General features: G+C 47.4%; 48 protein-coding genes and 1 pseudogene (2 of these 49 only partly in view). 46 read left to right on the top strand and 3 right to left on the bottom strand.

Translation table 11 applies throughout. The features are described 5' to 3' along the window. From dnaG to BM184_RS03855, 6 genes are all read left to right on the top strand, one after another. Nucleotides 1-829, top strand: the end of a protein-coding gene (gene dnaG, locus BM184_RS03880) for a DNA primase (protein WP_086941539.1). Its footprint begins 1,049 nt before the window's first position; only the last 829 of its 1,878 coding nucleotides appear in the window; the start codon falls outside the window, past its left edge; it ends in the stop codon at nucleotides 827-829. Between the two features lie 26 nt (nucleotides 830-855). Beyond that, complete coding sequence (rpoD, locus tag BM184_RS03875) at nucleotides 856-1,992, top strand: RNA polymerase sigma factor RpoD (RefSeq protein ID WP_086941538.1); 1,137 nt, start codon at nucleotides 856-858, stop codon at nucleotides 1,990-1,992. Between the two features lie 137 nt (nucleotides 1,993-2,129). After that, nucleotides 2,130-2,831, top strand: a complete 702-nt coding sequence (locus tag BM184_RS03870; protein ID WP_086941537.1) for a tRNA (adenine(22)-N(1))-methyltransferase — start codon at nucleotides 2,130-2,132, stop codon at nucleotides 2,829-2,831. Then, nucleotides 2,828-3,961 carry a Nif3-like dinuclear metal center hexameric protein gene (locus BM184_RS03865; protein ID WP_086941536.1) on the top strand — a complete coding sequence of 378 codons (1,134 nt, stop codon included), beginning with the start codon at nucleotides 2,828-2,830 and terminating at the stop codon, nucleotides 3,959-3,961. Before BM184_RS03870 ends, BM184_RS03865 begins: the two co-directional genes overlap by 4 nt. Nucleotides 3,962-3,975: 14 nt before the next feature. Next, on the top strand, nucleotides 3,976-5,217 hold the full coding sequence (pepT, locus tag BM184_RS03860) for a peptidase T (protein ID WP_086941535.1): 1,242 nt from the start codon (nucleotides 3,976-3,978) through the stop codon (nucleotides 5,215-5,217). Then, complete coding sequence (locus BM184_RS03855; RefSeq protein WP_086941534.1) at nucleotides 5,214-5,477, top strand: DUF1294 domain-containing protein; 264 nt, start codon at nucleotides 5,214-5,216, stop codon at nucleotides 5,475-5,477. Before pepT ends, BM184_RS03855 begins: the two co-directional genes overlap by 4 nt. Before the next feature lie 314 nt (nucleotides 5,478-5,791). On the opposite strand, the gene BM184_RS03850 is transcribed toward BM184_RS03855, so the two are convergent. Further along, nucleotides 5,792-6,643, bottom strand: coding sequence for a DegV family protein (locus tag BM184_RS03850; RefSeq protein WP_086941533.1), 852 nt, complete (start codon nucleotides 6,641-6,643; stop codon nucleotides 5,792-5,794). A gap of 172 nt (nucleotides 6,644-6,815) precedes the next feature. Here BM184_RS03850 and truB point away from each other — a divergent pair, with 172 nt between their 5' ends. The 15 genes from truB (at nucleotide 6,816) to BM184_RS03775 (ending at nucleotide 26,517) form a co-directional block, all read left to right on the top strand. Next, nucleotides 6,816-7,727: a tRNA pseudouridine(55) synthase TruB gene (gene truB, locus BM184_RS03845; RefSeq protein WP_086941532.1), complete on the top strand. Its 912-nt coding sequence runs from the start codon at nucleotides 6,816-6,818 to the stop codon at nucleotides 7,725-7,727. A gap of 22 nt (nucleotides 7,728-7,749) precedes the next feature. Then, nucleotides 7,750-8,712, top strand: coding sequence for a riboflavin biosynthesis protein RibF (gene ribF, locus BM184_RS03840; protein ID WP_086941531.1), 963 nt, complete (start codon nucleotides 7,750-7,752; stop codon nucleotides 8,710-8,712). Then, nucleotides 8,713-9,843: a radical SAM family heme chaperone HemW gene (gene hemW, locus BM184_RS03835; protein WP_086941530.1), complete on the top strand. Its 1,131-nt coding sequence runs from the start codon at nucleotides 8,713-8,715 to the stop codon at nucleotides 9,841-9,843. Nucleotides 9,844-9,978: 135 nt separating this feature from the next. Further along, entirely contained in the window at nucleotides 9,979-11,013 is a 1,035-nt protein-coding gene (gene hrcA, locus BM184_RS03830; protein ID WP_086941825.1) for a heat-inducible transcriptional repressor HrcA, read from the top strand. Nucleotides 11,014-11,035: 22 nt separating this feature from the next. After that, the gene (gene grpE, locus BM184_RS03825) at nucleotides 11,036-11,572 is read left to right on the top strand and encodes a nucleotide exchange factor GrpE (protein WP_086941529.1); all 537 of its coding nucleotides are present in this window, start codon (nucleotides 11,036-11,038) and stop codon (nucleotides 11,570-11,572) included. A gap of 45 nt (nucleotides 11,573-11,617) precedes the next feature. Next, complete coding sequence (gene dnaK, locus BM184_RS03820; protein ID WP_086941528.1) at nucleotides 11,618-13,438, top strand: molecular chaperone DnaK; 1,821 nt, start codon at nucleotides 11,618-11,620, stop codon at nucleotides 13,436-13,438. 99 nt (nucleotides 13,439-13,537) lie between these two features. After that, nucleotides 13,538-14,686: a molecular chaperone DnaJ gene (dnaJ, locus tag BM184_RS03815; protein ID WP_086941527.1), complete on the top strand. Its 1,149-nt coding sequence runs from the start codon at nucleotides 13,538-13,540 to the stop codon at nucleotides 14,684-14,686. A 213-nt stretch (nucleotides 14,687-14,899) separates the two neighbouring features. Next, nucleotides 14,900-16,546 carry a phosphoenolpyruvate carboxykinase (ATP) gene (locus tag BM184_RS03810; RefSeq protein ID WP_086941526.1) on the top strand — a complete coding sequence of 549 codons (1,647 nt, stop codon included), beginning with the start codon at nucleotides 14,900-14,902 and terminating at the stop codon, nucleotides 16,544-16,546. Between the two features lie 169 nt (nucleotides 16,547-16,715). Beyond that, entirely contained in the window at nucleotides 16,716-18,539 is a 1,824-nt protein-coding gene (gene lepA / locus BM184_RS03805; protein WP_086941525.1) for a translation elongation factor 4, read from the top strand. Nucleotides 18,540-18,929: 390 nt separating this feature from the next. Next, the gene (ahpC, locus tag BM184_RS03800) at nucleotides 18,930-19,490 is read left to right on the top strand and encodes an alkyl hydroperoxide reductase subunit C (RefSeq protein WP_086941524.1); all 561 of its coding nucleotides are present in this window, start codon (nucleotides 18,930-18,932) and stop codon (nucleotides 19,488-19,490) included. Nucleotides 19,491-19,501: 11 nt separating this feature from the next. Continuing rightward, nucleotides 19,502-21,034: an alkyl hydroperoxide reductase subunit F gene (gene ahpF / locus BM184_RS03795; protein WP_086941523.1), complete on the top strand. Its 1,533-nt coding sequence runs from the start codon at nucleotides 19,502-19,504 to the stop codon at nucleotides 21,032-21,034. A 161-nt stretch (nucleotides 21,035-21,195) separates the two neighbouring features. Further along, nucleotides 21,196-22,872: a formate--tetrahydrofolate ligase gene (locus BM184_RS03790; protein ID WP_086941824.1), complete on the top strand. Its 1,677-nt coding sequence runs from the start codon at nucleotides 21,196-21,198 to the stop codon at nucleotides 22,870-22,872. A 191-nt stretch (nucleotides 22,873-23,063) separates the two neighbouring features. Further along, nucleotides 23,064-24,959, top strand: coding sequence for an ABC-F family ATP-binding cassette domain-containing protein (locus BM184_RS03785; protein WP_086941522.1), 1,896 nt, complete (start codon nucleotides 23,064-23,066; stop codon nucleotides 24,957-24,959). A gap of 19 nt (nucleotides 24,960-24,978) precedes the next feature. Further along, the gene (locus BM184_RS03780; RefSeq protein WP_086941521.1) at nucleotides 24,979-25,926 is read left to right on the top strand and encodes a thymidylate synthase; all 948 of its coding nucleotides are present in this window, start codon (nucleotides 24,979-24,981) and stop codon (nucleotides 25,924-25,926) included. 102 nt (nucleotides 25,927-26,028) lie between these two features. Beyond that, nucleotides 26,029-26,517: a dihydrofolate reductase gene (locus BM184_RS03775; RefSeq protein ID WP_086941823.1), complete on the top strand. Its 489-nt coding sequence runs from the start codon at nucleotides 26,029-26,031 to the stop codon at nucleotides 26,515-26,517. A gap of 113 nt (nucleotides 26,518-26,630) precedes the next feature. Here BM184_RS03775 and trhA read toward each other — a convergent pair whose 3' ends face one another. Continuing rightward, entirely contained in the window at nucleotides 26,631-27,281 is a 651-nt protein-coding gene (gene trhA / locus BM184_RS03770; protein WP_245830504.1) for a PAQR family membrane homeostasis protein TrhA, read from the bottom strand. A 181-nt stretch (nucleotides 27,282-27,462) separates the two neighbouring features. On the opposite strand from trhA, the gene BM184_RS03765 reads away from it, so the two are divergent. From BM184_RS03765 to BM184_RS03690, 16 genes and pseudogenes are all read left to right on the top strand, one after another. Further along, nucleotides 27,463-28,086, top strand: a complete 624-nt coding sequence (locus BM184_RS03765) for a YpmS family protein (RefSeq protein WP_086941519.1) — start codon at nucleotides 27,463-27,465, stop codon at nucleotides 28,084-28,086. A 15-nt stretch (nucleotides 28,087-28,101) separates the two neighbouring features. Continuing rightward, nucleotides 28,102-28,326, top strand: coding sequence for a YozE family protein (locus tag BM184_RS03760; RefSeq protein ID WP_086941518.1), 225 nt, complete (start codon nucleotides 28,102-28,104; stop codon nucleotides 28,324-28,326). A gap of 21 nt (nucleotides 28,327-28,347) precedes the next feature. After that, nucleotides 28,348-29,049, top strand: coding sequence for a purine-nucleoside phosphorylase (gene deoD / locus BM184_RS03755; RefSeq protein ID WP_086941517.1), 702 nt, complete (start codon nucleotides 28,348-28,350; stop codon nucleotides 29,047-29,049). 21 nt (nucleotides 29,050-29,070) lie between these two features. Then, on the top strand, nucleotides 29,071-30,543 hold the full coding sequence (locus BM184_RS03750) for a S41 family peptidase (protein ID WP_086941516.1): 1,473 nt from the start codon (nucleotides 29,071-29,073) through the stop codon (nucleotides 30,541-30,543). Nucleotides 30,544-30,707: 164 nt separating this feature from the next. After that, on the top strand, nucleotides 30,708-31,256 hold the full coding sequence (lepB, locus tag BM184_RS03745) for a signal peptidase I (RefSeq protein WP_086941515.1): 549 nt from the start codon (nucleotides 30,708-30,710) through the stop codon (nucleotides 31,254-31,256). 33 nt (nucleotides 31,257-31,289) lie between these two features. After that, entirely contained in the window at nucleotides 31,290-31,952 is a 663-nt protein-coding gene (gene lepB / locus BM184_RS03740) for a signal peptidase I (RefSeq protein ID WP_086941514.1), read from the top strand. Between the two features lie 86 nt (nucleotides 31,953-32,038). Continuing rightward, nucleotides 32,039-32,917, top strand: a complete 879-nt coding sequence (ylqF, locus tag BM184_RS03735) for a ribosome biogenesis GTPase YlqF (RefSeq protein WP_086941513.1) — start codon at nucleotides 32,039-32,041, stop codon at nucleotides 32,915-32,917. Then, nucleotides 32,914-33,690, top strand: a complete 777-nt coding sequence (locus BM184_RS03730) for a ribonuclease HII (RefSeq protein ID WP_086941512.1) — start codon at nucleotides 32,914-32,916, stop codon at nucleotides 33,688-33,690. Before ylqF ends, BM184_RS03730 begins: the two co-directional genes overlap by 4 nt. Nucleotides 33,691-33,783: 93 nt before the next feature. Continuing rightward, a complete protein-coding gene (dprA, locus tag BM184_RS03725; protein WP_086941511.1) occupies nucleotides 33,784-34,692 on the top strand; it encodes a DNA-processing protein DprA in 909 nt (302 codons plus the stop codon). A 115-nt stretch (nucleotides 34,693-34,807) separates the two neighbouring features. Then, nucleotides 34,808-36,877 carry a type I DNA topoisomerase gene (topA, locus tag BM184_RS03720; RefSeq protein WP_086941510.1) on the top strand — a complete coding sequence of 690 codons (2,070 nt, stop codon included), beginning with the start codon at nucleotides 34,808-34,810 and terminating at the stop codon, nucleotides 36,875-36,877. A gap of 17 nt (nucleotides 36,878-36,894) precedes the next feature. Then, nucleotides 36,895-38,205: a methylenetetrahydrofolate--tRNA-(uracil(54)-C(5))-methyltransferase (FADH(2)-oxidizing) TrmFO gene (gene trmFO, locus BM184_RS03715; RefSeq protein ID WP_086941509.1), complete on the top strand. Its 1,311-nt coding sequence runs from the start codon at nucleotides 36,895-36,897 to the stop codon at nucleotides 38,203-38,205. A gap of 71 nt (nucleotides 38,206-38,276) precedes the next feature. Continuing rightward, nucleotides 38,277-39,194 (top strand): tyrosine recombinase XerC, encoded by a 918-nt coding sequence (xerC, locus tag BM184_RS03710; RefSeq protein ID WP_086941508.1) that lies wholly within the window; start codon nucleotides 38,277-38,279, stop codon nucleotides 39,192-39,194. A 12-nt stretch (nucleotides 39,195-39,206) separates the two neighbouring features. After that, nucleotides 39,207-39,731 (top strand): HslVU peptidase proteolytic subunit, encoded by a 525-nt coding sequence (gene hslV, locus BM184_RS03705; protein WP_086941507.1) that lies wholly within the window; start codon nucleotides 39,207-39,209, stop codon nucleotides 39,729-39,731. Between the two features lie 16 nt (nucleotides 39,732-39,747). After that, nucleotides 39,748-41,157, top strand: a pseudogene (hslU, locus tag BM184_RS03700) (ATP-dependent protease ATPase subunit HslU). Between the two features lie 72 nt (nucleotides 41,158-41,229). Beyond that, entirely contained in the window at nucleotides 41,230-42,048 is an 819-nt protein-coding gene (gene codY / locus BM184_RS03695; RefSeq protein ID WP_086941506.1) for a GTP-sensing pleiotropic transcriptional regulator CodY, read from the top strand. A 36-nt stretch (nucleotides 42,049-42,084) separates the two neighbouring features. After that, nucleotides 42,085-42,957, top strand: coding sequence for an aldose 1-epimerase family protein (locus BM184_RS03690; protein WP_086941505.1), 873 nt, complete (start codon nucleotides 42,085-42,087; stop codon nucleotides 42,955-42,957). Between the two features lie 97 nt (nucleotides 42,958-43,054). On the opposite strand, the gene plsY is transcribed toward BM184_RS03690, so the two are convergent. Beyond that, complete coding sequence (gene plsY / locus BM184_RS03685; protein ID WP_086941504.1) at nucleotides 43,055-43,660, bottom strand: glycerol-3-phosphate 1-O-acyltransferase PlsY; 606 nt, start codon at nucleotides 43,658-43,660, stop codon at nucleotides 43,055-43,057. A 182-nt stretch (nucleotides 43,661-43,842) separates the two neighbouring features. Here plsY and parE point away from each other — a divergent pair, with 182 nt between their 5' ends. The 9 genes from parE to BM184_RS03640 form a co-directional block, all read left to right on the top strand. Beyond that, nucleotides 43,843-45,912: a DNA topoisomerase IV subunit B gene (gene parE, locus BM184_RS03680; RefSeq protein ID WP_086941503.1), complete on the top strand. Its 2,070-nt coding sequence runs from the start codon at nucleotides 43,843-43,845 to the stop codon at nucleotides 45,910-45,912. 26 nt (nucleotides 45,913-45,938) lie between these two features. After that, nucleotides 45,939-48,374: a DNA topoisomerase IV subunit A gene (gene parC, locus BM184_RS03675; RefSeq protein ID WP_086941822.1), complete on the top strand. Its 2,436-nt coding sequence runs from the start codon at nucleotides 45,939-45,941 to the stop codon at nucleotides 48,372-48,374. Nucleotides 48,375-48,673: 299 nt separating this feature from the next. After that, nucleotides 48,674-50,902: a formate C-acetyltransferase gene (pflB, locus tag BM184_RS03670; RefSeq protein ID WP_086941502.1), complete on the top strand. Its 2,229-nt coding sequence runs from the start codon at nucleotides 48,674-48,676 to the stop codon at nucleotides 50,900-50,902. Nucleotides 50,903-51,065: 163 nt separating this feature from the next. Further along, a complete protein-coding gene (gene pflA / locus BM184_RS03665; RefSeq protein ID WP_086941501.1) occupies nucleotides 51,066-51,827 on the top strand; it encodes a pyruvate formate-lyase-activating protein in 762 nt (253 codons plus the stop codon). Between the two features lie 100 nt (nucleotides 51,828-51,927). Further along, nucleotides 51,928-52,857 carry a manganese-dependent inorganic pyrophosphatase gene (locus tag BM184_RS03660; RefSeq protein ID WP_086941500.1) on the top strand — a complete coding sequence of 310 codons (930 nt, stop codon included), beginning with the start codon at nucleotides 51,928-51,930 and terminating at the stop codon, nucleotides 52,855-52,857. A 94-nt stretch (nucleotides 52,858-52,951) separates the two neighbouring features. Continuing rightward, complete coding sequence (locus BM184_RS03655) at nucleotides 52,952-53,776, top strand: metallophosphoesterase (protein WP_086941499.1); 825 nt, start codon at nucleotides 52,952-52,954, stop codon at nucleotides 53,774-53,776. A gap of 145 nt (nucleotides 53,777-53,921) precedes the next feature. Then, complete coding sequence (locus tag BM184_RS03650; protein WP_177208523.1) at nucleotides 53,922-54,875, top strand: magnesium transporter CorA family protein; 954 nt, start codon at nucleotides 53,922-53,924, stop codon at nucleotides 54,873-54,875. Nucleotides 54,876-55,015: 140 nt separating this feature from the next. Then, nucleotides 55,016-57,019, top strand: a complete 2,004-nt coding sequence (gene pulA, locus BM184_RS03645; RefSeq protein ID WP_086941497.1) for a type I pullulanase — start codon at nucleotides 55,016-55,018, stop codon at nucleotides 57,017-57,019. 360 nt (nucleotides 57,020-57,379) lie between these two features. Next, on the top strand, nucleotides 57,380-57,671 hold the start of the coding sequence (locus BM184_RS03640; RefSeq protein WP_086941496.1) for a peptide ABC transporter substrate-binding protein. Its footprint extends 1,385 nt past the window's final position; 292 of the gene's 1,677 nt are visible here — the first part of the coding sequence; it begins with the start codon at nucleotides 57,380-57,382; its stop codon lies off the right edge, out of view.

Raw genomic sequence — 57,671 nt, 5'->3', positions numbered from 1 at the left:
AGCAGGCATGGACCCTGATGAATACATCCAGCAGAAAGGTCCGGAGGCATTCGCCAAGGCACTGAACAATAACAGGGAGACAGTCATTCAGTTCTATTCGCGCTACCTCAAGATGAATCTGAACCTGGATTCCGAAAAAAATCGCATCACCTATATCGAAACCATGCTTAAGGCATTGGCTCCCTTGGATTCATTAGTCGAAAGGGAGCTCTACATGAAGGACATCGCGGATGAATTCAGTATTCCGATCGATATCCTGCAGAAGCAATTGAAGGGTTATCAGCAAGAGGTGCTCCAGCAAAGGCCTGAGCGCGAGCCGGTCAGGAGAACCGCGCCGCATGATGCCGCTCAGCACGCCATGTATCCAAGCGCGAACAGACGCAAAGTGACCCAGGCTGAGCAAAGCGAAAAGCAGCTGCTTTACCGTCTGTTTCATTTCGAGGAAGTCTGGTCGTATCTGAATGAAATTGATGCGGATTTCAATTTCATCCATGATGACTACCAGACAATCTACATTTTGTATGAAGAGTTTTTCAGACAGAATGGGTTGGTCGGCAATATCGATCAATTCTTGGACCGCATCAATAATCCGGCTCTTCAAAACGTGATTACGGAGATTGAATGGTTCCAATTGGATTCGGAAGTCACCTATCAGGAAATTCAGGATCTCGTCCATATCATCCGGGACAAGTCGTCTTTACAGGACCAACTGACCAAGAAACAGGCAGAAATGAAGGAAGCTCGAAAGAGAAATGACAATGAGCGTCTGAAGACAATCATGTTGGAAATCGTTTCGCTCTCAAAAGAATTAAAAGCAACAAAGAAATAGCCCGCATCGAATGGAGGAATCATTTTATGGCAATCGAAAAAAATGATCAAGGTTTAACGTTAGAACAGGTAACCAAAAAGCTGATCGCAGAACATAAATTATTGGGGTCCGTCTTCTACGACGAATTGGCTGATAAGATAGCTACACCTTTCCAATTGGACGCGGATGACATGGATAAACTGATACAAAAAATGGAAGACGGCGGTGTCAGTGTCGTAGACGCAGACGGCGGCCCGACAGCTCGTCAACTTGCCAAAGAGACAGTGAAGCCTGAAAAACCAGCTGCATCCAAAAAGGATGAAGAAGAAGACTTGATGGCCGTGCCGGCCGGAGTGAAAATCAACGACCCGGTCCGCATGTACCTGAAGGAAATCGGCCGCGTGCCTTTGTTGAACGCAGAGGAAGAAGTCAATTTGGCCTTGCGCATCAAAGACGGCGATCAGGAAGCGAAACAGCAACTGGCTGAGGCCAATTTGCGTCTGGTCGTTTCCATCGCGAAACGTTATGTAGGGCGGGGCATGCAGTTCCTGGATCTGATCCAGGAAGGCAACATGGGTCTGATGAAAGCTGTCGAAAAATTTGACCATACGAAAGGTTTTAAATTCTCCACCTATGCCACTTGGTGGATTCGTCAAGCCATCACCCGTGCCATCGCCGACCAAGCCAGAACAATCCGTATCCCTGTGCACATGGTTGAAACAATCAATAAATTGGTCCGGATCCAACGGCAATTGCTGCAGGATCTTGGGCGCGAACCGACACCTGAAGAAATCGGCGCCGAGATGGACCTTCCGACTGAAAAAGTCAGAGAAATCCTGAAAATCGCCCAGGAGCCAGTTTCCTTGGAAACCCCCATCGGAGAAGAAGATGATTCCCATTTAGGCGACTTCATCGAAGACCAGGAAGTCCTGAGTCCGGCTGAGCATACTGCCCAGACGCTCCTGAAGGAACAACTCGAGGAAGTGTTGGACACTCTGACAGACCGTGAGGAAAACGTCCTGCGTCTACGCTTCGGTCTTGATGACGGGAATGTACGGACTTTGGAGCAAGTAGGGAAAGTATTCGGCGTAACCCGCGAGCGGATCCGTCAAATCGAAGCGAAAGCTTTGCGCAAACTGCGTCACCCAAGCCGCTCGAAACAATTGAAAGATTTTCTTGAGTAATAAGCACGCTGACCCGAGGTATTGTACTCGGGTTTTTCTTATGTCATTTTCTGAAAGATGTAAGGATTAATGGGATATATGAAATGGAATTATGCTAAAATAGACCTATCAGCAAAAATGGAAAGGGAGGGATGAGGTTGAATATTCAACAATTATCCGTAAGACTCGAGACAGTCGCAGGTTTTGTGCCGGAAAATGCCAGGCTGGCCGATATCGGCTCGGATCACGCCTATTTGCCTTGTGTTTTGGCAGCGCGCGATGTCATCAGTTACGCATTGGCAGGGGAAGTTGTGAAAGGCCCCTTCGAATCGGCGGCGGAACAGATCAGAACATCAGGAGTCGGCGATCGCGTCAGCGCCAGACTTGGCGATGGCATGGATGTGATCGAGCCGACGGATCATATAAACGTCGTCACTATCTGCGGGATGGGCGGGGACTTGATTTCCAAAATTCTGGAAAAAGGCAGAGTAAAAGATAAATTGGTCGGGGTGGAACGTTTGATCCTCCAGCCCAATAACGGAGAAAAGAAACTGCGTGAATGGCTGATAGGCCACCAATACAAAATTATCGACGAAACGATACTGGAAGAGAACGGAAAGATTTATGAAATCATCGTCGCCGAAAAGGCAGAGACAGCGGAAACATACTCTGAGCTCGAATACAGCTTCGGCCGTTTCCTGCTTCAGACAAAAAATGAAGTTTTCCGCAAAAAGTGGTTATCCGAAATCGACAAGTGCCAATACATATTGGACAGCATGCAAAAAGCAAGCAATAATCTGAATGAAAAAGAACAACAAGTGATCAATAAAATCAATGAAATTAAAGAGGTGCTGGGATGAGAAGCATTACTGGTTATGAATTCATCGAGTTATTCGAATCGCATGTTCCGACTTGGCTGGCAGAAGAAGGGGATCCGGTGGGACTCCATTTGGGAGATTTGAGCCGTCCGGTCCACCGTATTTTGGTGACGCTCGATGTCCGTCCGGAAGTCGTTCAGGAGGCCATCGAAAAGCAAGTCGATTTTATCTTCTCCCATCATCCGCCGATCTACCGACCGCTAAAAAATCTGGATGTTTCCGATAAGCAAACAAAAATGTATGTTGATCTGCTGAAACATGACATCAGCGTCTATGCTGCCCATACGAATCTGGACAATGCGAATAACGGGATGAACGATTGGCTCTCTGAGGCATTGGGGTTGTTGGATGTGGAAATTATGGACGTTACGAAACGCGTGCCCGTAAAAAAAATATCCGTATGCGTGCCGAATGCAGAATGCAATCGTGTCCGTCTGGCTATGACCGAAGCGGGAGCGGGGAATATTTCCGACGAATACAGTCACTGTTCCTACGAGGCGCAAGGGGTAGGCCGCTTCACGCCGCTAGAAGGCGCAAAACCAGCCATCGGCCATATCAATGAACCCGAAGCGGTGCAAGAGAAGAAAATTGAGATGATTGTGGAGGACAAGTACTTGGCGGACGTACTGGAGGCGCTGTATGAATCGCATCCTTACGAAGAGCCCATCTACGAAATCTACACGATCAATAATTTCCAGCGCGAATACGGTCTTGGAAGGGTCGGCAATTTAGCGTTGCCGATGACGTTGCGTTCCTTTATCCAGTACGTTAAGGATGTTTTTCAGATTGAAGGCATGCGCTTCCTCGCAGCGGATTTGGATCAAACGATCAGTCGCGTTGCCATCTGCGGCGGGGATGCCGGAAAATATTACCGGAAAGCAATCAAAAAGGGTGCGGATGTATACATCACTGGCGATGTCTACTACCACACGGCCCACGATATGCAGGCTGATGGGCTGACCGTCATCGACCCAGGCCATCATATCGAACAGATCTGCAAACCGAAATTATTGGGATTATTCAATGAATGGAAAAAAGAAAATGAGTGGGATCTGGAAGTCATCGCTTCCGAAATCAACACAGATCCTTTTATTTTCGATAGTCAATTGTGAGAGGATGTCAATGCATGCAAGAAAAATTAGTGGACCGCTTTTTGAAATACATAAAATTCGAGACAAGATCGGACGAAAAAAGTCTGACAGTGCCTTCCACCCAAAATCAGGTGGATTTCGCAAAAACGGTTTTGATGCCTGAGCTGGAAGCAATCGGACTTTCGGATATCCAATACAATGCTGCTAATGGATTCGTGACGGCACTTTTGCCGCGCAACTCAGAAAAAGAGTTCCCTGCAATCGGGTTCATCGCCCATATGGACACAGCTGATTTCGAGGCCGCGAATGTAAATCCGCTTATCTGGGACCACTATGCGGGCAACGATCTGATTTTGGATGCGGAAGCACAGGTGATCCTTTCGCCGAAGGATTTCCCTGCTTTGAAGAACTACATCGGCCAGACTCTGATCACCACCGACGGAAAAACGTTGTTGGGTGCGGACGACAAAGCCGGCATCGCCGAAATCATCACAGCATTGGAAGCCGTAAAAGCTGCGGATGACATCGAACATGGAGACATCAGAGTCGCTTTCGGACCGGATGAAGAAATCGGCCGCGGAGCTGATCTCTTTGATGTGGCCGGTTTCGGTTGCGATTTTGCCTACACGATGGACGGCGGCCCTTTGGGGGAACTTGAATTTGAAAGCTTCAATGCCGCTCAAGCAGTCGTAACGATCCAGGGCAAAAATGTGCATCCGGGCACTGCCAAGGACACAATGGTGAATGCAATCAAATTGGCCATCGCATACGACAGCGCTTTGCCGCAAAACGAAGTACCTGAAAAAACCGAAAAGCGTGAAGGCTTTTATCATCTGTTGGGCATTGAAGGCAATGTGGAAGAAAGCAAGATGACCTACATCATCAGGGATCATGATAAGACTCTTTTTGAGAACAAGAAAACGAATATGCTTGCGCTTGCGGAGCGCATGAACAAAGAATTGACCGAGGAGCGCATCTCTATCGAAATGCACGATCAGTACTACAACATGGGTGAAGTGCTGAAGGAAGATATGCGTCCAGTTGATCTGGCTGAAGCAGCGATGAAGTCGCTGGGTATCACCCCGATCATCGAACCGATCCGGGGCGGGACGGATGGCTCAAAGTTGTCCTTCATGGGTCTGCCCACTCCGAATATCTTTGCCGGGGGAGAAAATTTCCATGGACGCTATGAATATGTGTCTGTCCAATCAATGGAAAAAGCAGCCGCGGTCATCGTGGAAATCATCAGACAAAGCCAAGGATACGGAAAGCTATGAGAAATCCAGTGCTTGTTTATTTCATCCTGGTGAACGTAGTGCTTTTCATCATGATGGGCATCGACAAAAAGAAAGCGCGGGAGAAGGCTTGGCGCATACCGGAACGCAATCTGCTCCTGCTCGGATTTTTCGGGGGCGGACTGGGCGGACTGCTGGGGATGCATCATTTCCGCCATAAGACGAAACACCTGAGTTTCAAGGTAATCTTCGCTTTGGGAACACTCTTGGCCGGGATAACATCCTATATCGTATTTTTATGAAAAGAAAATGCCGCTATTTCCCATCCGGGAGACAGCGGCATTTTTTGGATATATAATATTGTAAATTCAAGAGTGCATCACCATTGGTGTAGTATACATTTGCAAGATGTTTCGTACATCCAAACTGATGGCTAGCTTCACGGGTAAGCCCTTCGGAAATTAGATAAATCGAGCCTATTGCGCTCTACGATGCTCAGTTGCATGGGACTTTTAGGGATTCATCCCTTAGAGTCCCAGTACAAGGTGACCGTAGGGAACGTTGCGTAGCTCGATTTCCTAAATTTCTTTCAGGGCTGAACGAACCCGTTCAGCTTTTAATTATTTTTCATCAGGAATTGGAGGGATACGGCTTCGGGGCCGGCGTGGGTCATGACGCTGGCGCTGGCATAGGACGTGTACATCTGGGCGTTAGGGAAGGCGGCCTTCAGCATGACGATGATTTGGTTTGAATATTCCGACAGGCCTACGTGCGTGATGCCGATCGCTTCAACATCCAGGTATTTCTGCTTCAGTTCTTCGATGATCTCTTCGTAGCGCTTGACGATTGCTTTTGTGCCGCGGCCTTTGATATCGGTAGTCAAAGCTCCGTCGATCATTTTCAGATTCGCTTTGATGTTCAGCAGTGTTGTGATGCGGCCCATCGTTTTTCCGATGCGGCCGCCCTTGACCATGTTTTCCAGGTTGACGATGCAGATGTACAGTAGGGTGCGATCCTTTACGGCAGTGACCCGAGGCAATGCTTCCGCCACCGTCAATCCTTCAGCGGCACATTTGGCTGCTTCCAATATTTGGAAGGCGGCGGCTCTTGCGCAGAACTTTGAATCGATGACGGTAACTTTACCATGGGCAAGTTTAGCCGCCTGATGAGCAGAATTTACGGTTCCGCTCAGCGTTTCGGTGACATGGATGGACAAAACTTCGCTGCCATCTGCTGTCAATTCATTGTATTTATCCAAAAAAGTGCCCATGGCCGGTTGGGATGATTTTGGCAATTCCTTGCTGTTCATCATTTTTTCGAGGAACTCAGGTTTGGTTATGGTGATGCCGTCATAGTACAGCACGTTATCGATCATGGATGAAAGCGGGATTACTGTGATTCCATATCTGTCAATTTCTTCTGCGGACAATTCCGTTGTGGAATCGGTCACAATTTTGAAGTTTGGCATGTTGATTCTCCTTAAGTGCAGTCTTATTTCCTTAAGCATAGCAGATTTTAAAGTAAAAGTAACGCAGATATCATTATCATTGTAAGCATATTCTTCTAATGTTGATGTTTTTTCCTGTAGAATAGATTATGCTATAATAGGTTAGTTGTAGAAGAAAGTAGGTTGCAGACATATGGATGGAATATTACCTTTATGGAAAGAACGCGGCATGACAAGTCACGACTGCGTATTCAAACTGAGAAAAATACTGAAAACTAAAAAAGTCGGGCATACCGGCACTTTGGATCCGGAAGTTGATGGCGTTTTGCCGATCTGCATCGGGAAAGCCACAAAAGTCGTCGAGTTTTTGACGGACACGGACAAAGCATACGAAGGGGAAATCACTGTCGGTGTTGCCACAACGACTGAGGACAGCCAAGGGGAGACGATCGCGAAGAAACCTGTCGATCAGGCGCTGTCTTTGGCTTCCATCGATGCAGCGATGGAAGCCATGGTTGGCGAAAGCATCCAAGTTCCGCCGATGTATTCCGCGGTCAAGGTGAACGGGAAAAGGCTGTACGAGTACGCCCGCAAAGGGTTGACCGTCGAAAGGCCGCAAAGAAACATCCACGTCATGAGTTTTGAGCGGATTTCGGAACCCGTCTATCATGCAGAAGACCAAACAATGTCCTGGCGCTTCCGGGTCACTTGCGGAAAAGGGACCTACGTGCGGACTTTGGCCGTCGATCTGGGCGCATCCTTGGGTTATCCGGCTTACATGTCAAGTTTGACGCGCACGATGAGCGGAGCCTTCACGAAGGCTGATTGCCTGACGTTGCAGCAAGTGGCTGAAGCGATGGCGAACAATGAAATTGACGCCCACCTGAAACCGATCGACTCGGTATTCGCAGCGTATCGGCAGATTGCGCTCGATGATGAGTTGTGGGATAAGGTGAAAAATGGTGCGGTATTGCCGAAGGAGGGGCCATTCGAAACTATGGAAGCTCCCGTTCTGTTCACCTATCAGGGAAAAATCGTGGCGATGTACGAACCGCATCCGACCAAAGCCGCTTGCATCAAACCCAGGAAAATGTTCCTATCATAATCAGCAAGGAGTTGCTAACGCAATGGAAATAATACATATGCATCATCCCTATGACCAAAAACTGATACCCGATGAACAAGTGGTGTTGGCATTGGGTTATTTTGACGGCGTCCACAGAGGACATCAAGAAGTGATCAAAAGAGCAAAGGAAGTTGCCGAGAAGAAGAACCTCAAACTTGCCGTCATGAGCTTCAATCATCACCCGAGCATCGTTTTCCAGAAGATGAATCCGGAAACGATGCAATATTTGTCGACCGTCAACCGCAAAGCCGAAATATTCGAACGCTTGGGCGTTGATTATTTCTTCGTCATCTCTTTCACCTCTGCGTTTGCCTCTTTAAGGCCGCAGGAATTTGTCGACCAATACATCAGCGGCTTGCATGCTGCCGCAGTCGTAGCCGGCTTCGATTACACCTATGGGCCAAGAGAAATAGCGGATATGAAACAATTAGTAAACTATGCAAAAGGCCGCTTTGAAGTCATAGAGGTCGCCGAGCTGAAGAACGAAGCCGAAAAAATCAGTTCCACGCATATCCGGGAAGCATTAGCCGAAGGGAATATGGAAAAAGCGAATGCGTATTTAGGCTATGTCTATCAGATTGAAGGCACGGTCATCCATGGCGATGCGCGAGGCAGGCTGCTGGGTTTCCCGACCGCAAATATCCAGACCGAAAAACACACACGCTTGCCAAGGAACGGCGTATACATCGTGAGCATCAGGGTGAATGGAACCTGGTACCGCGGCACGGCTTCGATCGGGCACAACATCACTTTTGAGGCCGGCCGCGACAAAACCGTGGAAGTGTACATACTGGACTTCGATAAAATGATCTACGGCGAGGATGTAGCTGTCAGATGGCACCATTTTATCCGCAGCGAGATCAAATTTTCGGGCGTCGACGAGCTGATTGCGCAGCTGAAAAGCGATGAAGCGGAAACGATCGCCTTTTTTAAGGATCACCCCTTGGATGAGGTGACCCTCTAAATGGCAGCCGCTTATTTGCACATCCCTTTCTGCGAACACATCTGCTTCTATTGCGACTTCAATAAAGTGTTTTTGGAAGGGCAACCGGTCGATGAATATGTGGATGCTCTGATAAAGGAAATGCAGTTGTCGAAGCGACTGCACCCTAAAGAAGAGATAAGCACTTTCTACATCGGCGGCGGTACACCGACGACACTGAATGAGCGCCAACTGGAAAAGCTTTTGAACGGAATCCGCAGCACCTACGCGTTGCCTAAGGGCGCCGAGTTCACGATGGAAGCCAATCCGGAAAGTGTTTCGTTCGAAAAGCTGAAGATCATGCGTGATTATGGGGTCAACCGTTTAAGCATGGGGGTCCAATCCTTCAATAACGACATCCTGAAAAAAATCGGCCGCATCCACACAGCCGAGCAAGTATACACTTCGGTGGCCGACGCACGAAGGGCCGGATTCGAAAACATGACCATCGACCTGATCTTCCGATTGCCGAACCAAACGATGGCTGATTTTGAAGAAAGCTTGAACAAAGCCCTGGAATTGGATTTGCCCCATTACTCGATCTATGCCTTGATCCTTGAGAACAAGACGGTGTTCTATAACTTGATGCGTCAGGGGAAACTGCCGTTGCCTTCAGAAGACACAGAAGCCGATATGTACGCCTTGGCTATCGAGACGATGTCAAAAAACGGCAGGAACCAATACGAAATCTCCAATTTTGCGCTTCCGGGGTATGAATCCCAACATAATCTTACCTATTGGAAAAATGAGTCCTATTTCGGGTTCGGGGCTGGAGCACACGGCTACATTGATGGGATCCGTTACCACAATCATGGGCCGATCCAGCAATATCTGGCTCCCTTGCGCGAAAACAGCTTGCCGATCATCCGTCAGCAGCAGTTGTCGAAAAATGAACAGATGGAAGAAGAGATGATTCTGGGATTGCGTACGATGGTTGGCGTCAGCCAACAACATTTTGCCGATAAATTTCAGATTTCGCTGTTGGACCAGTACGCTGCCGTCATTTCGGATTTGGTTGCGGAAGGACTGCTTGTGATCGATGGCGACAGGATCCGTTTGTCCCCAAGAGGTGTTTTCCTCGGAAACGAAGTATTCCGTTCTTTCTTGATGTGAATGCGTTCGTTGCCGTTCGGGTGCCGATAATGTTATGAAAAATGATTGTATTCCGTTGACAAAGCCTGTTACCCGTGATAAATTTATTTATGGTTAGCACTCATTGTGGTCAAGTGCTAAAGTGAGGTGAAAATCTTGTTAACAGAAAGACAGTTGCTAATTTTGGATTTAATTGTCAGGCATTACATCGAATTCGAGGAGCCGATCGGGTCAAAGACGCTTCTTAAGGAGTCTTCTTTGCCTTTAAGTTCCGCAACGATCCGCAACGAAATGATGCGGATCGAAGAATTGGGTTTCCTGGAAAAGATGCACTCTTCATCAGGCAGGATACCGTCCATCCAAGGCTACCGTTACTATGTCGATCAACTTTTAGGCAAAGAAAGCGAAGAAATCGCCGACGACGTCAAACAAACGATCAAGCATGGTTTTCAGAATCCTTACCGTGAAGTGCAGCAGGTCGTCGAAAAATCAGCTGAAATGCTGTCCTTTTTGACGAATTACACTGCTTTGGCGATCGGGCCTGAAACAAAGGACAGCCGATTGACGGGATTCCGATTGGTCGCGCTCAATGAAGGCCATGTGATGGCCATATTGGTGACTGATAAAGGACATGTGGAAAACCAAATTTTTTCTGTGTCACCAGGCTTCTCAGCCGCCGAGATAGAAAAAATCGTCAGCATCTTCAATCAGGAACTGGTCGGCCGCACGCTGCAGGAAGTATTCGTCAAACTGCAAACGGACATTCCGGTGATTATCCGGAAGTACGTCGATGCAAAAATCGATTTCACAGCGATCTTCAATGACATTGTGGCGAAGTTGGAGCATGACCGCTTCCATGTAGGCGGCAGCATGAACCTCCTGAACCATTTGGATGCAACGATGGACAAGAATAAAGTCAAAGCCATTTTAAGCATGCTGAACGGATCCCCCGATATCCATGCGCTTTTTTCAAACTCCCACGATGGCGTCGGCGTCAAGATCGGAACGGAATTGAACAATGAGCTGCTGCATAATTTTAGCCTAATTACGGCTACATATGACACGGCCGGCAACGGTAAAGGTCTGATCGCATTGCTGGGGCCCACCAACATGCCTTACCAAAAAATGATCAGCATCATGAAATTTATGCGCTATGAACTTTCTGATAGCTTGAATGATCTAAACAAATAAGCACGACAAAGGAGATTTTGAAGTGGACAATAACGAAGAATTAGTGGACCAGGAACAAGCAACCGCTGAAACAACGGTTGCCGAAGGTCAAGAAACAGTTACGGAAGCAAGTGAGGTTGAAGCCTTGAAAGCAACCTTGTCCGAAACGGAAGACCGGCTGTTGCGTCTGCAGGCAGAACTTGCCAATATCCAGAAGCGCAACGCGAAAGAAAGACAGGATGCGGCGAAATACCGTTCCCAGTCATTGGCGCAGGAATTGTTGCCGGTGATGGACAGTCTGGAGCGCGCATTAGCGATTGAAGTGGAAGATGAAAAATCATTGAACCTGAAAAAAGGGTTGGAAATGGTCATGAACTTATTCACTGAAGCTTTCGCAAAAGAAGGGATTGCTCCGATCGATCCGATCGATCAGCCTTTCGATCCAAATTTCCATCAATCCATCCAAATGCAGCCGGCTGCCGAAGGGCAAGCGCCTGATACAGTCGTCGCGGTAGTGCAAAAAGGCTATACCTTGAAAGAACGTGTGTTAAGACCAGCAATGGTCGTTGTGTCACAATAATCTTATTGATAAACATAATAATTTCATATAGAGGGGAATAACATCATGAGCAAAATTATCGGTATTGACTTAGGTACAACAAACTCAGCTGTCGCTGTATTAGAAGGCGGAGAAGCTAAAATCATTCCAAATCCAGAGGGAAATCGCACGACACCATCTGTCGTTTCATTCAAGAATGGCGAAATCCAAGTGGGCGAGGTTGCAAAACGCCAAGCAGTTACCAACCCGAACACAATCAGCTCCATCAAACGCCACATGGGCGTTGCTGGCTACAAGGTGGAAGTGGAAGGCAAGAGCTACACGCCGCAAGAAGTTTCAGCGATGATCCTTCAATATCTGAAAGGCTACGCAGAAGACTACCTAGGCGAAAAAGTTGATAAAGCCGTAATTACAGTTCCAGCTTACTTCAACGACGCACAGCGTCAAGCGACTAAAGATGCCGGAAAAATTGCCGGTCTGGAAGTAGAGCGTATCGTCAACGAGCCGACTGCTGCAGCTTTGGCATACGGTTTGGACAAAACCGATAAAGACGAAAAAATCCTTGTATTCGACTTGGGCGGCGGTACATTCGACGTTTCCATCCTTGAATTGGGCGATGGCGTATTCGATGTATTGAGTACAGCCGGCGACAACAAATTAGGTGGAGATGACTTTGACAACAAAATCATCGACTATTTGGTTGCGGAATTCAAGAAAGAAAACGGAATCGACCTTTCAAACGACAAAATGGCGAAACAACGTCTGAAAGACGCTGCTGAAAAAGCCAAAAAAGATTTGTCAGGCGTAACTTCAACGCAAATCAGCCTGCCGTTCATCACTGCCGGCGATGCAGGTCCGTTGCACCTGGAATTGACGCTTACCCGCGCGAAATTCGATGAAATCACTTATGACTTGGTTGAACGTACAAAAGGCCCTGTACGCCAAGCTTTGAAGGATGCTGGTTTATCCACTTCCGAAATCGATGAAATCATCTTGGTCGGTGGTTCCACACGTATCCCTGCAGTCATCGAAGCAGTCCGTAAAGAAGCCGGCAAAGAGCCGAACAAATCCGTTAACCCGGATGAAGTTGTCGCAATGGGTGCTGCCATCCAAGGCGGAGTCATCTCCGGAGACGTAAAAGACATCGTATTATTGGACGTTACACCTTTATCATTGGGTATCGAAACAATGGGTGGCGTGTTCACTAAATTGATCGACCGCAATACGACAATCCCGACAAGCAAATCACAAGTCTTCTCGACTGCAGCCGACAACCAGCCAGCTGTTGATGTGCATGTGTTGCAAGGTGAGCGTCCGATGGCAGCCGACAATAAAACATTGGGGCGTTTCCAATTGACGGATATTCCAGCAGCACCTCGCGGAGTTCCTCAAATCGAAGTGTCATTCGATATCGACAAAAACGGTATCGTCAACGTTCGCGCCAAAGACTTGGGCACTCAAAAAGAACAAACAATCACTATCAAGTCTTCTTCCGGTCTGACTGACGAAGAAATCGAAAAAATGGTGAAAGATGCGGAAGCGAACGCTGAAGCAGACAAATTGCGCAAAGAAGAAGTTGAATTGCGCAATGAAGTGGATCAATTGATCTTCCAGACTGACAAAACATTGAAAGAGCTTGACGGCAAAGTCGACGCTGATGAAGTGAAGAAAGCGGAAGAAGCGAGAGACGAACTGAAAGCAGCAGTCGAAGCGAATGATTTGGAACAAATGAAAACGAAGCGTGACGCTTTGAATGAACTTGTCCAAAACCTGACTGTCAAACTTTATGAGCAAGCTGCTCAAGCGCAACAACAAGAAGGCGCGCATAACTCAGCAACTGACGACGGTGTCGTTGATGCCGATTTTGAAGAAGTAGACGACAAATAGTCAACTCTAACGAGAGGAAGCCAACGCTTAACTGCATTGGCTTCTCTCACTGTATAGAGATAAAATGTTCAGATGAAGCCAATCAATGGAGGCGAAACAATGGCGAAAAGAGATTATTACGATGTCTTGGGTGTGGCGAAAGATGCCACAGACGATGAGATAAAAAAGGCTTACCGGAAACTTTCCAAGAAGTTTCACCCGGATATCAATAAAGAAGCGGGCGCGGAAGACAAATTCAAGGAGCTTGCTGAAGCTTATGAAGTCTTGAGCGACGGCAACAAACGCGCAGCCTATGACCAGTACGGACATGCCAGCACCGATCCCAACTTTGGCGCAGGCGGTGGCTATGGCGGTTACGGTGGCGGCTTCGGCGGCTTCTCGGGCGGTTTTGAAGATATCTTCGATTCCTTTTTCGGGGGCGGCGGCGGTCGCGGCAGAAATCCGAATGCCCCCCGTCAAGGTTCTGATTTACAGTACCGTATCCACCTTACATTTGAAGAAGCGATTTTCGGGAAAAAAGAAACCATCCGTTACAAACGTGATGAAGAATGCAAAACCTGCAGCGGGTCCGGCGCAAAACCCGGCACGCAACCGAAAACGTGTTCGAAGTGTCATGGGTCAGGAGCGGTCGGTGTCGAAAGGAATACACCTTTCGGCCGCGTAATGACGCAAGCAGTCTGTGATGTCTGCGGCGGAACAGGCAAAGAGATCACAGATAAATGTACAACGTGCCACGGACAAGGACATGTCGAAACTGATCACTCTGTGGCTGTCACAATCCCTCCTGGCGTCGACGATGGACAACAGATGCGCTTGAACGGACAAGGGGAAGTCGGCAGCAATGGCGGCCCGTACGGCGACCTGTATGTTGTTTTCCAAGTGGAACCAAGCGATATTTTCGATCGCGAAGGGACAGAAATCCATTACACGCTTCCGATCAGCTTCGCTCAAGCCGCTTTGGGTGATGAAATTGAAGTGCCTACCGTACACGGCAAAGTCAAGCTGAAAATCCCTGCCGGAACACAAACCGGCACGAATTTCCGCCTGAAAGGCAAAGGGGCGCCACGCTTGCGTGGGACCGGAAATGGCGACCAACACGTCAAAGTGACGGTTGTCACACCGAAAAACCTTAACGAGAAGCAAAGAGAGGCAATCCGCGCTTTCGCGGCAGCAGGCGGCGATACGCTTGTGGAGGATGAAGCCAATTTTTTTGATAAAGTAAAGGACGCTTTCAAAAATAAAAAATAAAAATCCTGAATGAACCGGTGCGTCGGAAACAACTGAGCATCGGTTCGTTTTTTGTCCATATACTATTCTGTTAGAGTTTTTGTAACTAACATGAGGACAACAACACTTTTTTTATAGAAAAAGAGTAAATATTCGCAAATTTTTGAATGTAAGGGGTTACATTTTGGGGAAATAGGATTATAATGAATGTATCAAATAAAAGAGGTGACGTAAATGGCTACTATAGAATCGTTCAATAGATCCGAATTAAAGAAGTCCAACCCTTTACTTACGAAATTCCGGACAACGGTCGAAACAGCTTTTTATGGCAAAAACATGCAGGAAGTCACGGACATGACGGAAGCCTATCAACTCGCTCTGAACGCTGCAGGTGTGGTCGTGACCGATCTGCCTGTGCTCCATACAAAAGAACTGGGCTTGCCGGATGATGCCAAGGTACTTGTCGAAAACGGCGGGAGGATCATCGGCCGCACTGCCCGCGCCAAACGGATCATCGGAGAGAACAAAGAAGAAGACGAAATCCTTGAAGGCATCATCATGGATGTCATTTATAAAAACAGACTGCGCCATTATTATAAAACGACAGGGTATGTGGGCCTGGATAAAGATTTCATCATCAAGGCGCATATCGCCTTTCCCGAAGGAAACGAAAACAATCTCTATTCTTGGCTATTGAACTTCCAGTGGAACAGCCCGGATTATCAGGAAATGTATGCACATTCGAAGCTGTACAACGAAGGCGATATCTACATCTACACGGATCCAGAATGGCGCCATCCGGATTATCCGCTGGGTGTGGCTATCTTCGAGCCCGATAAAAATGTGGCCTGTATCCTCGGAATGCAATATTTCGGTGAGTTCAAAAAAGGCACACTGACGCTTGCGTGGGGAACCGGTCATCGGAATGGCTTTGTTGCTTGCCATGGCGGCCAAAAACACTTCCGCCTGCCTGATGGCGGTTCGTATGTCGCTTCCTTCTTCGGGCTTTCGGGGTCAGGCAAATCGACTCTGACGCATTCGAAGCATGACAACAAATATGAAGTGAAAGTGCTGCATGACGATGCCTTCCTGATCGATTTGAAGGATGGGTCATCCATTGCGTTGGAACCTTCCTATTTCGATAAAACCCAGGATTATCCAGCCGATCACCCTGAACAGAACTATTTTGTTACTGTCCAGAATGTGGGCGTGACAAAGGATAATGACGGCAAAATTGTGCTGGTCACTGAAGATATCCGAAACGGCAACGGACGTACAGTCAAATCACGTTATTCCACGCCGAACCGCGTTGATAAGTTCGAAGAACCGATCAATGCTGTCTACTGGATCATGAAGGACGATGCCTTGCCGCCTTTGGTGAAGGTGGATGATGCCGTCTTGGCGGCAACTTTCGGCACGACGCTGGCCACGAAACGCACGACTGCGGAGACGCTGAAGAAAGGCGAATCGACCGATAAACTGGTCATCGAACCATTCGCAAATCCGTTCCGCGTTTATCCATTGGTTGAGGATTATGACGGCTTCAAAGAACTGTTGGCTCATGAGGAAGTGGAATGCTACATCATCAATACTGGGTTTTTCATGGGTAAAAAAATACCGAAGGAAGTGTCCTTGGGCGTCATCGAAAGCGTCGTTGAAGGGAAAGCATCATTCGTCCCATTCGGGGATGCACCGCATCTCAGCTATCTGCCGGTGGAAGGCTTCAATCCCGATTTTGAAGACAAAGACTATACGAAGTTGGTGAGAAGACGCATGCAGCTACGGGAAGATTTCTTGGAAGAATTCAACGCTGTCCATCCAAGTGTACCGTTGCCTGATGAATCCATCCAAGCGTTGCAAAATATCATTGATGCTTTTTAAATTTCGATGGGAAAGAATCCGGTGGGGAGCCTTCGGATTCTTTTTTGCTTATTATCCAAACAAAAGTGAGAAAGACTTGCCAATCTGAGTCGGCGTCTTGTCATGAAGGCTTTAGATTGGTATAATTTTCAAGTGAACGAATGGACGTCAGAGAAAGTGAGCAACGATAATGAACTTAGAAGAAATGAAGCAACGACAAAAAAAGATCAGAAATTTTTCCATCATTGCCCATATTGACCATGGGAAATCCACATTGGCGGACAGGATTCTCCAATTGACCGATACAGTCGCCGATCGTGACATGCAAGCACAATTATTGGATTCCATGGACCTCGAAAGAGAACGGGGCATCACCATAAAATTGAACGCCGTCGAATTGACTTACAGGGCCAACGACGGGGAAGACTATATCTTCCATCTGATCGACACACCAGGACATGTCGACTTTACGTATGAAGTATCCAGAAGTTTGGCAGCCTGCGAAGGCGCTATCCTCGTAGTGGACGCGGCACAAGGGGTCGAAGCACAAACCCTTGCGAATGTTTATCTGGCTTTGGACAACAACCTGGAAATCGTGCCTGTCATCAATAAAATCGATTTGCCTGCCGCAGATCCTGAGCGTGTAAGGGCTGAGGTAGAGGATGTCATCGGTATCGATGCCAGCGATGCGGTTTTGGCGAGTGCAAAAATCGGCTTGGGTATCCCTGAGTTGTTGGAGCAGATTGTCGAAAAAGTCCCGGCTCCGGAAGGTGATCTTGAAGCGCCTTTGCAAGCCTTGGTTTTTGACTCGGTCTATGACCCATACCGGGGAGTAGTGCTGAATATCCGGATCAAAAACGGTGTGGTCCGCCCGGGAGACATGATCAGATTCATGGCAAACGGCAAAGAGTATGAAGTCATTGAAGTAGGCATTTTCTCACCGAAACCGATCAAACGTGACTTTTTGATGGTCGGTGACGTGGGCTATTTGACTGCCGGCATCAAAACGATCCAAGACACACAGGTTGGTGACACGATTACTTTGGCGAACAACCCTGCCAGCGAAGCCTTGGCCGGCTACCGCAAAATGAATCCAATGGTATACTGCGGTATTTACCCTGTTGATGCCTCGGACTTCAATGACTTGCGTGAAGCTTTGGAAAAACTGCAGTTGAACGATGCTTCCTTGCAGTTCGAGGCGGAATCTTCGCAAGCGCTCGGATTCGGTTTCCGTACCGGATTTTTGGGCATGCTGCATATGGACGTCATCCAGGAACGGATCGAGCGCGAATTCGATCTGGATATCATCACGACAGCACCGTCTGTTATTTACCGTGTCAACAAGACCGATGGCGAATTTTTGGAAATCGACAACCCTTCGGAAATGCCCGATGCGACAACGATTGAAAGCGTCGAAGAGCCGTATGTCAAAGCAAGCATCATGGTGCCTAACGATTATGTCGGCGCCGTCATGGATATCGCCCAAAAGAAGCGCGGCACTTTCATTACGATGGATTATTTGGATGATTTCCGCGTCAATGTCGTCTATGAAATGCCTCTGGCAGAAATCATCTTTGATTTCTTCGACAGGTTGAAATCAAGCACGAAGGGATACGCTTCCCTTGACTATGAATTGATCGGCTACCGTCCAAGCAAACTGGTCAAGATGGATATCCTCTTGAACGGTGAAGCTGTCGATGCCTTGAGTTTGATCGTGCATCGCGATTTTGCCTATGCACGCGGGAAAGTAATCACAGAAAAACTGCGCGGATTGATTCCACGCCAGCAGTTCGAAGTTCCGATCCAAGCGACGATCGGCAACAAAATCCTGGCAAGAACCACCATCAAAGCTTTGCGCAAAAATGTACTGGCCAAATGTTACGGCGGGGATATTTCCCGTAAGCGCAAATTGCTCGATAAACAAAAAGAAGGCAAGAAGCGCATGAAGCAAGTCGGATCCGTCGAGGTCCCACAAGAAGCCTTCATGGCCGTTCTGAAGATGGATGAAGACTAACCCAAAAGGCAGTCTGCAGATTCTTTAGAATACATAAAATTTTAGAACGCACCTGGATCATATTATTATCCAGGTGCGTTCTTTTTTAATTGAGAATGGGCTTGTCTAATTGAGAATGGTGTTTGCTCTGTTCAGCTGGGTATCAGGGTTGTCTGAGCAGTGATTTACCTCATGTGGAATTTCCAATGACTACTCCTTGAACGGAAAGCAAGTTTCCGATTCTTAGACCCCTTCATATCTATAGGTTTTCTGATGATGAAATCCACTTTTCCCAAAAATGAAAAAATAATTATAGTTCCCAGGTGTTTAAACTTGACCGATAATGACGTATTCTATATAGTTATTGATAGGGATTATTCTAAAATAATTATTATAATTGGAGGAATCGAAATGTCATTAATCGGAAAAGAAATAGTGGAATTTAAAGCGAATGCTTATCACAAAGGTGAATTCATTGAAGTATCATCAGAAGACCTGAAAGGAAAATGGAGCATCGTCTGTTTTTACCCTGCGGACTTCACTTTCGTTTGCCCGACTGAATTGGAAGATCTTCAGGATCAATATCCAACCTTGCAAGGCTTGGGTGTAGAGGTTTATTCCGTATCAACCGACACACACTTCACGCATAAAGCATGGCACGACCATTCACCAGCCATCGGCAAAATCGAATACACCATGATCGGAGATCCATCGCATGCGATTTCGATCGGGTTTGATGTTTTGGATGATGAAGGCTTGGCTCAACGCGGAACGTTCATCATCGACCCGGACGGCATCGTGCAGGCAGTGGAAATCAACGCTGACGGCATCGGCCGTGACGCGAGCGGTTTGATCGACAAAATCCGCGCAGGACAATATGTCCGCACCCATCCAGGCGAAGTTTGCCCTGCGAAATGGAAAGAAGGCGCGGAAACATTGAAACCTAGCTTGGACTTGGTAGGTAAAATTTAAGGAGGATTCCCATGGCACTAGATACAGAAATCAAAGGGCAACTTGGCCAATATCTTGAACTGTTGGAATCGGATGTAGTTTTCAAAGCCAGTCTGAGCGATGATGAAAATTCCGGGAAAGTCAGGGAGTTTCTGCAGGAAATAGCCGGGATGTCGGCGAAGATTTCTCTCGAAAATGCAACATTGCCCCGCACACCCAGTTTTACGATCACACGACCAGGAACGGAGAGCGGCATCACGTTTGCCGGTTTGCCGTTAGGGCATGAGTTCACTTCATTTATCCTGGCGTTGCTGCAGGTAAGCGGAAGAGCCCCTAAAGTGGATGATGCCATCATCAAGCGCATCAAAGCGATCGACAAAGAACTGCATTTCGAGACTTATGTCAGCTTGACTTGTCATAACTGCCCGGACGTTGTCCAAGCACTGAACATCATGTCTGTACTGAATCCGAAAATCTCCCATGTTATGATCGAGGGCGGGATGTTCAAGGATGAAATCGAAGCGAAGAAAATAATGGCCGTTCCGACTGTTTTCCTGAATGGGCAATCATTTGCCAGCGGGCGCATGACGATCGAACAATTGATCGACAATGCCGCCGGTCCGGCAAGTGTGGATGAATTCTCCGATAAAGAGGTATTCGATGTTCTTGTTGTGGGCGGAGGACCAGCTGGAAACAGCGCGGCCATCTACGCTGCCCGTAAAGGCATCAACACCGGCATGGTTGTCGAAACCTACGGCGGACAAGTGATGGACACAGTCGGCATCGAAAATATGATCGGAACGCCTTACACGGAAGGACCGAAACTGATGGCGCAAGTGGAAGCACATGTGAATCAGTACAAGGTCGACATCATGAAAGGCCAACGCGCGAAAAGTATCCGCAAAAATGACCTGATCGAAGTCGAACTGGAGAATGGGGCAGTGCTCAAAGCGAAGACCGCTATCCTTACGGTCGGAGCGCATTGGCGCAATGTGAACGTCCCCGGTGAAGAAGAGTTCCGCACAAAAGGCGTGACCAACTGTCCGCATTGCGATGGTCCGTTGTTTGCAGGTAAAGACGTTGCTGTCATCGGCGGCGGGAATTCCGGCATAGAAGCGGCGATCGATCTGGCCGGTTTGGCGAAACACGTATATGTGCTTGAGTTCTTGCCGGAATTGAAAGCTGATCAAGTGCTTCAGGATCGTGTCCATGCTTTGAAGAACGTCACTGTCATCACGAATGTGGCGACGAAAGCGATCAACGGTACCGATCAAGTGGAAGCCATTTCCTACGTGGACCGCGCCACGAATGCAGAGCATACCATCGCACTTGAAGGTGTCTTCGTTCAGATCGGTTTGGTTCCGAACACGGCTTGGCTGAAGGATTCCGGCGTTGCCTTGAATGAACGCGGCGAAATCATCATCGACAATCATGGTTCGACCAATCTGGAAGGCGTATTCGCTGCAGGAGATTGCACAAACAGTGCTTACAAACAAATCATCATCTCAATGGGCGCAGGAGCGACTGCCGCTTTGGGCGCATTCGATTACCTGATCCGTCAATAAGTTCAAATCCAGAAAGGGATTTCATTTTGAATTCTTTTCTGGATTTTTTTATTTGTGGTAAATGTAAGCAGTTTTATCAAGCAAATGGCCATAAAACACGTTCTTTCTACTGGTCTGTGTGCTAAAATGTATGTAAACATGAAGAATTTGGAGTGATGGTTTTGAAGACGGATATCGAGATAGCTCAAGCAAATGAGATGCTTCCGATCAAAGAAGTAGCGGCAACCCTTTCCCTGACAGAAGATGATCTGAAACTGTACGGAAAATACAAGGCAAAAGTGGACATCAAAAAAATCAATTCCTTGAACGAAGAGGCAGACGGCAAGTTGATCCTTGTAACTGCCATCAATCCTACCCCGGCTGGAGAAGGCAAATCGACCGTCACAGTCGGCTTGGGCGATGCCCTTACACGCATCGGCAAGAAAGCGATGATTGCGATGCGCGAACCTTCTTTAGGGCCGACGATGGGCGTTAAAGGCGGAGCGGCAGGCGGCGGTTATGCGCAAGTGCAGCCGATGCAGGACATCAACCTGCATTTCACTGGCGACATGCATGCCATCACAGCGACGAACAATACTTTATCAGCCTTGATCGATAACCATATCCAACAAGGCAATGCCTTGAACATCGATCAACGCCGGATCACTTGGAAGCGCGTATTGGACATCAACGACCGTGCTTTGCGCAACATCGTTATCGGATTGGGCGGACCGATCCAAGGCGTTCCCCGCCAAGACGGCTTCGATATTACGGTAGCGAGCGAAATCATGGCGATCCTTTGCTTATCGACTTCGCTGACGGATCTGAAGAACCGCATCGGCAATATCGTCATCGGCTATACATTCGATCGCGTGCCCGTCACTGTCAGAGACTTGAAAGTGGAAGGCGCATTGACTTTGCTGATGAAGGATGCGTTGGAGCCGAACCTTGTGCAGACGCTCTACCATACACCTGCATTTGTGCATGGCGGACCGTTCGCCAATATTGCGCATGGCTGCAACAGCGTGCTGGCAACCAAAACCGCCTTGAAATTGGCTGATTACGTCATCACGGAAGCTGGTTTCGGAGCTGACTTGGGTGCTGAGAAGTTCATGGACATCAAAGTTCCGCAGCTGGGCAAGAGCCCTGATGCAGTCGTGATCGTAGCGACCGTGCGCTCTTTGAAGATGCACGGGGGCGTATTGGTGAAAGACCTCAACAGCGGCGAAAATGTTGAAGCGGTCAAAGCAGGCTTCGCAAATCTGCAGAAACATATCGAAAACATGCAACAATACGGCGTGCCTGTTGTTGTGGCGCTTAATGAATTCACGAACGACACCGCAGCGGAAATCGCAGCTGTCGTCAGTCTGTGCGCTGCTCAGGAAGTCGAATGCGTCCAGACAGCGGTTTGGGCAAAAGGCGCTGAAGGCGGAGAAGCTTTGGCGAACGCTGTCGTTAAAGCGATCGACGAAAACACAAAAGCTTTTGTTCCGCTTTATGTGGCGGAGGACAGCAGCATCGAAGAAAAGATTGAGACAATCGTCACCAAAATCTATGGCGGGGCAAGTGTCATCTATTCCAAAGAAGCCAAAAACCAATTGCGTCAGTACAAGAAAAATGGCTGGGATCGTTTGCCTGTATGTATGGCAAAAACGCAGTATTCCTTATCCGATGACCAAAAAGCGATCGGCCGTCCGGAAAACTTCGACATCACCATCCGTTCCTTTGTTCCGAAAATCGGAGCTGGGTTCGTTGTTGCGTTGACGGGGGATATCCTGACCATGCCGGGTCTGCCGAAAGAACCGGCTGCTCTGCGCATGGACGTCACTGAAGACGGAGTCGTTACAGGGTTGTTCTAATTCCATAAAAACTGTAAAAATAGAGAGGGAAACCTCTCTATTTTTTTGACGAAAAATGCTTCTGAAATCCGGCTTGTTTTTTGGGCCTTCAATGACCCGCAGCCCAGCCGGATATGTTACAATGTCAAGAGACTATCAAGATCCCTGAGCATAAAACGACATGGATTGAAAACAAAGGATGATTGCGACATATGAAAGATTTTAATGCCATCGAGTTAGAAAAATCCTACGGGATGAAGACACTCTTCAACAAAATATCCTTCACGATCCGTGAAGGTGAACATATCGGCCTGATCGGTCAGAACGGGACCGGCAAGAGTTCCTTGCTGGAAATCATTGCGGGAATCGAAACACCGGATGCCGGCAGCCTGGACGTGCCCAGCGATTATCGCGTCGGCTACTTGGCTCAGGAGCCCCAACTGAACAAAGACTCGACTGTTTTTGAAGCGGTCTATGAAGGCGAAGCACCCATCATCAAGACGGTCCGCGCCTACGAGGAAGCTTTGGAATTGTTGGAGAAAGACAGTCTGAATCCGGATAATCAGAACCGGTACAGCAAGGCCGAAGCTGACATGAATGCGCAAGACGCTTGGCAGACAGAGGTTCAGATCAAATCCATCCTGAACCGATTGGGTTTGGATGACATCACGAAAAAAGTAGGCGAGCTGTCCGGTGGACAACGGAAACGCGTCGGCTTGGCGCAGGTGCTGATCCAAGCGCCGGATCTGTTGTTGCTGGATGAACCTACCAACCATCTTGACATGGACTCGATCACTTGGCTGGAAAACTATCTTGCTCAATACAAAGGGTCCGTCCTTTTGGTGACCCATGACCGCTACTTCCTGGAGAATGCCGTCACGAAAATCATCGAACTGAAGAACGGCGGATTGGAAGTCTACACAGGCAACTACGAGGACTACTTATTCCAAAAGAGCGAACGTGAAGCCATCCAGCAAAAGATGGACGAGAAGCAGCTGAAATTGTACAAGAGCGAACTGCAATGGATGCGCAAGGGTGCCAAAGCCAGGACGACAAAGCAACAGGCGCGGATCCACCGCTTTGAGGACTTGAAAGAAGCGACGCAACAAAGCACAAACGATGTCAAACTCGAAATCCAATTGGATGGTTCCCGCCTGGGCAAACGCGTCTTCAATCTGGAACATATCTCGCTGTTTGCGGGAGACAAACAGATCCTCAATGATTTTTCCTATATATTCCAGTCAACCGATCGCATCGGCATCGTCGGCAAGAATGGGGCAGGCAAGACTACTTTCCTGAACATGTTGGCAGGCGAAAAAGAAATTGCCGGCGGGAATCTGATCATCGGAGAGACCGTCAAAATAGCCTATTATAAACAGCTTTCCGAGGTGCTACCTGACGATAAACGGGTCATCAATTATCTGCAGGAAATCGCGGAAGAAGTGAAATTAAGCGACGGCATCGTCGTCAGCGTCACGGAGATGCTGGAGACCTTCCTCTTCCCGCGCGAAACGCACGGCAGCCTGATCAGCTCCTTATCGGGAGGAGAAAAACGTCGCCTTTACTTGTTGAAGCTGTTGATGACGAAACCGAATGTGCTGCTGATGGATGAGCCGACAAACGACTTGGATATCGATACGTTGACTGTGCTGGAGGATTACTTGAACAGCTTCGGCGGAGCCGTAATCACCGTATCGCATGACCGTTATTTCCTGGACAAAGTGGCCGACAAGCTCTTGATCCTGAATGATGAAGGCAAACCGGGCGTATTCTTTGGGGATATGAGCGAATATTTACTGGTATCCAGCCAGAAGGACAGCGAGGCCGCTAAGCAGGAAAGCAAGAAAGCTTCAGTACCTGTCCTTGCTCAGGATGCGGTCAAGGAAAAGACAAAATGGACCTACATGGAGCAAAAGGAATGGACCACAATCGAGGACGACATTTCCGAACTTGAGGAAAAAAGCCTGACATTGCAGAGCGCGATGGCCGAAAACGCTTCGGACTTCGAAAAGCTGACCCAATTGCAACAGGAATTGGACAATACAGAAGCAGCGCTTGCCGAAAAATGGGAACGCTGGGAATATCTCAGCCAGTTCGCCAAAGATTAATGTATATAGGAGAAACAAGATGACAAAACAATATTTGGATTTAGCAAGAACCGTCCTGGAAACAGGCGCGACGAAACACGACCGTACCGGAACCGGCACGAAAAGCATCTTCGGACATCAAATGCGTTTTGACCTCGCTGAGGGCTTCCCGATCCTGACGACAAAGAAAGTCGCTTTCGGTCTCATCAAGAGCGAACTGTTGTGGTTCCTGAAGGGTGACACGAACATCAAATACTTGTTGGAAAACAACAACCACATCTGGGATGAGTGGGCATTCGAGCGCTATGTGAAATCAGAAGATTACGCCGGGCCGAACATGGATGACTTCGGCCACAGAGTCCTGAAAGAAGCGGGCTTCAAAGCAATCTACGATGCCGAAATGGCTAAATTCCGGGAAGCGATTTTGACGGATGCAGCCTTTGCAGCCAAACATGGCGAATTAGGCAACATTTATGGGTCCCAATGGCGCCGCTGGAAAACGACAAAAGGGGAATTCATCGATCAGATCAGCGATGTCATCGAAATGATCAAAACCAATCCTGATTCGAGAAGATTGATGGTTTCGGCCTGGAATCCGGAAGATGTGCCTTCGATGGCCTTGCCGCCTTGTCACACATTATTCCAATTCTATGTCACAGACGGAAAGCTCAGCTGCCAATTGTATCAAAGGAGCGCGGATATCTTTTTGGGGGTGCCGTTCAATATAGCCAGCTACGCCTTGTTGACGCATCTGATCGCAAACGAAACGGGTCTTGAAGTCGGGGAATTCATCCACACATTCGGGGATGCCCATCTGTACCTGAATCATATCGAACAGATCGAACTGCAGCTTTCCAGAGAGCCTTTCGCTTTGCCGAAGTTGGTGCTGAAGCATCCGGAGAAATCCATTTTCGAAATGGAAAAAGAGGATATCGTCCTGGAGGGCTACAAGAGTCACCCGGGCATCAAAGCTCCGATCGCTGTATAATTACTGATTACCATACCGAGGAAAAGGAGGTTGCCGCCATCAGGTTCCATCAAGGTACCTGGTCGGTCCGGGCGTTGGCTCGGCTGCGCGGCAAAACAAGAGATGATCGCATTATTATGGGCTGAAGACGACAACGGAATCATCGGGAAAGGCGGCACATTGCCTTGGCACCTGCCTAATGATCTGAAGTATTTCAAGGAATTGACACTGAACCACAAAATCGTGATGGGCAGAAAAACGTTTGAGGGGATGGGTTCACGCCCGCTTCCGAGAAGGGAAAACATCATTCTGACGAGGCAAACCGATTACAGCCATGCAGGGGTTACTGTCCTGCATGATGTCAAGGAAGTATTGGCTTTGGATAACGAAGAGGATACGTTGTTCATTATCGGCGGCAGCGAAATTTTTGAGCTGTTCCTGCCGTTCGCGGATATCCTGTATCAGACTGTCATTCATGCCGACTTTGACGGGGACACTTATTTTCCGACAACAGACTGGAACGAGTGGGAATTAGCCTCGTCGACCTCGGGCGTTGTCGACGACAAAAACCGCTACGAACATGAATTCAAAGTCTTCAAACGGGTGAATTAAGCAAAAAGGGCTGACTCCAATTAAAGAGTCAGCCCGATTTTTGTTGCAGTAAGTCAATATTGATTCTGTATGGGAAAGTGCATCACCGTTGGCTTGTACTGCTTTTCTATTTTTTAAACGTAAAGCAAGATGCCGAAGTACATGAAGGCGGCGCCAGCCAGAACGAAAAGGTGCCAAATGACATGCATAAAGCCGTATTTTTTGTTCGAGTAAAAAATTGTCCCCAAACTGTAACTCAAACCGCCCAAACCGATAAGCACAATGCCGTTCAGGCCGAGTGTCTGGTACATCGGCTGAATGATGAACAGCGCCATCCATCCCATACCCAAGTACAAGAGGGTGGAAATTCCGTTGAATTTTCCGACGAAAAAGATCTTCAGGATAATGCCGATGATTGCGATTGCCCAAACGGCAATGAACAAAGCTCTGCTTTGGCCGTTACGCACCGCGATCAAGCAAAACGGCGTATACGTCCCTGCAATCAACAAATATATGGCTGCGTGATCGATGTAGCGGAAAATCTTTTGAAACCGGGTCAAACTGAAACTGTGATAGAGGGTTGACGAGAGGAAAAGTAAAATCATCGAAGCACCATAAATGGCATAAGCAACGACTTCTGTACCGTTTCCTGATTGGGATCCCTTCAAAATAAGTAAGACGCATCCAGCGATGCTAAGCAAGGTTCCGATTCCATGTGTTACGGCATTCAACACTTCATTGACGATGACTTTGCGTCTGCCCTCTGTTTGCGGAAAAGTTGTCACATTCATTCCTCCTTGTTGCCTGTCAGCAATTGTTTTTTGGCCAAAGAAAAAACAGTCTCCAACAACGTCCTTCTGAATGCATTATAGCACATTAAATGGTAAGATTTAGAAAATAATAGCAGCTCTCCCACCCAAAAGCGATAGAGGGTTTCACGGGGATATTTTGAAAGGAGCGAATAGAATGGGAACCAATCAACAAAGAAGTGTGAAAAACAGCCCGAATCCATGGAAAATTGCTTTCATCACCTTGTCGCTCACACTGGTCCTGGCAGCAGTTTGGCTCTTCTCGAAAATCACGACGGATCAACCCAGTCAATCTGCAACTGACGCCCTAATCACAACGCAATCAGAGGATCAGCTTTCAGTCGGATTATCTTTGAACAATACCGAATTGGCGGTCATCGCCAATGAATATCTGAAATCCGAGCAGAGCTTGGCTGGCTATTCGTTGGAAATAACGGATATGGTGACTTTAAAAGGTGAGACCGTGCTGTTGGGGCTTTCGATCCCGTTTGCTTTAACAGGGGAGCCGCATGCGACAACGGACGGCAATCTGCAGCTGAAGGTGACCGACATTTCCCTAGGCGGGTTGTCTTTGCCTGAAAAAGAAGCCCTGAGTCTTTTGGCCCAATTTTTAACGTTGCCTGCATTCGTCAGATTGGATGCGGCATCGGAAACGATACTGATGAACTTGGCCAGCATGGACCTTCCGAAAGAGAGCGCCATCCGTTTGCTTTCCATCGATAAAGAGACGAAAGAATATTCATTTGAAGTAAGCATACCAGCAGAAAATTTGATAGAATAGAAAGAGGCCTAATTTATGAGACAATCTTTTTACCTTTTCATTCTCACGTATCGAGACCCATACAAAAAAGATGATAAAACAACATTTGCGAATCGGGTTTCCGAGGACATCGGTTTTCCGAAGCAAATGACCGACTACCATGAACTAGCTGATTATCTGGAGTTGAGCGGCGAGTATACAGAGTTCATGTCCGTCTTTGATGAGTTGTTTGAAGTATACGTCGAGCGGAACAGAGATTAAATAGAGAAAGAAGGAAATGAAATGAGTACACACATCGCAGCAAAGCCGGGGCAAATCGCGGAAACAGTCCTATTGCCGGGCGACCCATTGAGAGCGAAGTACATTGCGGAGACTTATTTGGAGGATATCGAGCAGTACAATTCGGTCCGGAATATGTTTGGTTACACAGGGACATACAAAGGCAAGCGCGTCTCAGTCCAAGGCACGGGCATGGGCTTGCCTTCCATCATGATCTACGCCAACGAACTGATCACCGAGTACAACGTGCAGAACCTGATCCGTGTCGGTTCGGCAGGGGCGATCCAAAAAGATATCCATGTGCGCGATATCGTCATTGCCCAAGGCGCGACCACTGATTCCAGCGTTGTCAGCAATACGTTCAATGGCCAAGTCAATTTTGCGCCGATCTGCAACTTTGAACTGATGCACAACGCCTACATGGTCGCGAAAGAAAGGAATCTATCCGTCCACGTCGGCAACGTCCTTTCCTCGGATCGCTTCTACAATGAAGAGTTGAATAAACAGAAATTGGCTGACTATGGTGTTCTGGCCGTGGAAATGGAAGCTGCCGGGCTGTATCTGCTGGCCGCCAAATACAACCGGAAAGCGCTGGCTTTATTGACGATCAGCGATCATATCCTGACCGGGGAAGAGACGACTGCCGAAGAGCGCGAAACAACGTTCGACGACATGATGCTCGTTGCTTTGGAATCTATCCTATAATCTTAAAGAGGTGTACTTTGAATGGGCAACAACGGGCATAAACTAAAAAAACGCGGAGTCAAACTCTCCTTCTATTTCCTTTCCTTGATCATCGTCGCTGCTGCAGCGATCGGCGGGACGTATGCATGGATCGGGAGGAGCGTAACGCTTCCTTCCACAGAGGAAATCATCCAAGGGACGAACAGCTCTACATTGGATGCGGCGGCAGCGGATCGTATCGGGGCTGTCTATCAGACGCTGCTCAACAATTATGTCGAAGGTGTCGATGAAGAGGCGCTGATCGAGGGTGCCTTGAGCGGCATGGTGGAAGCAGTCGGCGATCCCTACAGTCAATACTTGAATACCGAAGCGAGCGATAACTTGGATGAGACGATTTCCGCCTCATTCGAAGGGATCGGAGCTGAAATCATGTCCTTGAATCAGCAAATCGTCATTGTTTCGCCGATCAAAGGCTCCCCAGCCGAAAAAGCGGGCCTGTTGCCGAATGACATCATCCTCAGTGCGGATGGCCAAGCCTTGCAGGGAATGACAGCAAGTGAGGCAGTCGCTCTGATCAGAGGCGAAAAGGGCAGTGAAGTTGTCCTGGAAATCGTGCGCGGGGATCAGACCTTCAAGGTGAACATCATCAGGGACACGATTCCGATCGAAACGGTGACGTTTGAACTGGATGAAGAATATCCGGAAATCGGCATCGTCCACGTTTCCAGTTTCTCGACGCCGACCTATGACGATATCGTCAGCGCTGTAACGGATCTGCGTACACAAGGCGCCACATCCTTTGTGTTTGATTTCAGGCAGAATCCAGGCGGTTTGTTGGATCAAGCTCTGAAGATCAGCAATATGTTCCTTGACGACGGCGACGTCATCATGCAGACGCAAGAAAAAGATGCCGAGCCGAATAAGATTGTGGCCAGCGAAAGCGAGTTCGGAGATTTCAAGATAACCGAACCAACCGTCCTGCTTGTCGATGAGGGAAGCGCCAGCGCATCGGAAATCGTCGCGGGTGCATTGCAGGAATCATCCGAAATACCGTTGGTCGGGACAACAACCTTCGGCAAAGGGACAGTGCAGACCGTTTATCCTTTGACTGAAAGCAGCGAGTTGAAATTGACGGTTGCTAAGTGGCTGACGCCGAACGGCAACTGGATCCATGAAAAAGGGATTGCAGTGGACTACGAAGTCGATCTTCCGGAATACGCTACGTTGACGATCATCGATTCCACAGCGACCTATGAAGAAGGAACTGTCTCGGAAGAGGTCAAAAATGTGGAAGCGATGCTGAATGCCATCGGCTATGCAGTCGAGGCGGACGGTTATTACGATGAAGACACTGTCGAACAGGTAGTGTCATTCCAAGCTGCAAATGAGCTGGAAACGACCGGTATCGTAACGGGCGACACTGCATTGGCGATAGTCGAAAAATTGCGGGAAGTCCTAACAGAGAACGATACACAGTACGATAAGGCTGTGGAAATACTGATAGGGAACGAATAATCCGAAAGGTTTGGCAGCTCTTAAGAAGTGCCAAACCTTTTTGCAATGCCTGGAATTGCTTGGAATAATCGCCTTTGGACCGGTTGCGATTCTTTTTATGCGCAAAATGTGCTAAACTATGAGTGTTGTTTTAGCACAAACTATAACCAAAAAGGTTGATACCGATGAAAGTAGATAAAAAGATGCAGGATGGTATCTGGGATTGGGTGAAGGCGATCACCTTAGCCTTGCTGCTGGTGGTCATCATCCGTTTTTATGTGTTCATTCCGCTCAAAGTGGAAGGCGACTCCATGAGCCCCACGCTGGCACAGGACAACTATCTCTTATATGAGACGTTTTCGGACATTGACCGCTTTGATATCATCATCTTCAGCAATGAAGAGGGGCAAACGCTCATTAAGCGTGTCATCGGTTTGCCGGGTGATTCCATTTCTTACAGTGAGGATCAATTATACCTGAATGGCGAGCTCATCGAAGAGCCTTTTCTGGGGACAGAGAAGCAGCAGGGGATGGATGTTTTCACTTCGGATTTTGATTTGCTGTCCTTGACAGGAGTTGAGACGGTCCCGGAAGACAGCTATTTTGTGCTTGGGGACAACAGAGTACGCAGCCGGGACAGCCGGATATTCGGGTTTGTTTCGCAGGCTGATATAGCCGGAAAAGCTGCAATGGTGTATTTTCCATTTGAGGATTTTGGATTTATTGAAAATTAAGTACCAGCTGGATTTATAAGAAAGGGTGATTCGATGTCATTTGGAAATAAAGATCATTACGACCAAGACTCTGGTTTTGTTTCAAGGAACGAAAGATTCGGGGTTGATAAAAAGAAAGAAGTCCAACCAGAAAACCGAGGCGGTTTTTTGCGGGAAGTCCTAAATCTTATCCTTTCGGTGGCAATCGCATTTGTGCTCTTCATTGTCATCCGGACTTATCTGTTTTATCCGTTCCAGGTTGTCGGCGATTCGATGGTTCCAACTTTGGAGACCGGAGACCGACTGATCCTGAACAAATTGGCTGAAGTCGATCGTTTTGATATTGTGGTGTTCCCTGCTCCGGACGGGTCCGATGAAGAATATGTGAAGCGCATCATCGGGTTGCCGGGTGACGAAATCACCTATTTCCAGGATGAGCTGTATATCAACGGCGAAAAAGTAGCGGAGCATTATCTTGAGGCGCTGAAAGAAAGCTCAAATCAGGCATTGACTGGCGATTTCACGCTCTTCAGCTTGACAGGGGAAGCGACTGTCCCTGAAGATATGTATTTCGTTCTTGGGGACAACCGCAGCGTTTCCAAAGACAGCCGTGTTTTCGGGTTCATCCCGGCAGCACAAATCGAGGGGACAGCCGATTTAAGACTGTGGCCTTTGAACAAAATAGGGATCATCGATGATAATGGTGCAGAAGAATAAGGAGACAACCGCACACAAGTGTATTTGCACTTGTGTTTTGTCTTGAAATGGAAACAAATGATTTACTCAGAAAAGGAAGTGTCAATATGTTAATACAATGGTTTCCAGGCCACATGGCTAAAGCGAAACGCGAAGCGTTGGAAAAATTAAAAATGGTCGATCTGGTGATAGAATTGCTTGATGCGCGGCTTCCGGAATCAAGCCGGAACCCCTTGATCGATGACATCATCGGAAACAAACCAAGATTGATTGTCCTCAATAAGGCCGATCTTGCGGATAAGACTGCCACAAAAGAATGGGTCGAATACTTCAAACAGGATACTAAAGCGCAGCGAGCTGTTTCGATTTCGACGCTGAACAATAAAGATGTAGAGAACATCAAAAGAGAACTGAAGGATATGATGGCCCACAAAACGCAAGCGATGATCAACAAAGGCGTCAAACCCCGTGCCATCCGCTTGATGATCCTTGGTATCCCGAACGTTGGGAAATCAACTTTAATCAACAAACTGATGCAGAAGAACCGCGCCCAGACAGGCAATCGCCCCGGCGTGACAAAAGGGCAACAATGGTTGAAAATCGGCGGTGATTTTGAGTTGCTGGACACACCAGGAATACTGTGGCCCAAGTTCGAGGATCAGCTGATCGGGCAAAAGCTTGCCCTGACCGGAGCGATCAAGGATACGGTTTTCCATAAGGATGACGTTGCTCTATTTGCGTTGCGTCATTTTATGCAGCATTATCCGGGCAGATTGCAGGCATTCTATAAGGTGGATGAAAAACAGTTTGAAGGGGCCATTCCGGATCTGTTGATGGAATTGACCACGAAACTGCGCTTTGGCGAGGACTACAGCCGAGCCAGCGAAAAAATCATTTTTGACATCCGCGGCGGCAAACTGGGTCCGTATACTTTGGATCAGGTTCCCGTGAAGCTAGCGGAGGCTGGCGAGGGCTTATCGGAATGAACAAACCATTAAGCGTCGCTGCCATCAAGGAGCAATTGCAGGAAATCCAAACGTTGGAAGATCAACGTTGGACAGCAATCCGAGAGGATTCCCGCAAAGGTGTCCAAGCTGCAGTAAAATCGTGGGAGCGGAATTATCAGCTCGACCTTGCCTTAAAAGAGAGGCAAATCCAGATGATGGCATTCGAAGAAGAGCTGAAGGCGAAAGGCCGTCTTGCCATCGCAGGAATCGATGAAGTCGGCAGGGGCCCGTTAGCCGGCCCGGTGGTCGCTGCAGCCGTCATTCTTCCGGCGGACATCCCTTTCCTCCCGGTCAATGATTCGAAACAACTCTCTGCAAAAAAAAGGGAGCAACTTTACGATCAAATCATGGACATTGCGGACGTAGGGATCGGCTTGATTTCCCCCGAAACGATCGATGCCGTGAATATTTATGAAGCCACGAAACTGGCGATGATGCAGGCGATCGCCAATCTGAAACAAGAACCGGACAGCCTGCTGATCGACGCCATGAAGCTGCCGTTGCCGGTTGAGCAGCAATCGATCATCAAAGGGGATGCCAAATCCGTCTCCATCGCTGCCGCCAGCATTGTCGCGAAAGTATACCGAGATCGCCTGATGTCCGAATATGCCGTGCAATATCCACACTATGGCTTTGAGAAGAACGCCGGGTATGGCACCCAATTGCATTTAGCCGGTTTGGATGCTCATGGCATCACACCCATCCACCGGAAGACGTTTGATCCGATCAAAAGCATGCTGAGAGGGCAATAAGGGCTTCTGCCATCCAAATTCAAACAATTTAATAAAGCATAATCCAACTCCTTGCGTATTATCTTAACAGATGGTACGCAAAGGAGTTTTTTTATGGAAATGAACCGCGAGGATCTGACGGTCCGCGATAAGTTGATTTATCATGCAATGACGGGCGTGTGCACACCCCATTTCATGAAGCATCTGTATTTGTCTTGGATGAGGGATCCGTGTTATTCAATAGAAGAGAACGTAAACAGTTATGTGCCGATGACCAATGAAGCCAAACAACAGAAATTGAAGTCAGCCATACTGACAGCATGCAGCAAGACGCCATATGAAGAGCTGCTGGAGCTGTACCGGAGCAAAGATATCCAGATTTTGACCATCCTGGACAACGACTATCCGGAAGGCTGGCTGAACAGCTATCTGCCGCCTGTCGTGGTGTTCTGTGCGGGGAATATCCGTTTGTTGGAGCAGCCTTGTTTGAGCGTCGTAGGCAGCCGCAGCCCGTCCGGCTACGGAAAGGCAGTCCTGAACGAAATGATACCGCCATTGGTTGCGGAAGGCATCACGCTGGTAAGCGGGCTCGCCAAAGGAATCGATCAAATGGTTCATTCCTGTACAATCGAAAACAGCGGAGCAACGATCGGCATCATCGGAACAGGGCTGGATCTCACCTACCCAAGGGAAAATGCCTCCCTTCAGCGGAAAATGATGGCAGAGCAGCTCGTCGTCAGTGAGTATCCTTTAGGCTCGAAGCCGGAACGCTATCATTTTCCGATGCGCAATCGTCTGATCGCCAACCTTTCCTTGGCAACGCTGGTGATCGAGGCGACAGAAAAGAGCGGCAGCCTCATAACCGCGAATCTGGCGCTGCAGGAAAACCGGGACGTTTTTGCGGTCCCCGGAAATATTACCAGCCGACTCAGTGTCGGCACCAATCAATTGATAAAGGCCGGTGCTGCTTGCGTTTTGAATGCGACCGACGTGCTGGAAGAAATGAGAACGCAGTGGAACTGAAGCATCTGCGAAATAACTTCCATTTGACAAACACCTAGTTTATGACATAAGATGGGAAACGATTTAAATGACAGAAATATACATACAAAATATTTCGTTGAGAGGAGTCGTTTCTTTGGCTTATAAATATTTAGTCATCGTGGAATCACCTACCAAAGCCAAAACGATAGAAAAGTATCTTGGCAGAAACTATAAAGTGGTAGCAAGCAAAGGCCACTTGCGCGATTTACCAAAGAGCCGGATGGCGGTTGATATCGAAAATGACTACCAGCCGGATTATATTTCCATCCGTGGTAAAGGCGACCTGATTAAAGAATTAAAAAAATATGGCCATAAGGCAGAAAAAATCTACTTGGCTTCCGACCCGGATAGAGAAGGGGAAGCCATCTCGTGGCACCTCGCACACTTGTTGGGCTTGGATCCAGCAGACAATATCCGCGTCGTGTATAACGAAGTAACCAAGGACGCAGTTAAGGAAGCGCTAAAAAACCCAAGACCGATCAATATGGATCTTGTCTCGGCTCAGCAGGCCCGAAGGATCCTGGATCGTCTGGTCGGGTACTCCATTTCACCAATACTATGGAAGAAAGTCAAAAAAGGTTTGAGTGCCGGACGGGTTCAGTCCGTTGCGCTGAAACTGATCATCAACCGCGAGGAAGAGATTGCCGGTTTCGAACCTGTGGAGTCTTGGACAATTGACGGCACTTTCCTGAAGGACAAACATGTTTTTCAGGCAGCGTTTTACGGGTTGGACGGGAAAAAGCTGAAGTTGAAGACCAAAGAGGAAGCGGATGCGGTATTCGAAAAAATTACATCCAATGTCTTTGAAATCACCGATGTTACGAAGAAACAGCAAAAACGCAACCCGGCTCAGCCTTTCACGACTTCCAGTCTCCAACAGGAAGCCGCCAACAAACTAAATTTCCGTACGCGGAAAACGATGATGATCGCACAAGAACTCTATGAAGGGATTGCGCTCGGCAAAGAAGGCTCGGTTGGATTGATCACCTACATGCGAACGGATTCGACACGAGTGTCGGCCGGTTCTATAGAGGAAGCGCATGAATACATCACGGGCACATACGGTCCGGAATATGCCATCGAGAAACAGCGCGAAAGCAAAAATTCCCAATCGGCACAGGATGCCCATGAAGCTATCCGTCCTTCCAGCGTTTTAAGGGTTCCAAGCGAGATCGAAGCCTTCTTGACGAAGGACCAGTTCAAACTGTACCAATTGATCTGGGCACGCTTTTTGGCTAGTCAGATGACTCCGGCGATCTTTGATACGATGAAGGTAGATCTCAAGCACGAGGATGTCATGTTCCGTGCGACAGGTTCCAAAGAGAACTTTGCCGGGTACCGCAAAGTCTACGTAGAAGGCAACGCCAAAGAAAAAGACAACCTTCTGCCGGAGATGGCTGTCGGCGATACGGTGTTCTCGAAGGACATCGAACCGAATCAGCATTTCTCACAACCGCCGGCCCGATACTCGGAAGCGACACTCATCAAGGCACTGGAGGAGAACGGCGTCGGAAGACCTTCGACCTACGCTCCAACAATCGAAACGATCCAGAAACGCTATTACGTAAAAGTGACGGCAAAACGTTTCGAGCCAACCGAGTTGGGTACGATCGTCAATGGCTTGATTTCCACCTATTTTCCGGATATCGTGAACATTTCCTTCACTGCCGGGATGGAACAGGACCTTGACAGTGTCGAAGAGGGAAAAATGGAATGGGTCAAAGTGGTCGATCGTTTTTATAAACCATTCGCCGAAGAACTGTCGAAAGCGGAAGTCGAAATCGAAAAAATTGAGATCAAGGATGAACCCGCCGGATTCGATTGCGAGTTATGCGGCCATCCGATGGTCATCAAAATCGGCAGATTCGGAAAATTCTATGCGTGCAGTAATTTCCCGGAATGCCGGAACACGAAACCGATCGTGAAGAAAATCAACGTGACGTGCCCTGTGTGCCATAAAGGCGAGGTCATCGAGCGGAAATCCAAGAAAAACCGGATATTCTATGGCTGCGATCGCTATCCAGAGTGCGAATTCATCTCCTGGGACAAACCGATCGGCCGCGATTGCCCGAAATGTCAACATTATCTTGTTGAGAAGAAGGTCAAAGGCGGCATCCAAGTGAAATGCAGTCATTGTGAATACGAGGAAGACGTACAGAAATAACGTTATGGAGGCATACTATGACAAGTAAAACAGTTACCGTAATCGGAGCCGGCCTAGCCGGAAGCGAAGCGGCTTTTCAAATAGCGGAGCAAGGTATCCATGTCGATCTCTATGAGATGAGACCCAAAAAGATGACGCCTGCTCACCACACTTCAGGTTTCGCGGAATTGGTCTGCACCAATTCGCTGCGGGCGAACCAAGTCACGAACGCTGCCGGATTGATAAAGGAAGAAATGCGTCATCTGAACTCTCTGATCATCAAAGCGGCCGATGCGACCGCGCTTCCAGCAGGCGGCGCTTTGGCTGTCGATCGCGACACTTTTTCGGCATATGTTACGAAAGCATTGGAAGACCACCCCAACATCACGATCCATCTGGATGAACTGACGGAATTGCCTGAAGGGATCACGGTGGTAGCGACAGGCCCTTTGACTTCGGAACCATTAAGCCAATCGATCCAAAATTTCATCGAAACGGAAGGGTTGTACTTCTATGATGCCGCCGCACCGGTGTTGGAAAAAGACAGCATCAATATGGAGAAGGTTTACTTGAAGTCGCGTTATGACAAAGGCGAAGCCGCCTACTTGAACTGTCCGATGACTAAAGAGGAATTCGAAAATTTCTATCGCGAACTTATTGCGGCTGAGGTGGCCCCCTTGAAGGAATTCGAGGAGGAAAAATATTTCGACGGGTGCATGCCTTTCGAAGTGATGGCCTCAAGAGGCGAAAAAACGTTGCTGTTCGGTCCGATGAAACCGGTCGGGCTGGAAGATCCGAAGACCGGAAAGATTCCGTATGCGGTTGTACAGCTCCGCCAGGACAATGCCGCCGGGTCCCTATACAACATCGTCGGTTTCCAGACTCACCTGAAATGGGGAGAACAGAAACGGATCCTGCGAATGATCCCGGGCTTGGAAAATGTCGAGATCGTGCGTTACGGAGTCATGCATCGGAATACGTTCCTGAACTCTCCAAAAATACTGCGCTCAACCTATCAGAGCCAGAAACGCGACGATCTGTTCTTTGCCGGCCAGATGACCGGAGTTGAAGGATATGTCGAGAGTGCCGCCAGTGGCTTGTTGGCGGGCCTTAACGCCGCCAGATTGGCGAACGGACAGGAATGCGTTGTTTTTCCGAAAGAGACGATGATCGGTGCGATGTCGCACTACATAACGAACACGGACAGCAAGCATTTCCAACCGATGAATGCCAACTTCGGCATCATTGAACCGTTAGGCGGCAAGAAAATCCGTGACAAACAGCTCAAAAACCAAATGATAGCCGATAAAGCGTTGGCTGCTCTGGACGAATTCGTGCAAACGATTTAAGTTCGCCAGCTTACATTGAAATCTCTCCAACATTGTGATAAATTTAGTCATAAGATGTTGGAGGGATTTTTTTGTCTAATCAAGAATTAATCGATCGTTTCATAAACTATTTGGCTATCGAGAGGCGCTATTCCGACGAAACCGTCAAGGCCTATCTGTTTGACCTGAAAAAATTCGAATCCTTTCTTGAGGAAAGTGGAACCAGCGATTTGATGGCGGTGCAATTGTATGATGTCCGCCTGTATTTGAGTTTTTTGGACGAACAAAAACTGAGCCGAAACACGATTTCGCGCACGTTGTCCAGCTTGAGGGGGTTCTATCACTTCCTGATCCGCAATGACCTTCTTGATGAAAACCCTTTATCCTATATCTCTTTCAAGAAAAAGCAACTGCGTCTGCCGCAGTACCTTTACGAAGAAGAATTGGAAAAACTATTGCGCGCAGCCGAAGGGACGGAAATATTGGACTACCGGAACCGGGCGTTAGTGGAATTGTTGTATGCGACCGGAATCCGCGTCAGCGAATGCAAGAACATCAAGCTGCAGGATATATCCTTTGACTTGGGAGTTATTTTGATTTTCGGAAAAGGGAATAAAGAGCGGTATGTGCCGTTTGGCCATTATGCCGCAGCAGCTATCCAGGAGTATCTGGAAATGACCCGATCCGAATTGATGACTAAACACCAACGCAGCCATGATTATCTCTTTGTGAATCGCTTGGGTGATCCGCTCACGGCAGGCGGCGTTGAATACATACTGAAACAGATCATGAAAAAAACCGGATTGACCGTGACGTTGCATCCCCATATGCTGCGGCATACATTTGCGACCGATATGCTGAATAACGGAGCGGATATGCGGACAGTTCAGGAACTTTTGGGACATGCCAGCCTGTCATCCACTCAAATATACACACACGTGACGAAAGATGCCCTGCAAAGGAATTACAACCAATTCCATCCACGGGCGAAACGGGACAGCAAGAAATAGGGGGAATAAAAAATGACAACAATCTGTGCAGTGCAGCACAACGGACGGTCGGCCATGGCGGGGGACGGTCAGGTGACGATGGGCCAATCCGTCATCATGAAAGGGACCGCCAAAAAAATCAGACGCATTTACCATGATGAAGTCATCGTCGGTTTCGCTGGTGGAGTAGCGGACGCGTTCACCCTGGAGGATAAATTTGAAGAGAAACTCAATCAATACAAAGGGAACCTGTTGCGCGCCTCCATCGAGGTGGCGAAAGAATGGCGCGGCGATCGCGCGCTTCAGAAGCTGGAGGCGTTGCTGATTGTCATGAACAAGGAGCAGATGCTGCTTGTTTCCGGTAGCGGGGAAGTCATCGAGCCGGATGATGGGATCCTTACGATCGGCTCGGGCGGGAATTATGCCTTGGCTGCAGCAAGAGCCCTGAAAAGAAGAGGCTCCGATCTTTCCGCAAAAGAAATCGCCTACGAAAGTCTCAAGATCGCCTCAGAAATCTGCGTATTTACTAACGACAACATCATCGTTGAAGAATTTTAGATAGGTGGCTACTATAATGAAGGAACAGCACAACAGAACACCCAGAGAAATCGTCAAGGAGCTCGATCGTTATGTCATCGGGCAGGATGCGGCCAAAAAAGCGATCGCTGTCGCTTTACGGAATCGCTACAGAAGACAAAAATTGGATGCTGACATGCAAAAAGAAGTGACTCCGAAAAACATTCTGATGATCGGCCCGACCGGAGTAGGGAAGACAGAACTGGCGAGACGCTTGGCGTTGTTGGTCGAGGCACCCTTCGTCAAGGTCGAGGCCACCAAATTCACGGAAGTCGGTTATGTCGGGCGTGACGTCGAGTCGATGGTCCGCGATCTGATGGAGAACGCCATCCAGATTGTCGAAAAGCAAAAACGCGGAGATGTGTATGCCAAAGCCTACGAAGCGGCTTTAGAACGACTGGCCAAAGTCATGAAGCCGGGGATCAAAAAAGCGAAGCCCTAACAAGATGGAATGAATGACTGGCAAAATATGTTCAAAAACCTGGGGATGCCACTGCCTGAAGATCAGGAAGAAGCTGCCGAAGAAGTGACCGCCGAAATCGCCAAGAGCAGAGCGGATATCATCGAGCAATTGCGCAAAGGACTGCTGAATAAGCGTGACGTCTCGATCAAAGTTGAGGAAAAACAAGCACATCCATTGGGAGCCGGCGGAAACAACGAGCAAATGATGATGCTTCAGTCGGCGTTTGAATCCATGACGCCGAAAAAGAAGATGCAAAGGACGCTTTTGGTCGAGGATGCCATTGAGGTGCTCGTGCAGGAAGAAACCGACAAATTGGTCAATAAGGATGATATTTCGCAGGAAGCTTTGAAGTTGGCCGAAACCAACGGCATCATATTCATCGATGAAATCGACAAAATCACTTCCAAATCGCAAAACTCAGGCGAAGTGTCGCGGGAAGGCGTTCAGCGGGATATCCTTCCGATTGTCGAAGGAAGCCAAGTTTCCACCAAGTATGGGGCTATCCAAACGGACCACATCCTCTTCATAGCATCCGGAGCGTTCCACGTTTCCAAGCCAAGCGATCTGATCCCGGAACTGCAAGGCCGTTTCCCGATCCGGGTTGAATTGAATGACCTTACGGAAGATGATTTTGTGCGGATCCTCACCGAGCCAAATAACGCGATGCTGAAGCAATACACCGCACTGTTGGCAACGGAAGACGTCAACATCACCTTCACCCAGGAAGCCATCCGGAAAATGGCTGTCATCGCGACTGAAGTCAACCAGGAAACCGATAACATCGGAGCCAGAAGGCTGCACACGATCATGGAGAAATTGCTGGAGGATCTGTTGTTTGAGGCTTCCGAAATACCTGGGACAGAGATTACGATAACAGAACATTATGTGGATGAAAAACTTGAAAAAATTGTAGAGAACAAAGATTTAAGAAGATATATCCTTTAAGCATAAAAAATCCCCTTTAGGCTGGATAAACCTTGCGGATATTTTCTGACGGATGATCGTATGGGGGGAAATATGGACGAATTATTAGAAAAGTTGAGAAGGATCAACTACATGCTGCAAAAAGAAGGGGGCTTTGTCGCTGTCAGCGACGAAGCGACGGCATTACCCTTTACGGAAATGGCAAGCGTGCTTGGGGATATTTTAAGGGCCAACACGTATCTGATCGATCTGTCCGGCAATCTATTAGGCTACAGTGAGGCGACCGATATCAACAATGCCCGCATCAAACAAATGCTGGAGGACAAAAAGTTTCCGGAGCAGTATGCCCAAAATCTGTCTGCCTTGTTTCAGACGACCGCGAACATCGGCATTGAATCTGATTTCACAGCCTTTCCGATCGAAAGCAGAGACTTGTTCATTACAGGTGTCACAACAATCGTTCCGATTTTTGCTTCCGGCAAGCGCTTGGGGAGTTTGATTTTGGCACGGATGGGTCCGGCTTTTGACAGCAGCGACTTGATTCTTGCCGAACACGGTGCCACCGTAATCGGCATTGAGTTGCTGCATACCATCAATTTGCGCATGGAAGAGGCAACACGAGTGACCACACTGATCCAGATCGCCATCAAATCATTGTCTTTCAGCGAGCTGGAGGCGGTCAAGGCGATTTTTGAGACTTTTCCATCCTTAGAGGAACGCATCACCGCATCAAAAATTGCGGCAGAAAAAAATATTACGCGCTCCGTTATTGTGAATGCCTTAAGGAAACTGGAATCAGCCGGCATTCTCGAGACGAGATCGCTCGGCATGAAGGGAACGTTCATCAGAGTCGTTTCCGCAGAATTGCTTGATGCTTTAAAAAAGGCTTTGTATCAAAAAAATGATCAGTAAGCAAAATGGTGTAAAGCCAAACTAGGGGGAAATGTAATGGAGTTTGTAATCGAGAATCAGCATCTTACGGTAACCGTAAAAGATAAAGGTGCAGAAATCACCAGTGTAATCGCAAAGAAAACCGGCATCGAATATATTTGGCAAGCTGATGAAAAAGTTTGGAACAGGCATGCTCCTATCCTTTTTCCGTTCGTAGGACGCCTGAAGGATGATTCCTTTCGACATAACGGCAACACTTACACAATGGGGCAACACGGCTTTGCTCGCGACTCGAAATTTTCGGTGCATGAGCGGCTGTCCGACAGCATCACGTTTATCCTTGCTCCGAATGGTGATTTCAAAGATGTTTATCCGTTTTTGTTTGAACTGCAGTTGACTTATCAATTATTCGAGAATCAGCTGGCGGTCAGCTACAAAGTGAAGAACCTTGATGCAGACAAGATGTATTTCTCGATCGGTGGACATCCAGGCTTCAATGTGCCGTTGATGGAAGGTGAAGCATTCGAGGATTACTACGTCAAGATGACTCCTGACACTTCCCGCGATCGCTTGTTCCTGGAGGGACCCTACCTCGCAGCGGACAAAACGGTTGCAGTGGAACTGAACGAGTTCCGATTGCAACGGGACCTCTTCCTTAATGATGCCATTATTTTCAAAACACCGGAACCGACCACTGTCACGCTGGCATCCGATAAGGGGGAACATGGTGCCACGATGTCCTATGAAGATTTCGACTACTTAGGCATCTGGACAAAGCCTCAGGAAGACGCCACATATATTTGTTTGGAACCTTGGTGTGGACTTGCTGACCGGTCGGATTCGGACGGAGAGCTGGAACGCAAAACAGCCATCCAATCACTTGAGCCCGGAAATAAACGGTATTATGTCCATCGGATTGAATTCTTCTAGACTGTTGTTCATCAGCTGAACCCAACAACGTTTATCTTTGGGTCTGAAAAAGGCGGGGCCGTAAATCAGCAACGATTTACGGCCCCGCCTTATTCGGTTATTTTTCTTTAGCGCTCTTCGCTTTGTAGCCGAAAGGCACTTTGCTTTCCGTGCCATTTCTGATCCGGTAAATATTGGAACGATGGCGATAGATGATGAAGATCGTCAAAAGGATCGTAACGATCGTCAATGGCCAATCCTTAAAAAAGAAGGAAAGTGTGACCGCTGTAAAACAGGCCAGGATGCTGGATAGGCTGACCATTCTGGAAAAGTACAAGTAGATGATGAAAGCGACGATGGCTTCTGCAAAAAAAAGCGGATTGTAGGCCAACAGGATACCGGCGCTTGTGGCAACGGCCTTGCCGCCTTTGAATCCAGCAAACAGGGGATAAGTATGCCCTAATGCTGCAACAACTCCGGCCAACAAGGGATGGATATCGACTCCCAGCCAAATCGGCAATAAGGTTGCCGCCGAACCTTTCAGCATGTCCATGATCAGGACGATGATGCCGGCTTTTTTTCCTAACACGCGGAAGGTATTGGTTGTTCCACTGTTCCCGCTGCCGTATTTGCGGATGTCTGTATGATAAAAATATTTTCCGATCCAGATGCCTGAAGGGATGGATCCCAAAAGATAGGCCAGGACGATGATGATTGCTGTCATTCTCACTTCACTCCTAAGTTGATACTCCAATATAAAACAATTCTAGTTCATTTTACCATTTTATCCGCATTTTTCCTATAGGAGGCAGAATTCCGCCGCATTTTTTATACTTTTCAAAGTGAAAGTTATACAGTATGATAGAATAGATGTTCGGTTCAGAACAGATATGAAGGAGTTTTTTTATGGCACAAAATAAAGAGATTAAATACAATGATGACTCCATTCAAGTGTTGGAAGGACTTGAAGCAGTCAGGAAACGTCCCGGGATGTACATCGGTTCGACTGATGCGCGCGGTTTGCATCACTTAGTATATGAAATAGTCGACAATGCAGTCGACGAGGCTTTATCGGGGTTTGCCGATCAGATCGATATCACGATTCATGAAGACCAAAGCATCAGCGTGAAGGATAATGGCCGCGGCATGCCGACTGGTTTGCACGCTTCAGGTGTGCCTACAATCCAAGTCATTTTCACCGTTCTCCATGCTGGCGGTAAGTTCGGCCAGGGCGGATACAAAACATCAGGCGGCCTGCACGGAGTGGGTGCAAGCGTCGTGAATGCGTTATCCAAGTGGCTGGAAGTATCGGTCACCCGCGAGAGCACAGTCTATACAATGAAATTCAAGGATGGCGGAAAACCCGCCAGCAAATTGACCAAATCAAAAAGCACCTCAAAGGGCTCGGGCTCTTTGATTCACTTTTTACCGGACAAGGAAGTTTTCGGAACAGCGCAACTGTCCTATGAGGTTTTGGCGGAACGGTTCCGCGAATCAGCCTTTTTGTTGAAAGGCTTAACCATCACGCTGAAAGATGAACGTACCGAACAAAGCGATACTTTTTTCTTCGAAGAAGGGATCAAGGAATTCGTTGCTTACTTAAATGAAGAAAAGGATACATTGCACGATGTGGTGTATTTCAGCGGGGAAGCCGATGGGATCGAGATTGAGTTCTCCTTCCAGTACAACGACGGCTATTCGGAGACGATCCTTTCGTTCGTCAACAACGTCCGCACCAAGGATGGCGGCACGCACGAAACCGGCGCCAAGACAGCGATAACAAAAGCCTTCAATGAATACGCCCGTAAGATGAACCTGATCAAAGAGAAGGAAAAGAATCTCGAAGGCAGCGATGTGCGTGAGGGCCTTTCGGCGGTGTTGTCCCTGCGTGTACCGGAGAACCTGCTCCAATTCGAAGGCCAAACGAAAGAAAAATTAGGCACCCCGCAAGCACGGGCAGCCGTTGATGGACTCATCAGCGAAAAACTGAGCATCTATCTGACCGAAAATGGCGAAACAGCCCAAATGCTTGCCAGAAAATCCCTGAAAGCCAGAGAGGCAAGAAATGCAGCGCGTAAAGCCCGTGAAGAAACGCGTAACGGCAAAAAAAGGCAAAAAAACGAATCGTTGTTGTCCGGCAAGCTGACGCCTGCGCAAAGCAAAAATCCGAAAAAGAACGAACTGTATCTGGTCGAGGGTGATTCCGCCGGTGGATCCGCCAAACAAGGGCGCGACCGTAAGTTCCAAGCGATACTTCCGCTGCGCGGCAAAGTCATCAATACGGAACGCGCGAGCATGCAGGATATATTGAAAAACGAGGAAATCAACACGATCATCTACACGGTCGGTGCAGGGGTCGGTGCGGATTTCGAAATCGAGGATTGCAATTACGACAAAATCATCATCATGACGGATGCGGATACGGATGGTGCGCACATTCAGATCCTGTTGCTGACTTTCTTTTATCGTTACATGAAACCGTTGCTGGAAGCCGGAAAAATTTATCTCGCGCAACCGCCCCTGTATAAAATATCCAAGGGCTTCGGCAAAAACGAAAAGATCGAATACGCATGGACCGAAAAGGAGCTGCAGGAAAAAATCGACATCATCGGTAAGGGTTACATCCTGCAACGCTATAAAGGACTCGGGGAAATGAACGCGGATCAGCTGTGGGATACTACAATGGATCCTGAAACCAGAACGTTGATCCGGGTTCTCATCGATGACAAAGCCCAAGCGGAGCGCCGGGTCACGACGCTGATGGGAAATAAAGTCGAACCGCGAAGGAAATGGATCGAGAAGCATGTCGAATTTTCGATGGCTGATGATAAGAGCATCCTGGAGCAGGACATGGCACCGACGCCCGATAATGGGCAGGCACACCTGCAGGAGAAAGTGAAGAAGGAAACTTCTGATCAGCAAATCGCTCATGATATGGAACAAATTTCGTTAGATTTTGAAAGTGGTGAACTATAGTGGATAATCTGGAAATCAAAGAGCTGATGCTCGAAAACGTAATGGGGGACCGCTTCGGGAGATACTCGAAATACATCATCCAGGATCGTGCATTGCCTGATATCCGCGATGGGCTGAAACCTGTTCAGCGACGGATCCTGTTCGCGATGGATGTTGCCGGAAACACTTCGGACAAAGGCTTCCGCAAATCGGCAAAAACAGTCGGGAATGTCATCGGTAATTATCATCCGCACGGGGATTCCAGTGTCTATGAAGCGATGGTCCGGTTGAGCCAGGATTGGAAAATGCGGGAAGTATTGGTCGAAATGCACGGAAACAACGGGAGTATGGATGGGGATTCAGCCGCTGCGATGCGGTATACCGAGGCCAGGTTGTCAAAAATCTCAGCAGAACTGTTGCGCGACATCGATAAGGAGACCGTAGACTTTGTGCTGAACTTCGACGATACCGATCAGGAGCCTACAGTATTGCCCGCCAGATACCCGAATCTTTTGGTGAACGGCGCCACCGGTATTTCCGCCGGTTACGCGACCGATATCCCGCCGCATAATTTAGGGGAGGTCATCGATGCGACCTTGCATCTGATCGATCACCCTGATGCGGAGCTCAAAGCGCTCATGAAATATGTTAAAGGGCCAGATTTCCCTACCGGGGCGATCATTCAGGGCTTGGATGGATTGAAGGACGCCTACAGAACCGGCAAAGGGAAAGTAGTCGTACGTTCGCGCACGTCCATCGAGAGCATCCGCGGCGGCAAACAGCAGATCGTCATTTCGGAAATCCCTTATGACGTCAACAAAGCGACGCTAGTTAAGCGTATGGACGAAATCCGCATCAACCGCAAGATTGAAGGGATCGCCGAAGTGCGGGATGAATCAGACCGCACGGGGCTGCAGATTGTTGTCGAACTGAAAAAAGAAGCAAATGCGGAAGGGATCCTCAACTATCTGCTCAAAAATACAGATCTGCAAGTAAACTATAACTTCAATATGGTCGCAATCGATGAACGCCGCCCGATGCAAGTCGGCTTGCACCAAATCCTGAAAGCCTATATCCGCCACCAAAAAATCGTCATCACCCGCCGGACGAAGTACAGTCTGAGGAAAGCGGAAACGCGCCTGCATATCGTGGATGCATTGATCAGAGTCATTTCGATCCTTGATGAGGTTATCCAATTGATCCGTGACAGCAAAGACAAGAAGGACTCAAAACAGAATCTTATGAAGCAGTATGCTTTTTCGGAACCGCAGGCGGAAGCGATCGTTTCCTTGCAGCTGTACCGTCTATCCAATACGGATATAACTGCCCTGCAGAACGAAAAGTTGGAACTGAACGAGCAGATTGCGACCTACCACGAAATCCTGAAACAGGAAAAAACGTTGTACGCTGTTATGAAGACAGAACTCTCGGCAGTCAAGAAACAATACGCGAATCCTCGCCGGACTACGATCCAACATGAAATCGAAGAAATCAAAATCGATACGGAAGTTCTCGTGCCGGTAGAAGAAGTCGTTGTCGTAATCACAAAAGAGGGCTATTACAAGCGCACCAGCCTACGCTCTTTTGGAGCGTCGACGATCGAAGAAGTCGGATTGCGTGAAGGCGATAAGCCTCTTTTTGTCGGGAAAGCATCGACCCTTGATGCGATTGTGATGTTCACCAGCAAGGGAGACTATCTTCATTTCCCGGTGCATGAGTTGCCGGAATTGAAATGGAAAGATACGGGGCATCATATCTCGCAGAACATTCCCTTCGCACCGGAAGAGAAAATCATCAGCGTAGAAATTATCCCGAACAACAGCGAACCGACCGGGACAATCCTTTTCATATCAAAAGAAGGATACATCAAACAGACGCTGATGAGCGACTTCCGGACCTTCCGTGGCTACAGAAACAAAAAAGCGGTCGCCATGAAGATGAAGAGCGAGACGGATGCGATTGTTTCCATCCAACGCTTGGAGGATAAACAAAATTATGATGTTCTGCTGGTGACCCATTTCGGATTCAGCCTGCGTTACGCCGTGAATGAAGTGGGCATCATCGGAACGCGCGCCAGCGGAGTAAAGTCCATCAACCTGAAGGATGGGGACTTGGTGGTCGGGGGCGCTGCCTTTAAAGAAGGTGATGAGGAATTCCCGATCCTTGTGGTCACGCAAAGAGGGAACATCAAAAAATTCAAATCCGGAGAAGTCCCGATTTTGGGTCGAGCGAAACGGGGATTGATGCTGCTGAAGGAATTGAAGGCCAAGCCGCATCGCATCGTCTTTATGGATTGCGATCTATCGATGCCTAACCGTTATGCGATCCGTACGACGGCTAGTAAGAGCATTGTGGCGGAAAGCAAAGAGATTCCGTTCAGCCCTAGGTATTCCAACGGCAGCTTCGCAATCAACGAGAAGACCGATGGCGAAGTGTCGGACATCGAAAAAGAGTTTGATTTTTCACAAATTAGAATTTTCTAATTATCTGTTATAAACGAAATGCCAAAACGGAAACTGTGTAATAGCACAGTTTCCGTTTTTTTATGAAACAGATTTTTTGTCAAAATAAAGGTTTCACTAACTAATCGAAAGTCAAAATCATTTTTTGAGATTCGAAAAAGCTTATATACCAACGTTTTAAAAATGTTTTCGAAAAATTTACAAAAAGTTCAAAAAAAAGATTGATAGTTGTTGCACTTTTATCTGTACGTGTTATAATGTTCATGTAGAAACCTGTTACACATATCACAATGTGAAAGCACCTTTAGGAGGAACATATAATGGAACAATGGCAAGGTTTTAAAGGAAAAACTTGGAAAGAAGAAGTCGACGTAAGAGACTTCATCATCAGCAACTTCTCTGAATACACAGGCGACGAAAGCTTTTTGGCTGGTCCTACTGAAACTACAAATCAATTATGGGATCAAGTTATGGATCTTACAAAACAAGAAAGAGAAGCTGGCGGCGTATTGGATATGGATACAAAAGTTGTATCTTCCATTACATCTCATGCAGCAGGCTACTTGAACAAAGAAAAAGAGCAAATCGTTGGTTTCCAAACTGAAAAACCACTTAAACGCAGCTTGATGCCTTTCGGCGGTATCCGCATGAGCGAACAGGCTTGTGAAGAAGCTGGCTACAAAGTTGATCCAGAAGTTTCAATGATTTTCCGCGATTACAGAAAAACACACAACCAAGGCGTATTTGACGCTTATACTCCAGAAATGCGTGCAGCAAGAACAACCGGCGTCATCACTGGCTTGCCAGATGCATACGGCCGCGGACGCATCATCGGTGACTACCGTCGTGTAGCTTTATACGGTGTTGACTTCTTGATGCAAGACAAATTAAATGAATTCGCTAAAATCGGCGACGGCACGATGACTGAAGAAATCATCCGCTTGAGAGAAGAGTTCAGCGAACAATACAGAGCTTTGAAAGAATTGAAAGAATTAGGAAACATCTACGGTTTCGATATTTCCAAACCAGCAACAAACGCTAAGGAAGCTTTCCAATGGTTATACTTCGGTTACTTGGCTGCTGTAAAACAACAAAACGGTGCTGCAATGTCATTAGGCCGTACTTCAACTTTCTTGGATATCTATATCCAACGCGATTTGGAAAACGGAACATTGACTGAAGAAGAAGCACAAGAAATCGTTGACCACTTCGTAATGAAATTACGTATGATCAAATTTGCACGTACGCCAGAATACCAAGAGTTGTACTCAGGAGATCCACAATGGGTTACTGAATCAATCGCTGGTATGGCACATGATGGCCGTTCAATGGTTACAAAAACAAGCTTCCGTTTCTTGAACACATTGACTAACTTGGGAGCAGCTCCAGAGCCTAACTTGACAGTTCTTTGGTCAACTAAATTGCCTGAAGGATTCAAGAAATACTGTGCTAAAATGTCTATCGAAACAAGCGCTATCCAATACGAAAATGATGACATCATGAGCCTTGAATGGGGCGATGACTACGGTATCGCTTGCTGCGTATCCGCGATGAGAATCGGGAAACAAATGCAATTCTTCGGAGCGCGTGCTAACCTAGCTAAAACATTGCTTTACGCAATCAACGGCGGGGTTGACGAAACGAAGAAAAAACAAGTCGGACCTAAATTGCAACCAATCACTTCAGAATACCTTGATTATAATGAAGTTGCTGAAAAATTCGATGTTATGATGGACTGGATCGTAGCTTTGTATGTGAATACATTGAACGTTATCCACTACATGCACGATAAATATTCATACGAATCATTAGAAATGGCTTTACATGATACACATGTTGTCCGCACATTGGCAACTGGTGTCGCTGGTTTCTCAGTTACAATCGATTCACTTTCAGCTATCAAATACGCGAAAGTTAAACCTATCCGCGACGAAAACGGCATTGCAATTGACTTCGAAATCGAAGGCGACTTCCCTAAATATGGTAACAACGATGATCGCGCTGACCAAATCGGTATCGACTTGTTGAAACAATACATGGGCAAAGTTAAAAAACACCAAACATACCGCAACTCTATCCCTACAACTTCTATCCTTACAATCACTTCTAACGTGGTTTACGGTAAGAAAACTGGTAGCACGCCAGACGGACGTAAAGCCGGCGAACCATTCGCACCTGGTGCTAACCCAATGCACGGAAGAGATACACACGGCGCTTTGGCAAGCTTGTCTTCAGTAGCTAAGATTCCTTACAAATATTCATTGGATGGTATCTCGAACACATTCTCAATCATCCCTAAAGCTTTGGGACGTGAAGAAGAAGTTCAAAAAGAAAACTTGACTGCAATGATGGATGGATACATCGCTAAAGGCGGCCACCACTTGAACGTCAACGTATTCAACCGTGAAACATTGCTTGACGCTATGGATCACCCAGAAAACTACCCACAATTGACTATCCGAGTTTCCGGATACGCTGTTAACTTCATCAAGTTGACCCGCGAACAACAATTGGACGTAATCAACCGTACAATGCACGAAATGATGTAATCTGCTTCAACTTGCATATTAATCTTATAAATTTAAACGGATGGATCATATGATTCATCCGTTTTCTATCAAAGGGAGCGAAAAATCGCTCTTTTTGATAGGAAATATTCCTTATGCGAGATACAATGAGATTAAGAAATAAACGACAGAGGAGTTTTTTGAAATGACTGAACCCTTAAAAGGATTTGTGCATTCAACAGAGAGTTTCGGTTCCGTCGATGGACCCGGAATCCGTTTTATTATATTTATGCAAGGCTGCCGCATGCGTTGCCAATTCTGCCATAACCCGGACACTTGGAACATCGGTGGCGGCAACGAGATGACCAGCGATGAATTGCTGAACATGGCCTTGCAATACAAGCCATTTTGGGGACAAAAAGGCGGCATTACCGTCAGCGGCGGCGAACCGTTGCTGCAGATCGACTTTCTGATCGAGTTGTTCACGAAAGCCAAAGCGCAAGGTGTGCATACGACATTGGACACTTGCGGCTTGCCGTTCACTTATGATGAACCTTTCTTCAGCCAATTCAATAAATTGTTGGCTGTGACCGATTTGATCCTGTTGGACATCAAACACATCGACAGCCAGAAGCACAAAGAACTGACAATGTGGCCGAACGAAAGCATCATCGAGCTGGCAAAATATTTGTCGGAAATCAATAAACCGATTTGGGTCCGTCATGTGCTGATCCCAGAGCGGACTGACTATGATGATTTCTTGATCCGACTGGATGCTTTCCTGAAAACATTGAAAAACATCGTCAAAGTGGAGATTCTGCCTTACCATAAAATGGGCGTCTACAAGTGGGAAACGTTGGGCATCCCTTATCAGTTGGAGGGAATCGATCCACCTACCGCCGAGCGCGTCGAAAATGCCAGAAAACTGCTGCATACAGAAGACTATAAAGGTTACTTGGATCTGTAAAATAATACTATTTTTTCAAGGAAGAAAAGAGAATTGCGGTTGCTCTTTTCTTCCTTTTTTATTATGATAAATTAAGACAATGGAAGAGAGAGTGAATTGAATGAAAAAACTGTTAGTTTTTGGGCACCAAAATCCGGATACGGATGCGATCACATCTGCAATCGCATACGCCTACTATCTGAATCATAACGGAATCGAAGCAGAGGCTGTGGCTCTTGGCCTGCCGAGCGAAGAAACAGCCTACGCTCTGAAACAATTCAAGACAGAGGCTCCGCGCGTCATCGAGGCTGCGGCAAACGAAACGGATACGGTTGCTTTGGTTGACCATAACGAAGCGCAACAAAGCGTCAGCGACATCAAAGATGTCGAAGTATATGCTGTGGTGGATCATCACCGCATCGCGAACTTCGAAACGGCCAACCCTTTGTATTACCGTGCAGAGCCTGTCGGTTGCACAAATACAATCCTTTATAAAATGTTCAAGGAAAAGAGCATCGCAATCCCTGCCGACATCGCCGGCTTGATGCTTTCTGCCATCATTTCTGATACCCTGTTGTTCAAATCACCGACTTGCACTCCGGAAGATGAAGCAGCGGCAACAGAATTGGCGGAAATCGCTGGTGTTTCCATGAACGAATATGGCCTTGCGATGCTGAAGGCCGGAACGAATTTGGATGACAAATCGATCGCGGAATTGCTGACTTTGGACGCTAAATCATTCCCGATGGGCGATAAAAACGTCCGCATCGCACAAGTGAACACTGTAGACGTGCAGGATGTTCTGGAAAGACAAGTTGAACTGGTTTCCGCTATGGAAGCAGAAAACGCCGCTCAAGGTTATGATGTGTTCTTGTTGGTGATCACAAACATCATTGACAGCGATTCTGCCTTATTGGCTGTCGGTTCACATTTGGACACAGTCGCATCCGCATTCGGCGTCTCGTTGAACGAAAATGTTGCGTTGTTGCCGGGTGTTGTTTCACGTAAGAAACAAGTTGTTCCACCATTGACGGAAGCATTCTCAAAATAATTTTTATAAAAGGGCGGAGATCCAACTCAGTTAATCTGAAGTGCATCTCTGCTTTTTTAACACTTAGGCCAAGAAAAAGAAGGGAGTTGAGGACGTGAAAATTGGTGTAATGTCAGACCTTCATATCGATTCTAATGCGAAAAAACTGGCGCCGGGTCAAACGTATGACTATCTCTTGGCGGAACTGCTCTATAATCAAGAAATCGACTTGTTATTGTTGGCGGGGGATGTCTCTTCCGATTACCACGATACCTTTGCTTTCCTGGATAGGATGCGTGATCACAACGTTTCGAAAATCCAATTCGTACCGGGTAATCATGACTTTTGGTCCATCCGCAACCATGAAGAGGACACGGACCGCATCTATCAGTTGTTCAAGGAGCGGGACGAAAATCCTGTCGGGAATCCATTTTTGATCGGGGATAAATGGGCAGTGGTGGGGAATCCGGGCTGGTATGATTATGGCTTCGCCAGTGACCGCTATACTATAGCAGAGTTTTCCAAGAAAAAACTGAAAGTCGGTGGTTGGAATGACCGCCGGTATGTGCATTGGTCAAAGGATGATCGCGCGGTTGCAACAGCCATGCAAGGGGAACTGGAAAGCGACTTGAAAGAAGTCGGCGACCGGAAAATAATCATGATGACACATGTTGTGACGCATCCGCAATTTGTCATCCCGCTCCCGCATCCGGTGTATGACTATTACAATGCTTTCCTCGGCAGCAAAAGCTATATGCAATTGTACGATCGTTATCCGATTGTGCATAGCATCATGGGGCATGTACACTTCCGAAAAATGCTGTATGAGGAAGATACGACCTTCTATTGCGCATGCCTTGGCAGTGCCCGGCATTGGTATACGGAGGATCCTTACATCGAAATGGCCTATACTATGGAAGAATTCACAATTGACAACTGAGTGGCAACTTGCCCTCGATGGGTTTTGTGATCGAATTGCGCTCACTCTTTTGGAGAGGGTTATTACTTTCCTTTTACCAAAAATAAGTTATGCTTATCTTGTAGGTTGATACAGTTAGATTAATACAGGTTAGAGGTGGATTCGCGTGAGATCATTCAACTTATCGGATAAAGGGGTATATACGCAGACGAAGGATTGGAAAGCGGCTGATTGGATTCATGTGGAGAATCCGAGCAACGAAGACGTTGAGGATCTGGTAGCTATTTTCGGCATCCCAAAGGACTACATCATGGATTCGCTGGACGAATATGAGATCCCACGGCAAGAGAAAGTCAAAAATGGTGCAGGGGAGGATATTAATCTTCTGATCGTCCTCTTCCCCAAAATGCGATCGGTGCAGGAAAAATACACGGAGTACCATACGTATCCTTTGTCTATCATAAGAGTCAATGACACATTGATCACAGTCTGCAAAGAGACGCCTTCTTTTTTGACGCATATCATGAATAATGAGTCTTTCAAAAACGAACCAGCAACAACCCAGCATCACATCATCTTATACATATTATGGGAATTGACAAGGAGTTTTATTCGTCATCTGAGAGAAATCGATGGCATCATCGAAGACCTGCAGATTCAGATAACCAGTGCTACCCATAACGAATACTTTTATAAGCTGATTGCCCTGCATAAGAGTTTGGTTTATTTTGAGACATCCATCAACAAAAATCACCCTTTGATAACGGAGTCAATCCATGAAGCTGTTTTAGGGGATGATGTGCAAAGCCAAGAATTGCTGCGTGATATCACGGATATCTCAAATCAAGCCGAAGTGATGGTCACTGAATCAAGCAAGATGATCGATCAGTTGAGCGAAGTATTTTCCAGCGTGATTACAAATAACTTGAACAACATCATGAAAGTTTTGACTTCTATCACCATCGTCCTGACGATCCCGACCATCATGGCAGGGTTCTGGGGCATGAATGTCGATCTGCCATTCGAAAATCATCCGTGGGCGTTCGGCATCACCAGTCTGATCACAATCTTCATCTGCTTTTTGACGGTTTACTGGTTGAAAAAGAAAGATTATTTCTGACATGGAATGTGAATATAGACAGGTGACATCGCAATGAAGCGTAAGCGGCAATTATTTCTGTCGGTTACGCTTTTTGCTATGCCTTTTCAGTACAGGAAGTTGTCCTTGGTTGGTATACTATATGTGGGAGGTGATGCGGTATGGTAGAGGATTTCCAGAGTTGGTTGGAGAGCTACGATTTGGAAAAACTTTTCAGCGATAAGCGGGACAAAGAAACCATCGACAAGGAGATGTTTCTGTTCGTCAGATCGAATGATTTTGACAACTACTTTTCCTATGACGGAGACCTGGGAGCGCTTTACGAAAAAGAAGGCACGCTATTGAGGGTGTGGACTCCTACAGCAAAGACGGTGGAAGTTTGGACGTATGCCGATGATTCCATCAAGAAGCCTTCTCAAAAAATAGCGATGGTGCAGAAACCCAAAGGGATTTTTGAGGCTTACCTTCCCGGTGATCAGCACGGAACGATTTATGTCTATAAGATTCTCTTCCTGAATAACCGCGAATCCATTACGATCGATCCCTATGCACGTGCGACGACGGTGAACGGCACAAAATCGGTCATTACGGATCTGACAAGGACGAATCCTGACGGGTGGGGTGACCGATTGCCGGCCTTCGGTCTTCCGGAAGAGGCAATCATCTATGAGCTGCACATCAGGGATTTTTCCATATCCGAAACGAGCGGAATAAGGAATAAAGGCAAATTCCTTGGTTTGACCGAAAAAAACACTAAAAATCCCAGCGGAATAAGCACGGGTTTGGATTACCTGATCGATTTGGGCGTCACCCATATCCAGGTTTTGCCGATGTTCGATTATGCCACAGTCGATGAGGCGAATCTGACGGAACCGCAATACAATTGGGGCTACGATCCGCTGAACTATAATGTACCGGAAGGTTCTTATTCAAGCAATCCATTTGAGCCAGTCAACAGGATCGTCGAACTGAAGCAAATGATCCAAACGTTGCACGACAATGGCTTGAGGGTGATCATGGATGTCGTCTATAACCACGTCTACGATCCGAAAGATCAGGCTTTGGAAAGGACCGTTCCGGGTTACTTTTATCGCTACAATGCGGATGGTTCGCTGGCGAACGGAACGGGCGTCGGAAATGACACGGCCTCCGAAAGGCATATGATGCGCAAGTATATCATCGATAGCGTGAAGTATTGGGCAAAAGAGTATCATCTCGATGGTTTCCGCTTCGATCTGATGGGCATCCATGACTCAGTCACGATGAATGCGATCAGGGAGGCGTTGGATAAAATCGATCCGTCCATCATCATCATCGGAGAGGGATGGGAAATGACCACGCCGCTACCGGAGGACTTGAAAGCTTCCCAGAAGAATGCGCAGGCAATGCCAAGGATCGCCCACTTCAACGATTCGATCCGGGTAGCATTGAAAGGCAGCGATTTCGGGGACGAAAAGGACAGAGGCTTCATCAGCGGCAAAAACTATCAGGAAGATCTGCTGCTCCGGAACATAAAGGGCGCCATGCATTTATCCAGCCACAGCAGTTATGTCGATCCGGAACAAGTCATCCAGTATGTGGAAGCTCATGATAATTTGACGCTCTACGATAAACTGTTGCGGTCCAATCCGAATGACAGTGAAGAGGTGCGCATAAAAAGGCATACATTGGCAACAAGCATCGTCTTGCTTTCGCAGGGGGTTCCCTTTATCCACGGCGGACAGGAATTTTTGAGGACAAAAGAAGGGGTGGCCAACAGCTACAACTCACCCGACGAAATCAATCAGTTTGAATGGGAACGGGTGACGACGTTCCAGAAATCAGTGGTCTACGTCAAAGGTCTGATTGCCTTGCGCAAGAGTGAATATCTGTTCCGCCTGCATACCCACGAAGAAATTGACGCCCATTTCACGACGCTCAGCGAAAATTTCAACATCGTGGCCTTTTCCTTAGAAAACGAAGGAAAAAAGTACATCGTCATTTTCAATGCGAACCGAAACGATACGGTCTTCCGGGTGGAGAAGGGAAAGTATGCCATCCTTGTTGAAGACAACCAAGTCTTTCTGGAGCGAAAGGCTGAAGCTGCCATGATGGAAAAAATCCTGGTCAAAGCCCATACAACTTCCGTATTGTATGCAGAAAATCAGAACAAAAAGAACATTTAAACAGCAGTGCACATTTATTTTTCGTGAGAACGATTGAATATCTCTTTATCATGCAAATATATCAACATTCAGATATTAAATCGATGTTTATTAATAAACAAATGTTTGGTTATTCCGTTTGCCTTTTTAACAACATTTGGCTCCGTTTTCATAAAAATTTTAATGTTCTGACATGTCGTGTTAGATTCTCAATATACAACCAATGTAGATATATTGAGCCAAGAATATCGTAAATATGAATATATTAATCTAATTTTAATCAATTTATTAAATTCCCAAACTTGATTTTAATAACAGTCACAACTATAATTAAGCTTACTATAGAAATTATAGAAACAGAGGGAATGGGGGAAAAGAAATATGGGCAACAAGAAACTATCATCTTTAGTGTTATTATCTTTAAGCTCCGCACTTGTATTAGCTGCATGCGGCGGAGAGGGAAGCACGGCCGATTCATCAGAGTCAGCAGGTGCGAACGGCAGCGATCAGGTGTTAAATCTGATTGAAAGCGCTGAAATCCCAACAATGGATTCTGTACAAGCTACAGATACAGTTGCGTTTACTGCTTTAAGCAACGTAAATGAAGGTCTGTATCGCCAAGGTTTGGATGGAACGGTTGAATTAGGTATCGCAGCAGAAGATCCTACAGTCA

It is taken from the genome of Trichococcus pasteurii (assembly GCF_900112935.1).
Taxonomy (GTDB): domain Bacteria; phylum Bacillota; class Bacilli; order Lactobacillales; family Aerococcaceae; genus Trichococcus; species Trichococcus pasteurii.
Note: the sequence above shows the minus strand (reverse complement) of the source record. Positions and strands in the feature narration are given on the sequence as shown.

What these genes read in the sequence shown, in the direction of transcription:
- deoD (WP_086941517.1), top strand. Translation starts at nt 28,348, where the DNA reads ATGAGTACACACATCGCAGCAAAGCCGGGGCAAATCGCGGAAACAGTC.
- BM184_RS03850 (WP_086941533.1), bottom strand. Translation starts at nt 6,643, where the DNA reads ATGCCAAACTTCAAAATTGTGACCGATTCCACAACGGAATTGTCCGCA.
- dnaJ (WP_086941527.1), top strand. Translation starts at nt 13,538, where the DNA reads ATGGCGAAAAGAGATTATTACGATGTCTTGGGTGTGGCGAAAGATGCC.
- rpoD (WP_086941538.1), top strand. Translation starts at nt 856, where the DNA reads ATGGCAATCGAAAAAAATGATCAAGGTTTAACGTTAGAACAGGTAACC.
- hslV (WP_086941507.1), top strand. Translation starts at nt 39,207, where the DNA reads ATGACAACAATCTGTGCAGTGCAGCACAACGGACGGTCGGCCATGGCG.
- BM184_RS03690 (WP_086941505.1), top strand. Translation starts at nt 42,085, where the DNA reads ATGGAGTTTGTAATCGAGAATCAGCATCTTACGGTAACCGTAAAAGAT.
- pulA (WP_086941497.1), top strand. Translation starts at nt 55,016, where the DNA reads ATGGTAGAGGATTTCCAGAGTTGGTTGGAGAGCTACGATTTGGAAAAA.
- BM184_RS03865 (WP_086941536.1), top strand. Translation starts at nt 2,828, where the DNA reads ATGAGAAGCATTACTGGTTATGAATTCATCGAGTTATTCGAATCGCAT.
- dprA (WP_086941511.1), top strand. Translation starts at nt 33,784, where the DNA reads ATGGAAATGAACCGCGAGGATCTGACGGTCCGCGATAAGTTGATTTAT.
- trmFO (WP_086941509.1), top strand. Translation starts at nt 36,895, where the DNA reads ATGACAAGTAAAACAGTTACCGTAATCGGAGCCGGCCTAGCCGGAAGC.
- BM184_RS03750 (WP_086941516.1), top strand. Translation starts at nt 29,071, where the DNA reads ATGGGCAACAACGGGCATAAACTAAAAAAACGCGGAGTCAAACTCTCC.
- BM184_RS03660 (WP_086941500.1), top strand. Translation starts at nt 51,928, where the DNA reads ATGAAAAAACTGTTAGTTTTTGGGCACCAAAATCCGGATACGGATGCG.
- plsY (WP_086941504.1), bottom strand. Translation starts at nt 43,660, where the DNA reads ATGACAGCAATCATCATCGTCCTGGCCTATCTTTTGGGATCCATCCCT.
- codY (WP_086941506.1), top strand. Translation starts at nt 41,230, where the DNA reads ATGGACGAATTATTAGAAAAGTTGAGAAGGATCAACTACATGCTGCAA.
- truB (WP_086941532.1), top strand. Translation starts at nt 6,816, where the DNA reads ATGGATGGAATATTACCTTTATGGAAAGAACGCGGCATGACAAGTCAC.
- pepT (WP_086941535.1), top strand. Translation starts at nt 3,976, where the DNA reads ATGCAAGAAAAATTAGTGGACCGCTTTTTGAAATACATAAAATTCGAG.
- pflB (WP_086941502.1), top strand. Translation starts at nt 48,674, where the DNA reads ATGGAACAATGGCAAGGTTTTAAAGGAAAAACTTGGAAAGAAGAAGTC.
- ylqF (WP_086941513.1), top strand. Translation starts at nt 32,039, where the DNA reads ATGTTAATACAATGGTTTCCAGGCCACATGGCTAAAGCGAAACGCGAA.
- BM184_RS03810 (WP_086941526.1), top strand. Translation starts at nt 14,900, where the DNA reads ATGGCTACTATAGAATCGTTCAATAGATCCGAATTAAAGAAGTCCAAC.
- dnaK (WP_086941528.1), top strand. Translation starts at nt 11,618, where the DNA reads ATGAGCAAAATTATCGGTATTGACTTAGGTACAACAAACTCAGCTGTC.
- lepB (WP_086941515.1), top strand. Translation starts at nt 30,708, where the DNA reads ATGAAAGTAGATAAAAAGATGCAGGATGGTATCTGGGATTGGGTGAAG.
- ahpC (WP_086941524.1), top strand. Translation starts at nt 18,930, where the DNA reads ATGTCATTAATCGGAAAAGAAATAGTGGAATTTAAAGCGAATGCTTAT.
- hemW (WP_086941530.1), top strand. Translation starts at nt 8,713, where the DNA reads ATGGCAGCCGCTTATTTGCACATCCCTTTCTGCGAACACATCTGCTTC.
- BM184_RS03775 (WP_086941823.1), top strand. Translation starts at nt 26,029, where the DNA reads ATGATCGCATTATTATGGGCTGAAGACGACAACGGAATCATCGGGAAA.
- lepA (WP_086941525.1), top strand. Translation starts at nt 16,716, where the DNA reads ATGAACTTAGAAGAAATGAAGCAACGACAAAAAAAGATCAGAAATTTT.
- parE (WP_086941503.1), top strand. Translation starts at nt 43,843, where the DNA reads ATGGCACAAAATAAAGAGATTAAATACAATGATGACTCCATTCAAGTG.
- BM184_RS03855 (WP_086941534.1), top strand. Translation starts at nt 5,214, where the DNA reads ATGAGAAATCCAGTGCTTGTTTATTTCATCCTGGTGAACGTAGTGCTT.
- BM184_RS03780 (WP_086941521.1), top strand. Translation starts at nt 24,979, where the DNA reads ATGACAAAACAATATTTGGATTTAGCAAGAACCGTCCTGGAAACAGGC.
- BM184_RS03760 (WP_086941518.1), top strand. Translation starts at nt 28,102, where the DNA reads ATGAGACAATCTTTTTACCTTTTCATTCTCACGTATCGAGACCCATAC.
- pflA (WP_086941501.1), top strand. Translation starts at nt 51,066, where the DNA reads ATGACTGAACCCTTAAAAGGATTTGTGCATTCAACAGAGAGTTTCGGT.
- ribF (WP_086941531.1), top strand. Translation starts at nt 7,750, where the DNA reads ATGGAAATAATACATATGCATCATCCCTATGACCAAAAACTGATACCC.
- BM184_RS03730 (WP_086941512.1), top strand. Translation starts at nt 32,914, where the DNA reads ATGAACAAACCATTAAGCGTCGCTGCCATCAAGGAGCAATTGCAGGAA.
- BM184_RS03785 (WP_086941522.1), top strand. Translation starts at nt 23,064, where the DNA reads ATGAAAGATTTTAATGCCATCGAGTTAGAAAAATCCTACGGGATGAAG.
- parC (WP_086941822.1), top strand. Translation starts at nt 45,939, where the DNA reads ATGCTCGAAAACGTAATGGGGGACCGCTTCGGGAGATACTCGAAATAC.
- ahpF (WP_086941523.1), top strand. Translation starts at nt 19,502, where the DNA reads ATGGCACTAGATACAGAAATCAAAGGGCAACTTGGCCAATATCTTGAA.
- lepB (WP_086941514.1), top strand. Translation starts at nt 31,290, where the DNA reads ATGTCATTTGGAAATAAAGATCATTACGACCAAGACTCTGGTTTTGTT.
- BM184_RS03765 (WP_086941519.1), top strand. Translation starts at nt 27,463, where the DNA reads ATGGGAACCAATCAACAAAGAAGTGTGAAAAACAGCCCGAATCCATGG.